This window comes from Geodermatophilus sabuli, from assembly GCF_010686765.1.
Taxonomy (GTDB): Bacteria; Actinomycetota; Actinomycetes; order Mycobacteriales; family Geodermatophilaceae; genus Geodermatophilus; species Geodermatophilus sabuli_A.
Map to the genome: position 1 here is coordinate 170050 of NZ_JAAGWF010000012.1, position 57333 is coordinate 227382.

General features: G+C 74.6%; 51 protein-coding genes and 1 riboswitch (2 of these 52 cut by a window edge). Of the genes, 21 read left to right on the forward strand and 30 right to left on the reverse strand.

The window, feature by feature from the left end:
- A protein-coding gene (locus tag GCU56_RS13090; RefSeq protein ID WP_163482174.1) for a polyhydroxyalkanoate depolymerase crosses the window boundary here: on the forward strand, positions 1–7 show its final stretch. It extends 1232 nt beyond the left edge of the window; the window shows 7 of its 1239 coding nt (coding positions 1233–1239); its start codon lies off the left edge, out of view; it ends in the stop codon at positions 5–7.
- Between the two features lie 49 nt (positions 8–56).
- On the opposite strand, the gene GCU56_RS13095 is transcribed toward GCU56_RS13090, so the two are convergent.
- The 7 genes from GCU56_RS13095 to GCU56_RS13125 form a co-directional block, all read right to left on the reverse strand.
- Entirely contained in the window at positions 57–1160 is a 1104-nt protein-coding gene (locus GCU56_RS13095; RefSeq protein WP_163482175.1) for a DNA glycosylase AlkZ-like family protein, read from the reverse strand.
- A 22-nt stretch (positions 1161–1182) separates the two neighbouring features.
- Positions 1183–2061, reverse strand: a complete 879-nt coding sequence (locus GCU56_RS13100; RefSeq protein ID WP_163482176.1) for a TerD family protein — start codon at positions 2059–2061, stop codon at positions 1183–1185.
- Positions 2062–2136: 75 nt separating this feature from the next.
- Complete coding sequence (locus GCU56_RS13105) at positions 2137–4173, reverse strand: S9 family peptidase (protein ID WP_163482177.1); 2037 nt, start codon at positions 4171–4173, stop codon at positions 2137–2139.
- 66 nt (positions 4174–4239) lie between these two features.
- The gene (locus tag GCU56_RS13110; RefSeq protein ID WP_204332019.1) at positions 4240–4983 is read right to left on the reverse strand and encodes an AIM24 family protein; all 744 of its coding nucleotides are present in this window, start codon (positions 4981–4983) and stop codon (positions 4240–4242) included.
- A gap of 11 nt (positions 4984–4994) precedes the next feature.
- Positions 4995–5639, reverse strand: a complete 645-nt coding sequence (locus GCU56_RS13115) for an AIM24 family protein (protein ID WP_163482178.1) — start codon at positions 5637–5639, stop codon at positions 4995–4997.
- A 3-nt stretch (positions 5640–5642) separates the two neighbouring features.
- The gene (locus GCU56_RS13120; protein ID WP_163482179.1) at positions 5643–6260 is read right to left on the reverse strand and encodes an AIM24 family protein; all 618 of its coding nucleotides are present in this window, start codon (positions 6258–6260) and stop codon (positions 5643–5645) included.
- 108 nt (positions 6261–6368) lie between these two features.
- Positions 6369–7484: a DUF475 domain-containing protein gene (locus GCU56_RS13125; RefSeq protein WP_204332020.1), complete on the reverse strand. Its 1116-nt coding sequence runs from the start codon at positions 7482–7484 to the stop codon at positions 6369–6371.
- A gap of 258 nt (positions 7485–7742) precedes the next feature.
- Here GCU56_RS13125 and GCU56_RS13130 point away from each other — a divergent pair, with 258 nt between their 5' ends.
- Positions 7743–9020: a hypothetical protein gene (locus tag GCU56_RS13130; protein WP_163482180.1), complete on the forward strand. Its 1278-nt coding sequence runs from the start codon at positions 7743–7745 to the stop codon at positions 9018–9020.
- A 36-nt stretch (positions 9021–9056) separates the two neighbouring features.
- Here GCU56_RS13130 and GCU56_RS13135 read toward each other — a convergent pair whose 3' ends face one another.
- The 11 genes from GCU56_RS13135 to uvrB form a co-directional block, all read right to left on the reverse strand.
- Entirely contained in the window at positions 9057–9881 is an 825-nt protein-coding gene (locus GCU56_RS13135) for an HAD family hydrolase (protein WP_275585863.1), read from the reverse strand.
- Entirely contained in the window at positions 9878–11017 is a 1140-nt protein-coding gene (locus GCU56_RS13140; RefSeq protein ID WP_204332021.1) for a cysteine protease StiP domain-containing protein, read from the reverse strand. The genes GCU56_RS13135 and GCU56_RS13140 overlap by 4 nt, the downstream gene beginning before the upstream one ends.
- On the reverse strand, positions 11014–12315 hold the full coding sequence (locus GCU56_RS13145) for a phosphoribosyltransferase domain-containing protein (RefSeq protein WP_163482181.1): 1302 nt from the start codon (positions 12313–12315) through the stop codon (positions 11014–11016). The genes GCU56_RS13140 and GCU56_RS13145 overlap by 4 nt, the downstream gene beginning before the upstream one ends.
- Positions 12312–13499 carry an HpcH/HpaI aldolase/citrate lyase family protein gene (locus tag GCU56_RS13150; RefSeq protein ID WP_163482182.1) on the reverse strand — a complete coding sequence of 396 codons (1188 nt, stop codon included), beginning with the start codon at positions 13497–13499 and terminating at the stop codon, positions 12312–12314. The genes GCU56_RS13145 and GCU56_RS13150 overlap by 4 nt, the downstream gene beginning before the upstream one ends.
- 62 nt (positions 13500–13561) lie before the next feature.
- Positions 13562–14959, reverse strand: a complete 1398-nt coding sequence (locus GCU56_RS13155; protein WP_163482183.1) for a VWA domain-containing protein — start codon at positions 14957–14959, stop codon at positions 13562–13564.
- The gene (locus tag GCU56_RS13160) at positions 14956–15606 is read right to left on the reverse strand and encodes a TerD family protein (RefSeq protein WP_163482184.1); all 651 of its coding nucleotides are present in this window, start codon (positions 15604–15606) and stop codon (positions 14956–14958) included. The genes GCU56_RS13155 and GCU56_RS13160 overlap by 4 nt, the downstream gene beginning before the upstream one ends.
- A gap of 81 nt (positions 15607–15687) precedes the next feature.
- Positions 15688–16269: a TerD family protein gene (locus GCU56_RS13165; protein ID WP_163482185.1), complete on the reverse strand. Its 582-nt coding sequence runs from the start codon at positions 16267–16269 to the stop codon at positions 15688–15690.
- Positions 16270–16540: 271 nt separating this feature from the next.
- Positions 16541–17119, reverse strand: coding sequence for a TerD family protein (locus GCU56_RS13170; protein WP_163482186.1), 579 nt, complete (start codon positions 17117–17119; stop codon positions 16541–16543).
- Entirely contained in the window at positions 17116–18273 is a 1158-nt protein-coding gene (locus GCU56_RS13175) for a TerC family protein (protein ID WP_163482187.1), read from the reverse strand. Before GCU56_RS13175 ends, GCU56_RS13170 begins: the two co-directional genes overlap by 4 nt.
- A 247-nt stretch (positions 18274–18520) precedes the next feature.
- Positions 18521–19009, reverse strand: a complete 489-nt coding sequence (locus GCU56_RS13180) for an MmcQ/YjbR family DNA-binding protein (RefSeq protein WP_345771820.1) — start codon at positions 19007–19009, stop codon at positions 18521–18523.
- Positions 19010–19063: 54 nt separating this feature from the next.
- Positions 19064–21178, reverse strand: a complete 2115-nt coding sequence (gene uvrB, locus GCU56_RS13185) for an excinuclease ABC subunit UvrB (RefSeq protein ID WP_163482188.1) — start codon at positions 21176–21178, stop codon at positions 19064–19066.
- Between the two features lie 449 nt (positions 21179–21627).
- Here uvrB and glgX point away from each other — a divergent pair, with 449 nt between their 5' ends.
- The 3 genes from glgX (at position 21628) to GCU56_RS24660 (ending at position 27078) form a co-directional block, all read left to right on the forward strand.
- On the forward strand, positions 21628–23742 hold the full coding sequence (gene glgX / locus GCU56_RS13190; protein ID WP_163482189.1) for a glycogen debranching protein GlgX: 2115 nt from the start codon (positions 21628–21630) through the stop codon (positions 23740–23742).
- Positions 23739–26072, forward strand: a complete 2334-nt coding sequence (treY, locus tag GCU56_RS13195) for a malto-oligosyltrehalose synthase (RefSeq protein WP_204332023.1) — start codon at positions 23739–23741, stop codon at positions 26070–26072. Before glgX ends, treY begins: the two co-directional genes overlap by 4 nt.
- A 160-nt stretch (positions 26073–26232) precedes the next feature.
- A riboswitch (cyclic di-AMP (ydaO/yuaA leader) is annotated at positions 26233–26386 on the forward strand.
- Positions 26387–26388: 2 nt separating this feature from the next.
- Positions 26389–27078: a transglycosylase family protein gene (locus GCU56_RS24660; RefSeq protein ID WP_163482190.1), complete on the forward strand. Its 690-nt coding sequence runs from the start codon at positions 26389–26391 to the stop codon at positions 27076–27078.
- A gap of 29 nt (positions 27079–27107) precedes the next feature.
- On the opposite strand, the gene GCU56_RS13205 is transcribed toward GCU56_RS24660, so the two are convergent.
- Positions 27108–29609 (reverse strand): hypothetical protein, encoded by a 2502-nt coding sequence (locus GCU56_RS13205; RefSeq protein WP_163482191.1) that lies wholly within the window; start codon positions 29607–29609, stop codon positions 27108–27110.
- Positions 29610–29743: 134 nt separating this feature from the next.
- Here GCU56_RS13205 and treZ point away from each other — a divergent pair, with 134 nt between their 5' ends.
- Positions 29744–31498: a malto-oligosyltrehalose trehalohydrolase gene (gene treZ / locus GCU56_RS13210; protein ID WP_163482192.1), complete on the forward strand. Its 1755-nt coding sequence runs from the start codon at positions 29744–29746 to the stop codon at positions 31496–31498.
- A gap of 1 nt (position 31499) precedes the next feature.
- Complete coding sequence (locus GCU56_RS13215) at positions 31500–32222, forward strand: dihydrofolate reductase family protein (protein ID WP_163482193.1); 723 nt, start codon at positions 31500–31502, stop codon at positions 32220–32222.
- On the opposite strand, the gene GCU56_RS13220 is transcribed toward GCU56_RS13215, so the two are convergent.
- Both GCU56_RS13220 and GCU56_RS13225 read right to left on the reverse strand, forming a co-directional pair.
- The gene (locus GCU56_RS13220) at positions 32219–32557 is read right to left on the reverse strand and encodes a GYD domain-containing protein (protein ID WP_163482194.1); all 339 of its coding nucleotides are present in this window, start codon (positions 32555–32557) and stop codon (positions 32219–32221) included. The genes GCU56_RS13215 and GCU56_RS13220 overlap by 4 nt on opposite strands.
- Before the next feature lie 132 nt (positions 32558–32689).
- Positions 32690–33352 (reverse strand): maltokinase N-terminal cap-like domain-containing protein, encoded by a 663-nt coding sequence (locus GCU56_RS13225; protein ID WP_163482195.1) that lies wholly within the window; start codon positions 33350–33352, stop codon positions 32690–32692.
- A gap of 77 nt (positions 33353–33429) precedes the next feature.
- On the opposite strand from GCU56_RS13225, the gene GCU56_RS13230 reads away from it, so the two are divergent.
- From GCU56_RS13230 to GCU56_RS13240, 3 genes are all read left to right on the forward strand, one after another.
- Positions 33430–34512 carry an ATP-dependent DNA ligase gene (locus GCU56_RS13230; protein ID WP_163482196.1) on the forward strand — a complete coding sequence of 361 codons (1083 nt, stop codon included), beginning with the start codon at positions 33430–33432 and terminating at the stop codon, positions 34510–34512.
- A gap of 258 nt (positions 34513–34770) precedes the next feature.
- Positions 34771–36333 carry an alpha/beta hydrolase gene (locus GCU56_RS13235; RefSeq protein ID WP_163482197.1) on the forward strand — a complete coding sequence of 521 codons (1563 nt, stop codon included), beginning with the start codon at positions 34771–34773 and terminating at the stop codon, positions 36331–36333.
- Between the two features lie 51 nt (positions 36334–36384).
- On the forward strand, positions 36385–37452 hold the full coding sequence (locus tag GCU56_RS13240; protein ID WP_163482198.1) for a DNA polymerase domain-containing protein: 1068 nt from the start codon (positions 36385–36387) through the stop codon (positions 37450–37452).
- A 276-nt stretch (positions 37453–37728) separates the two neighbouring features.
- Here GCU56_RS13240 and GCU56_RS13245 read toward each other — a convergent pair whose 3' ends face one another.
- Positions 37729–38187 (reverse strand): SRPBCC family protein, encoded by a 459-nt coding sequence (locus GCU56_RS13245; RefSeq protein ID WP_163482199.1) that lies wholly within the window; start codon positions 38185–38187, stop codon positions 37729–37731.
- Positions 38188–38640: 453 nt separating this feature from the next.
- Here GCU56_RS13245 and GCU56_RS13250 point away from each other — a divergent pair, with 453 nt between their 5' ends.
- Positions 38641–39387 carry an SDR family NAD(P)-dependent oxidoreductase gene (locus GCU56_RS13250; RefSeq protein WP_163482200.1) on the forward strand — a complete coding sequence of 249 codons (747 nt, stop codon included), beginning with the start codon at positions 38641–38643 and terminating at the stop codon, positions 39385–39387.
- Between the two features lie 37 nt (positions 39388–39424).
- On the opposite strand, the gene GCU56_RS13255 is transcribed toward GCU56_RS13250, so the two are convergent.
- The gene (locus GCU56_RS13255) at positions 39425–39811 is read right to left on the reverse strand and encodes a Rid family hydrolase (protein ID WP_163482201.1); all 387 of its coding nucleotides are present in this window, start codon (positions 39809–39811) and stop codon (positions 39425–39427) included.
- Positions 39812–40095: 284 nt separating this feature from the next.
- Between GCU56_RS13255 and GCU56_RS13260 the strand changes: the two genes are divergently transcribed.
- Positions 40096–40590: a hypothetical protein gene (locus GCU56_RS13260; RefSeq protein ID WP_163482202.1), complete on the forward strand. Its 495-nt coding sequence runs from the start codon at positions 40096–40098 to the stop codon at positions 40588–40590.
- Positions 40591–40850: 260 nt separating this feature from the next.
- Here the strand turns inward: GCU56_RS13260 and GCU56_RS13265 are convergent, their stop codons facing one another.
- The 3 genes from GCU56_RS13265 to GCU56_RS13275 all read right to left on the reverse strand — a co-directional run bounded on the left by GCU56_RS13265 (position 40851) and on the right by GCU56_RS13275 (position 43643).
- Complete coding sequence (locus GCU56_RS13265; RefSeq protein ID WP_163482203.1) at positions 40851–42065, reverse strand: PucR family transcriptional regulator; 1215 nt, start codon at positions 42063–42065, stop codon at positions 40851–40853.
- Between the two features lie 86 nt (positions 42066–42151).
- On the reverse strand, positions 42152–42487 hold the full coding sequence (locus tag GCU56_RS13270) for a TraR/DksA family transcriptional regulator (RefSeq protein ID WP_163482204.1): 336 nt from the start codon (positions 42485–42487) through the stop codon (positions 42152–42154).
- Between the two features lie 406 nt (positions 42488–42893).
- The gene (locus GCU56_RS13275; RefSeq protein ID WP_163482205.1) at positions 42894–43643 is read right to left on the reverse strand and encodes an alpha/beta fold hydrolase; all 750 of its coding nucleotides are present in this window, start codon (positions 43641–43643) and stop codon (positions 42894–42896) included.
- A 287-nt stretch (positions 43644–43930) separates the two neighbouring features.
- On the opposite strand from GCU56_RS13275, the gene GCU56_RS13280 reads away from it, so the two are divergent.
- The 4 genes from GCU56_RS13280 (at position 43931) to GCU56_RS13295 (ending at position 51272) form a co-directional block, all read left to right on the forward strand.
- Positions 43931–46519, forward strand: a complete 2589-nt coding sequence (locus tag GCU56_RS13280; RefSeq protein WP_163482206.1) for a DUF4062 domain-containing protein — start codon at positions 43931–43933, stop codon at positions 46517–46519.
- A 297-nt stretch (positions 46520–46816) separates the two neighbouring features.
- Positions 46817–50218, forward strand: coding sequence for a pyruvate carboxylase (locus GCU56_RS13285; protein ID WP_163482207.1), 3402 nt, complete (start codon positions 46817–46819; stop codon positions 50216–50218).
- Between the two features lie 106 nt (positions 50219–50324).
- Positions 50325–50954 carry a hypothetical protein gene (locus tag GCU56_RS13290; protein WP_163482208.1) on the forward strand — a complete coding sequence of 210 codons (630 nt, stop codon included), beginning with the start codon at positions 50325–50327 and terminating at the stop codon, positions 50952–50954.
- An 81-nt stretch (positions 50955–51035) separates the two neighbouring features.
- Complete coding sequence (locus tag GCU56_RS13295) at positions 51036–51272, forward strand: hypothetical protein (RefSeq protein ID WP_163482209.1); 237 nt, start codon at positions 51036–51038, stop codon at positions 51270–51272.
- A gap of 2 nt (positions 51273–51274) precedes the next feature.
- On the opposite strand, the gene GCU56_RS13300 is transcribed toward GCU56_RS13295, so the two are convergent.
- Complete coding sequence (locus GCU56_RS13300) at positions 51275–51433, reverse strand: hypothetical protein (protein WP_163482210.1); 159 nt, start codon at positions 51431–51433, stop codon at positions 51275–51277.
- 188 nt (positions 51434–51621) lie between these two features.
- On the opposite strand from GCU56_RS13300, the gene GCU56_RS13305 reads away from it, so the two are divergent.
- Entirely contained in the window at positions 51622–52017 is a 396-nt protein-coding gene (locus GCU56_RS13305) for a hypothetical protein (protein WP_163482211.1), read from the forward strand.
- Positions 52018–52074: 57 nt separating this feature from the next.
- Here GCU56_RS13305 and GCU56_RS13310 read toward each other — a convergent pair whose 3' ends face one another.
- Complete coding sequence (locus GCU56_RS13310; protein ID WP_163482212.1) at positions 52075–52374, reverse strand: hypothetical protein; 300 nt, start codon at positions 52372–52374, stop codon at positions 52075–52077.
- Between the two features lie 250 nt (positions 52375–52624).
- Here GCU56_RS13310 and GCU56_RS13315 point away from each other — a divergent pair, with 250 nt between their 5' ends.
- The gene (locus GCU56_RS13315; RefSeq protein ID WP_014741881.1) at positions 52625–52828 is read left to right on the forward strand and encodes a cold-shock protein; all 204 of its coding nucleotides are present in this window, start codon (positions 52625–52627) and stop codon (positions 52826–52828) included.
- 76 nt (positions 52829–52904) lie between these two features.
- On the opposite strand, the gene GCU56_RS13320 is transcribed toward GCU56_RS13315, so the two are convergent.
- Both GCU56_RS13320 and GCU56_RS13325 read right to left on the reverse strand, forming a co-directional pair.
- Positions 52905–53366 (reverse strand): hypothetical protein, encoded by a 462-nt coding sequence (locus GCU56_RS13320; RefSeq protein ID WP_163482213.1) that lies wholly within the window; start codon positions 53364–53366, stop codon positions 52905–52907.
- 127 nt (positions 53367–53493) lie between these two features.
- Positions 53494–54141, reverse strand: coding sequence for a hypothetical protein (locus GCU56_RS13325; protein ID WP_163482214.1), 648 nt, complete (start codon positions 54139–54141; stop codon positions 53494–53496).
- A 175-nt stretch (positions 54142–54316) separates the two neighbouring features.
- On the opposite strand from GCU56_RS13325, the gene GCU56_RS13330 reads away from it, so the two are divergent.
- The 3 genes in view from GCU56_RS13330 to msrB are tightly spaced (at most 31 nt apart) and all read left to right on the forward strand, a layout consistent with a single transcriptional unit that may run on beyond the window.
- The gene (locus tag GCU56_RS13330; protein WP_163482215.1) at positions 54317–56434 is read left to right on the forward strand and encodes a histidine kinase; all 2118 of its coding nucleotides are present in this window, start codon (positions 54317–54319) and stop codon (positions 56432–56434) included.
- A complete protein-coding gene (locus GCU56_RS13335; RefSeq protein WP_163482216.1) occupies positions 56427–57083 on the forward strand; it encodes a response regulator in 657 nt (218 codons plus the stop codon). Before GCU56_RS13330 ends, GCU56_RS13335 begins: the two co-directional genes overlap by 8 nt.
- A 31-nt stretch (positions 57084–57114) precedes the next feature.
- On the forward strand, positions 57115–57333 hold the 5' portion of the coding sequence (msrB, locus tag GCU56_RS13340) for a peptide-methionine (R)-S-oxide reductase MsrB (protein WP_163482217.1). Its footprint extends 198 nt past the window's final position; the window shows 219 of its 417 coding nt (coding positions 1–219); the start codon lies at positions 57115–57117; its stop codon lies off the right edge, out of view.

Consider the following 57333-nt stretch of genomic DNA (forward strand, 5'->3'; position numbering starts at 1 on the left):
CAGCTGACGGCGGGCCGCTGCTGCGCCGACCCGACCGCCCCGCCGGACCGGGCCGGTCACGCCGGCCGGTCGGTCCCCCAGCGCAGGTCGTGGTCCCGGCCGGGCGCGAGGAAGGCCAGCAGCCGGGCGGCCTCGGCCTCGACGTCGGCCCGGTCGGCCGCCGGCAGCGGCGTGGACGGGCGGACGAGGAGCACGGTGGCCGCCGCCTCCTGGCGCGCCGCCCAGGTCGCCTGCACCCGGCCGTCGACGAGCAGGGTGCCCGTCCAGCCGCCGGGGCCACCCGGCAGCAGCACGTGGTCTCCGGGCGCCACCACGCGCGACCGGTCGGCGTAGCCGAGCGTGGCGTTGTCGTACTCGGCGAGGAAGCGCGGCGGCGCCGGGGTGTCCGGATCGGGCAGCGGGCCGTCGGGCACGTCGAGCACCTCGGTGCCGTCCTCGGTGTGCAGCCGGCGCAGCCGGGGGCCGAGCCGGTCGGCCACCTCGCGCAGCCGGGTGAGCCCGCACCACACCTGCGCGTCGCGCACCGTGGCCGGCCCGAACGCCGCGAGGTAGCGGAGCAGCAGCTCCTCCGGGGACGTCGGCGGGACGGTCCGGTCGCCGAGCCAGGCCCCGACGGTCGTCATCAGCGCCGCCCCGCTCGCCCTCCACAGCCCGCGCGGCGGGGGCTGCACCCACGGCACCCGGTAGCTGACGTCGTAGGCGACCGCCTCGGCGTCCAGCCCGGGATGGCGGCGGGCGAGCTCCCGCTGCAGCTCGGCCCGGCCCAGCGGTCGCTGCGCGAGCAGCGCGGCCGCCTCGGCGCGGACCGCCGAGACGTCCTGCCCGCGCAGCCGCTGCCCCCAGGCCGTGCCGGCGAACGTCCGGTCCAGCACCGGCTGCAGCACGGGGCGCAGGCCCAGGGCGTCGTCCGCGACGACCGTGTGGATCGTCGTCCGCATCAGCTGCGTCCGGACGACCTCCCGGGCGGTCATCAGGCCGTCCAGCTCGGCCGGGTCGTAGCCGGCCAGCCGGTCCCACAGGGCCAGGTGCGGCACTCCCGGCACCTGGCCCTGCAGCCCGACGAGGTCGCGCAGGGCGGTGGCGACCGGCCGCGCGGTGCGCTCCAGGAGCAGTTGCCGGGCCAGCGTCGCCCGGCCCAGCGCCCGGACGCCGAGGGTCACGGCGAACGGCGCGGCGGTCGGGTCACTTCCGGCCCGGCGCCCAGTTCATGCCCCAGCCGTACTGGTCGTCGAGCACGTCCTGACCCCCGTGGACGTAGCGCACCTCGCGGTTGACCACCAGCTGACCGCCCCGGTTCTCGAGGACGGCGATCGCGCAGAGCCGGGCCCGCGGGTCGTGCTCGTCCAGGCGGACCTCCACCTGCGGTCCCGACGCCGGGATGAGGGTGACCACCGCGTCGGCGGCACCCCAGTTCGGCGTGCCCTGGTAGATGAACGCGAAGACCAGGATCCGGCGGATGTGCGCGGTGTGCCGCAGGTCGATGAGCAGGTTCTCCCCACCGGTGTTCCGCCCGGAGCGGTCGTCGCCGTCCAGCCAGGCCACCAGCTCGCCGTTGGGCAGCGTGTGCTGCCCGCGGAACGCGTTGCCCAGGGCCTGGATGACGCCCTTGGACCCGTCGGCGTACTCGTACAGGCAGCCCAGGTCGAGGTCGATGCCACCCGACGCGGCACCGGCGAGGCGCTTGAGGAAGCCACCGCCCTGGGCGGCGGCCGGCCGGGCGTTCCAGTTGAGGTTGACCCGCAGCACGCCGGTGGTGCCCGCCGTCTTGGTGAGCGACACCGACGGCGCGTTCTTGGTCAGCGTGACCTTGCCCAACGACACCGGCGGTGTCGGCGCAGCGGGGGGCTGGGCCGGCGGCGCGCCGTGCTGCTGTGGCGGTGGGCCGCCGTACGGCTGGGCCGGGGGCGCGCCGTGCTGCTGCTGGCCGGCCGCCGGCGGCCCCCACTGCTCGTAGGGCGGCTGCTGGCCGGGCGGGTGCTGGGCCGGCGGGTCCGGCGCGGGCGGGGGCGGTGCGGCCGGCGGCTGGGCCGGCGTCCTGGGGCGCTTCGTGTAGTCGACCATCGGGCCTCCCTGCAGGTCACCCCCGGCTCCTGCTGGCCGGGCGGCGGTGGACTGCCCCGACCCTAAGGCCCCGGCTCAGGCCAGCCGGGTGGACCGCACGGCCAGCGGCTCCCCGAGGTCCTCGCCCGCCGGCACGGCCGGATCGTCACCGGCCGGCAGCTCGGCCGGCTCCGCAGCGGGCGTGCGGGACGTCGACAGCCAGCGGGCCCACCAGCGCAGCAGGTGCTCGGTGCGGGCCAGCCGGTGCCGTGGCCGGCCCGAGCGGGACAGGGCGTGCCCCTCGCCCGGGAACAGCAGCAGCTCGGCGGGCACCCCGCGGCGCTTGAGGGCCGCGTAGAGCCGCGTCCCCTGCTCGACAGGGCAGCGCCGGTCGTCCTCCCCGTGGACGACCAGCGTCGGCGTGCTGATCGACCCGGCACCGGCGAGCACGCTCTGCGCCGCCAGCGCCGCGGGATCGGTGCCCAGGTGCTGGTCCACGAACCACCACCCGACGTCCGAGGAGCCGGCGAAGCCGACCGGGTCGGTCAGCGCCCCCTCGACCACCGCTGCGGCGAACCGCGCCGTCCGTGCCAGCAGCAGGCCGGCCAGGGTGCCGCCGGAGGACTCGCCCATCACGCCGACCCGGTCGGCGTCGAGCTCGGGGTCGGCCAGCGCGGCGTCGAGGAAGGCCAGGACGTCGGCGCCGTCGCGTTCCCCCCACGCGCCGCGGACGGCGCGGCCGTGCGCCTCCCCGTAGCCCGGCGAGCCCCGCGGATCGCAGCGGACGACGGCGTAGCCCGCCGAGACGAGGGTCTGGGTGTCCACCGACAGCGCCCAGCCGTTCCGCCGATCGGGGCCGCCGGCGAGGACCAGCACCACCGGGTGCGGCCCGGGCCGGTCGGGCACGGTGACCCAGCCGTGCACCGGGGAGCCGTCGGCGGCCGGCACGGTCCGTTCGCGCGCGCGGTGCAGCCGCCCGGTCGCGCCGAGCGCGCGGCCGAAACCGGTCAGCAGCCGCCGTCGCCCCGGCGTGATCGCGATCAGCTCCCCCGCGGAACGGTCGTGCTGGACGGTGGCGACCACGACCCCGCGGCCGGCCGCGATCCCGCGCACGGTGAACGGCCCGTCCACCAGGGCCTCGGGCGGCCCGCCGTCCAGCGGCACCCGCAGCAGCTCGACCCCGCCGCGCCGCTGCACCCCGAGGTACGCCGACCCGGCGGCCAGCACGGTCGCCGGCGTCTCGTCGCCGCGGTCGGTGTCCACCGGATCGAGCACCGGCTGCAGCGGCCCGCCGGTGGCCGGCACCGCGCACAGCGTGGCCCCCCGGCCGACGACGTCCACCCCGTCGGGGCCGAGGTCGGTGCGGGCGGTCAGCCAGATGGTGGCGCCGGAGGGGCCGTAGGCCGGCCGCGAGCACTCGGCCCGGCCCTCGGTGACCCGGCGCAGCCGTCCCCCGGCGGCCGGGACGGCGTACACGTCGCGCACCAGGTCGCGGTCGGCCCGGGGATGGCGCGCGGAGACGAAGGCCAGCTCGGCGCCGTCCGGGCTCCAGGTGACGTCAGTGTCGTCGGCCGGCCCGTCGGTGACCTGCCGCGGCCGGGGCGGCGGCATCCCTTCGTCGTCGCCGTCGGCCGGGAGGTCGAGCACGAACACGCAGCTGGGCCGCTCGGCGGGGAAGCCGACGCCCTCCAGCCGGTACTGCAGCGTGGTGACCAGCCGGGGCGGTCCGGCCCCCGTCCCCTCGCGACCCGCCACCGGGACGCGGGCCGTCCACGCGAGGCGGCGGGAGTCCGGCGCCCAGACCGGCGTGCCCACGCCCAGCGGGGCGTCGGTGAGCTGCCGCGGCGCCCCGCCCGCGGTCGGCAGCAGGTGCAGCTGCGGATGCCCGCCCGGATCGGCGCCCAGGTAGGCCAGCCAGCGTCCGTCCGGGGAGAACGCCGGGGCGGTGTCGCAGGGCCCCGACGTCAGCGGCCGGGCCGGGGCCGATCCGTCGGTGGGCACCGCCCACAGCCGGCTCCGGTACGCGTCGCCGTCGACGTCGGGCCGGCCGACCTCCACGACCGCCATCCGCCCGTCCGGCGTCACCGTCGGCACCCCGGGCACGCGCAGCAGGGCGAGGTCGGCGGGCCGCATGGCGCCGACGCTAGCCGAGCGCCCGGCCCCCTCCCGGGCCCCGCCCCGACCGTGCGAGGGGTCGGCTCAGTGCTGCTGCTGTTGCGCCCGGGCGACCAGGCGCTGGCCGAGGGTGCCGGCCTGGCTGGTGGTGAGCAGCTGGGTCTGGGACTCGATGAGCCGCAGCACCGCGGGGTCCTCGCGAGCGATCTCGGAGGACTGCAGCAGCACGGTGCCCTGGCCGGTGAAGTCGTACTGCCGCTCCTCGCCGGAGGCGCGGCCCATCGCCCCCTGGAGCATCCCGGCCATCGACGCGGACATCCACTCCGTGTCGTGGTGCACCGACGGCGACGGGCAGTCGGCCCAGCCGAGCAGCGCGTCGGGGTCGGCCCGGAACGGCGGCTCCACGAAGATCACCGGCCCGTTGGACGACGCGATGAACTTGCCCGTGCCCAGCAGGGTGACGAAGCCCGGCACGATCGACTGCTTGAGCTCCAGCCGCTGGTCGAAGGCGAGCAGGTTGTTCGCCTTGATCGTCAGGTTGCCGTCGTCGAGGTCGTAGGCGTTGAGGTCGAACCCGCGGTCGCCGAGCAGGACCTTGCCGTGGCCGGCCGCCACCACCCAGTCCTGCACGTACACCGGGCTCGAGAACCGCGCCGCCACCCACGAGGCCACCGAGGAGTAGGCCGTCACCGCCTCGAAGCGGACGTCGCCGTAGTAGGCCAGCATCGCGCCCTTGGCCATGAACCACTCGCCGGAGAGGGCCACGCAGAAGACGTGGGGGTTCACGTTGTCGTCGGCCGGCAGGGTCGCCGGGTTCCAGGTCTGCACGTCCCCGCTCCTCAGAACTTCTGCTCGCTGGCCTGCACGTAGACCGTTCCCGAGCCGCTGATGCGCAGCTGGAACGCCTCCCCCGACCCACGTCCGACGGCGTCGCGGAGGCCCATCCTGGCCGCCACGTCGACCTGCAGCTGCCCGACGTGGCCGACGTAGGCCTGCGGGTCCACGCCGATCGACGTCCCGGCGACCTGCAGCGGGAAGGCACCGCCGTGGGAGAGCAGCGCCACCGCGCCGCGGCCGTGCACGTTCGTGGTGAACAGCCCCTGCCCGGTCATCGCCCCGCCGACCGCCGCGCGGACCCCGCCCGAGCCGAGGAACTGCACGCTGGTCTGCAGCCCGGCGTCGTGGGCCAGCAGCCGGTCGGCCTCGCAGACCAGCGGCGCGCTGCCGTCGAGCTCCAGCACGGTGACGTGCAGGCCCCTGTAGCCGTAGAGGACCTCGCCCTGCCCCTCGGTCGCCATCATCGGGTTCGTCTCGCCCGACACCGCGGCACCGAGGAACCCGGCCATCCCGCCGCCCTGCCCGCGGACCGGCCGGAAGCCGACCCTCCCCGAGTAGCCGAGCATCGCTCCCCGGCGGGCCAGCACCGGCGCCTGCGGGCTGACCCGGGCGCGCACCACCTTGCTGTTCACGGTCTCGAAGGGCACGGGTCAGCGCTCCGCGGACTGGACGAGGACCAGGCCGTGCCCGCTGAACCGCAGCGAGAAGGGCTCCCCCGTGCCCTCGCCGACCAGCGACTTCCACGACACCCCGGAGACCAGCCCCATCTGCAGCTGCCCCCGGCAGCCCACGTAGGCGTCCGGGTCGACGACGAGGTCCTGTCCCGGCGCCACCTCCAGCGCCATGATCGGCCCCTCCGAGACCAGCGCCACCTGGCCCTGGCCGGTGACGGTCGTGGTGGCCAGCCCCTGGCCGCTGGTCATGCCCCGGAGCCCGGCGAACTGGACGTCGAGCCGCAGCCCGTCGGTGTGCGCCAGGACGTGCTGGCTCTCGGCGGTGAGGGTGTCGCCGGCCAGGTCGACGACGAGCACGTCCATCGCGTCCTTGGCGAGGTAGGCGCGGCCGTGCCCGGTGCAGTCCATGAGCGAGAGGCTCTCGCCGGCGACGGCCCGCTTGAGCGCGGCGCGCATCCCGCCACCGGCGCCCATCCCGGCGCTCTTGAAGTCGATGTCGCCCTCGAAGGCGACCATCGACCCGCTGGCGGCGCGGATCCGGTCACCGTGCAGGTCGGCGCGGAGCACGCGCCTGTCGGCGGTCAGCTGGGCCACGGGGTCCTCTCCGAGCGGTCACGAGGTCGACGGCGCCGGACGGTAACGGTCCCGCTCCGCCGGCGGTACACCCCGGGGTGCGACACCCCGGGCTCCCGGTCGACGCCCTCAGACCCTGCTGTGCTCGTCGATGCCCTCGCCGTGGTCGGCTCCCCGGTTCTCGAGCAGCTCGCGGGCGTCCCGCTTGTTCGCGACGATCGAGCTCACGTAGGCCGCCAGGATGAAGCCCAGCCCCAGCAGGCCGGTGACGAACTCGGAGATGTGGAACTCCAGCTCGATGATCAGGATGATGGCCAGCGCGCCGATGGCCCAGTGCGCGCCGTGCTCGAGGTAGCGGTACTCCGCGAGCGTCCCCTGGCGGACGAGGTAGACGGTCATCGAGCGGACGAACAGCGCGCCGATGCCGAGGCCCGCGGCGATGACGAGCACGTTCGTGCTGATCGCGAAGGCGCCGATGACACCGTCGAAGGAGAAGGACGCGTCGAGGACCTCGAGGTACAGGAACGTGGAGAAGCCGGCCTTCCCGGCCGTCGCGACGGCGGGGCCCACGCCGCCGCGGCGCACCACGTGCTCCTCGTCCACCTCCTCGTCGTCGTCGGTGTCGAAGAAGCTGTCGAGCCCCGAGACGACGAGGTAGGTCACCAGGCCGATGAACCCGCTGAACAGCACGGTGTTGACCTCGGCCTCGTCGACGACCCGCGAGGCGAGGAGGATCAGCACGGCCGCGATGACCACGGACAGCTGGTCGAGCCTGCCGAGCTTCGAGAGGGCCGCCTCGAGCGGCCGCAGCCACTTGATGTCCCGCTCCTCGAAGATCCAGTCGAGGAAGATCATCAGCAGGAAGACGCCGCCGAACGAGTAGATCGCCGGCTTGGCGCCCTCCAGTTCCTCGGCGTAGGTGTCGACGTCGTTGAGCGCGAGGTCGATGACCTCGGTGAACCCGAGGTCAGCCGTCAGGGCCACGATGAGGATCGGGAAGACCAGCCGCATGCCGAAGACGGCGATGAGGATGCCGACGGTCAGGAAGAGCTTCTGCCACAGCGGCGTCATCTTCTTCAGGTACTTGGCGTTCACGACCGCGTTGTCGAACGAGAGCGTGACTTCCAGGATCGCCAGTACCAGCGCGGTGGCCACCAGTGCGATCGAGCCACTGAGGACGCCGACGAGGACGAGGACGATGACGGACACGGCCAGAGAGCCGCGGAACGCTTTCAGCGTCTGCACTGCGTTGACTCCAAGAGTGAGGGGCCCGGCGCGTCATCAACGGGTCCGTGTGCCGTCGGCCGGGACAGGGACCCAGGCTACTAGCGGCCCCGCGCGCGGACCCCGGTCGACCGTCGGAGCGCCTCGAGCGGCCGCCGCCGCGAGCCCACCCGGAGCGGCCGGATCCGGTGCCCGCAGACCGGCGGCTCCCGGACGTGGTACTCATCGGCGCACGGGGCGGCGTCGGCACCCCGCGGCGGCTGGAGGGTGGACGGCGGCATGGGCGGGCAGACGGGAGGCACCGCGTCGCGCTGGTGGCGCCGCGGTCGCGATGCCGCGCTCCAGGACGCGCTGCGTGAGGCGCAGCAGGCCCGGGAGGCGGCCGCGGCGGCGATGCTGGACCTCGACGCCGAGCTCAGCGGCCTGTCCGTGGACGTCGCGGCGCACGAGGACGCCGCGGCCCCCCGGCGCGCCGCGCACCGGTCCCCCGCCCCCGATCCGCTGGTGCAGGACTGGCGTGAGCTGTCCGGTCGCACGGACGCGGTCATCGGCGAGTACCTGTCGGCGCTCGCCGACCACGACCCGGCGTACCCGGCGGACGTCGCCGCCGTCCAGGGGGCGCGGGCCCGACTGGAGCGCGCGGCGGCCGCCCTGCGCGACGTCCTCCCGCTCGTCCGGCAGTTCCGGGCCCGGCACGAGCGGGCGCTGGCGCAGGCGCGCGGCGCCCGCACCCTCGCCCCCCGGCGGGTGGCCGAGGCCGCGGCGGCGGTCGACCGGGCTCGCTCGGCGCTGGACGCCACCGGAGGACAGGTCGCCGACCCGGGACTGGCCGGTGCACTCGAGGCAGCCGTCCGCGCCGCCGCCGAGGCGCGCGCGGCCCTCGACGCCGGCCGGCTGACCGCCGCGGGCGGCGCGGCCGAGACCGCCCGCGCCGCGGCGGACTCGGTGGCCCAGCGGGCCGCTGCACTGCCCGCCCGGGCGGCCGACGTCCGCCGGGGGGCGGCCTCGGTGCGGACCCGCCAGGAGGCGCTGCGCACCCGGCACGAGCGGCTGGCGCCGGTGATGAGCGAGCTGCGCCGCCGCTACACCCACCGCGCGTGGGCCGACGTGGAGGCCGCGCCGCAGCGGGCCGCGGCGGCCCTGGCCGAGGTCGACGAGACCCTGACCCGACTCGACCGGCTGCTCGGCGCCCCCGTGCTCGACGTGCCCGCCGCCGCCGCGCTGCTCGAGCAGGTACGGGGGGCCGCCAGCCGCGCCGAGCAGGAGATCCGGTCGGCGTCCGACCGGCTGTCCCGGCTCGACACCGCCTCGGCCGACCCCGGGGCGCTGCTGGCCACGGTGCAGCGGGAACTGGTCGACGCCCGCCGCTTCCTCGCCACCCTCCCGGAGGGTCGCGGTCAGCGGTTCCGGTCGACCTTCGACAACCTCGCCCGGCGGCTGCAGGCGCTGGAGACCGAGGTGCGCGGATCCCGGCCCGACTGGGGGCACGTCATCACCGAGGCGGGGTCGATCGAGGACGGCCTGGCCGCCATGATCCGCACCGCCCGGGCCGGCTGAGCCGGGTCTCTCCAGCCCGGGGCGGCGGAGCCGGGGTCAGCCCGCCCGGGCGAGGAACCAGCGCAGGATCTCCTCGCCGGCCAGCGCCCCGCTGGCGGCGGTCACCGCCACCCCGCCGGCCGACCAGCCCTGCTCGTGCAGCTCACCGTGCGCGGGGCGGATCGCCTCGTCCGCGGCCACCAGCATCGGCGCGTCGAGCAGGCTGTCGCCGGCGCACAGCAGCCGCACCGGTGCACCCCCCGCCTCGGCCAGCTGCTCCCGCAGCCGCAGCAGCGCGCCGGCCTTGGTCAGCCCGGCCGGGACGGCGTAGACCTTGCGGCCCTGCAGGCTCACCGTCCACCCCGCATCCGCCGCGGCGGTGGTGAGGTCGGCCAGCCAGCCCGGGGGGATGGCGTCGCGGGCGGTGGCCACCAGGTAGACGAACAGCCCCTCGGCGGCGCGGACCGTCCGCACCCACGGCTCCCCGGCGACCGCGTCGAGCAGCCGCAGCACGTCGGGCAGCGGCGCCGCGCGCGCCACGACGTCCCGCGCCCAGCGGTCCCAGCCCGGGTCGCGGTCGCCGTCGACGAGGAGCGCTCCGCCGTTGGCGCACAGCGCGTACCGGGGCCGGCCGGGCATCGACACCCGCCGGTACTGGGCCTCGGTGCGCGTGGTCACCGGCACGACGGTGGCCCGGCCCATCAGCTCAGCCAGCAGCGCCCAGGCGCCGTCGGTCACCCGGGACAGCGGCGCCCCGTCGTAGACCTCGACCACGCGCAGCGAGGGCAGCGTCGCCGGGTCGCCGGCCGCGGACGCGGAGTAGATGAGCGTGCGGTCGAGGTCGACGGCGGCCAGCGTGGCCGTGCCCAGGACCGCCGTCACGCGCGCACCGGGCGGATCAGCCCGACGCAGGAGTACGGCAGGTCCGGCACCTCGAGCACCGGCACCCCGCGGGCGTCGGCCAGCGCGCGGACGTGCCGCAGGTCCTCGATCCGCCCCGGGTGGACCAGCACCCGCCAGGGCACCCGGCGCAGCAGCACCCGCGTGGTCTCCCCCACCCCGGGCTTGACCAGGTTGACGTCGCCGATGCCGTGCTCCTCGGCGATCCGGGAGACGGCTGCCCAGCCGGCCCAGGTCGGGCTCCGGTCGGCCGCCGCGTGCGCCGGCAGGGCGGCCGCGACCGCCCCCGCGACGGAGCCGAACCGGCCCGCGACCGTGTCGACGAACAGCCGCGAGACGTCGCCGTCCGCGTGCTCGGCGTAGAACTTCGCGCCGTGGAACATGCCGGGGCCGATCAGGTCGTCCCGCAGCACGGTGCGCGACACCAGCCCGGACACGGTGCTGTTCAGGCAGGCGCTGGGGATGAGGAAGTCGTCCCGGGTGCCGTACAGGTCGGTGCAGGCGCCCGGGTCGGCCAGGACGGCGAGCCGGTCGTCGAGCGCCGCGTGCTCCGCGTGCCGCGCCCGCCAGCCCGCCACGGCCTCGGTCAGCTCCCGCTGGATCGCGCCCTTGCCGGTCCAGCCGTCGACGAAGCGCACCGCTGCCGCCGGGTGCCGGTCCAGCACGTGGGCCAGCGCGACCTCGTCGATGCCCCGGCCCCGGACGATCGAGATCGTGTAGTGCGGCACGTCGACGCCGCGGGAGGCGAGGAACCAGCGCCGCAGCAGCACCCCGACCGGCGTCCCGGCGCGCGCCAGGGACACCAGCACGGGCGGCACGCCGTGCTCGGCGGCGGCGCCCCAGACCAGCTCGCCGACCAGTCCCACCGCCGTCGCGAGCCGGTCGGCCGACTGGGCCAGGGCGGCGGTGAACAGGTCCAGGTAGGCCGCGTCGGGCTGGTACTCGACCGGCAGCATCTCCGAGTAGTGGACGCCGCCCTGGATGGCCTCCTCGCGGTCCTGCGTGCCGCGCTCGAGGGCGACGCCGGAGAGGTCGGTGAGCAGCCAGGTGACGTCCTCGACCGGATAGGACCCGAACCGGCCGGGGACGGCGGGCCGCAGCGCGTCGAGCACGGTCACGGGGTCCCCCGTCGCGGATCGGTCACCGGTACGGGCACCAGGTGCACGGCCCGCGCGGCGAAGGGTCGCAGTGCGGCGACCATCGCGGCGCAGGCCGCGGCCGGGGCGTCGGCGACGACCACGACGTCGTCGGCGCGCAGGTCCGCCCAGGCCGTCCCGGGCACCGGCGGCGCGGCCGGGTCGGTGAGGTTGTGCACGAGGGCCGGCCGGCTCAGGTCGTCGGGGGCCGGGAAGGCGACGGTGCGGCGGACGGCGTACCCGGGGTCGTCGGCCGCGTGCACCGGGCTCCGGGTGGTCGACTGCAGGCGGACCGGCGTCCCGGGCAGCCGGGTGGCCAGCCGGTCCCCGAGCACGGCCGGCGCGTACATGAGCTCCTCGGTGCCGAGCACCAGCACCGAGCCGCTGCCGGCCAGGGCCGGGACCAGCCGCGCGGCGACGTCGTCGGCCGCCGCGGCGAGCCGCTCGGTGTCCGCGGGCGTCAGGCCGTGCCGCGCGGTGGTCGGCACCTCGCGGGGCCAGAGCCCGGCGTGCTCGACGACGGCGCCGGGGAGCCCGGTGGGCGGAGCGGCGGGCGGGGGCAGCGCGGCGCGGGCGACCGCGGCCCGCGCCAGGACGTCGCCGGGGAGGGTGAGCGAGGCCGCCACGACGCAGGCGACGTCGACGCGGACGCCCAGCGCGGCGGCGCGGGCCTCGAACGCTGCCCGCAGCTCGGGGGTCCGGGCGTCGAGCAGCGCCGCGACGACGTACCGCGGCCGCGGGAAGCGGGCGTGCAGCTCGGCGATCGTGTTCAGCGCGGTGCGGCCGGAGGTCAGCTCGTCGTCCACCAGGACCAGCGGGCCGGCGCCGGCCAGCGAGACCTCCCCGGCCGGCTGCAGCGCGTGGGCGACCGCGTGCGAGTGCTCCTCCTCGAAACGGGCGGCGACGGGCACGCCGGGGTGCACCCGCCGGGTGGTGTGCAGGTAGGCGGCGCCCAGCCGCTGGGCGGCGGCGTGGCCGAGGCCGGTCGCCGTCTCGCAGTAGCCGATCACCAGTCCGGCGGGGCCGGCCTGCCCCAGCACCGCCGCGACGGCGTCGCCCACGGCAGCACCGGCGCCCAGCACGTCGGAGGGCGCGGCCGGGACGTGCTTGCCGAGGACGCGGGACACCACCAGGTGGGCGCGACGGGGGTTGTCGCGCAGCGCCAGACCGGCCCAGTCGGGGAAGGCCGCACGCCCGGTCCCGGAGACGGTGACGTCGAGGAGCGCGGCGACGGTGGCCGACAGGGGGACGGTGGCGGGCGCGGCGAGGGTGCCGGTCACGCCGGCAGCGCCCGCGCGAAGACCTGCTCCACCTGGCGCCGGCCGGCGCCGAGCAGGTCGACCAGCGCCAGCTGGTCGGCCACGACGCCGTACACCGCCGCGCGCCGGCTGATCAGCTCCGCCCAGAGCGCGTGCGGCCCCACCTCGTTCATCCGGCCGTGCGCCGAGGCCATGACCCCGCCCAGCGAGCGGGCGGTCAGGATCTCCAGGGCGTCGTCGTACTCCGAGCGCGAGACGGTCAGCAGCGCGTTGACCACCGACACGTGCGCCGGGTGGATGACGGTCTTGCCGTGCATGCCGTTGGCCTTGTCCAGGCTCACCTCGCGGATCAGCCCGTCCATGTCGTCGTCGATCAGGTCCTGCCGCAGCGCGCTCTCCCGCTGCGCGGAGAAGGGCGTCTGGCGCAGCTGGGGCTTGAACAGCCGCGGGCCCGGGATGTGCTCCCAGACGGCGCCGGTGACGACGTGCTCGCCGTTCCGGGCGAACCGGTTGACGATCGCGGCCAGGCAGTCGCGCACGACGGCGACGTCCCACACCGTGGTGTCCCGGTCGCGGCGCAGGCCGAACAGCCCGGAGAGGTCGGTGCCGCCGACCCGCAGGCACAGCACCGAGTCGGCGTACCGGTCGAGCGCCGCCGCGACCCCGGCGAGCGCGTCGGCGCGGGTCTCGGACCAGGCGACGTCTGCCGTCTCCAGGATGGGCATGGCGTAGAGCGGGTGCGCGCAGCCGGCGCTGACCTCGGCGACCGCCGCCAGCATCGGGTCCAGGCTGGCGGCCGAGGCCTTCGGCAGGCTGAACCCGGTCAACCGGTCCAGCGCGGGGCCGGCCGCCTCGGCCAGCCGGTGGATCTGCTCGGGCTCGCGGACCCGCACGAACAGCAGCGGGAGGTCCGCACCGCAGCCGCGGGGCTCGATCCGCCGCAACGCCTCGACCACGTTCGCCTCGGCGGCCGGGACGGCGGCGTGCGGGATGGCGTCCTCCAGGCACCACACCATGCTGGTCGTGCCGACCGCCCCTGCGCGCGCCGCGTCGACGTCGAGTGCCGGGCGGGTGCCGGGGCTGTAGAGGGTGGCCCCCAGGGCGAGGGCGAGGGTGGCGCGGGGGCTGGCGGGTGTCACGGTGCCCGGGGGCACCGCGAAGAGCCGGTCGCGCTCGTGGTCGCTGAGATAGGAGAAGTGGCGCACGGATGGTCCTCCCGCTTCTTGGGGGAACGCCGGGATGGGGTGGAGCCCGATGCGGGCGGCGGTCAGCCGGCCAGCAGGCCCTGGCTGCGGACGCGCCGCAGCCAGTCGGGGTACTCGGTCATCAGCCGGTCGAACAGCTCGTCGTCGCTGATCGGCGTGCGGCCCATCAGCTCCTTCTCGCCCACGGCGAAGAAGTCGGCGTTGTCGGTGAAGCGGCCCTCGAGGTCGTCCAGTTCCTGCAGGAAGGCGAACTGGGCCGCCGGGCCGATGCCCATGAACTGCCAGAAGACCGGCTCGTAGGAGGCTGCCGTCATCTGCTTGCTGGCCACCGCCCGGTCGCTGGGGGCGCCGTCGGTGAGGAACATGACGTAGACGGGCACGCGGTAGGGCACCGGCTCGCGCCGGTCCCCGCTCGAGCCGAAGTAGTGCTCACGCACCGCAGTCATCGCAGCACCGTAGCGAGTGTCGAACTCGAGTTTGTGGCGCTTCGTGATCGTCGCGATGAACTCCTGGTGACCCTCCAGCCGCAGGCCCGGCCGCGGCTGGTGCACCTTCCTGCCGAAGAGGAAGACGTCGACCTCGCCGTCGTCGTCGAAGCGCAGGCCGAGGGCCAGCACCCGCTCCGCCAGCCGCTGCACCGCGCCCGACCGGTAGAGGCCGGCCATCGACCCGGAGATGTCGAGCACGAGGGCGACCCGCGCGGTGTGCTCACCCAGCCCGCGCTTCTGCAGGCTGACACCGGCGGTCTTGACCAGCGAGAGCATCTGCGGCGCGCTGCCGGCCAGCTTCTCCTCGAGGTCGACGAGGCGGCGCTTCTCCATGCTGACGGGGGCCGGAGCGGCGGGTGCTGGCACGGGAGCGGGGGGCGCAGGCGCGGGAGGAGCGGACGCCGCAGCCGCCGGGGTGGGTGCGGCCGCCGGCTCGTCGACGTCCACGCCGACGTCGGTCGCCAGCCCGGCGAGGCCGGTCGTGTAGCCCTGCCCGACGGCGCGCACCTTCCACTCGCCGGCGCGGCGGTAGACCTCGGCGAAGACCAGCGCCGTCTCCGGACCGGCGGCCAGCTCGCAGCGGACCGCAGCGGGCGCACCGGCGTCGGCGGCGACCTCGACCGCCACCCCGGTGAGGTCCCCGAAGGTGCCGGCGCCGTCCAGCGAGGCGCCGATGACGACCTTCTCGACGTCGGCCGGCAGCCGGCTGGGGTCGATCCGCACCCGGTCGACGGTGGCCGCGCCCTGGACCGCCTTGCCCAGGTGCTCGACCGCCCCGTTCCCGCCGGAGGGCTGGTTGTAGAAGACGAAGTCGGCGTCGCTGCGCACCCGGCCCGCGCCGGTGGTCAGGAAGGCCGACAGGTCGGCGTCCAGACCGGGCGCCGGCTGCCAGGTGAGGGTGACGACCACGGAGCCGGTGAGGCCCACGGCGGCGAGGCCGACGTTGCCGCCGCGCGTGAGGAGGTGGGTCACTTGCGACCCGACGTCCAGTTCATGCCCCACCCGTAGGCGGCGTCCAGGTCGCGCTGGACGCCGGGCAGGTAGCGGATCTCCCGCTGGATGGTCAGGCCGCCGCCGGAGTTGGTCAGCAGGGCGATGGCGCAGGACCGGGCGTTCTGGGCGTGCTCGTCCAGGCGCACCTCGATCGGCGCGGCGTCCTGCGGGAAGAGCGTGACGACGGCGTCGGCGGCGGCCCAGTTGGGCGCGCCCTCGTAGATGTAGGCGAACACCAGGATCCGGCGGATCGCGTCCAGCCGGTCCAGGTTGACCAGCAGGTTCTCGCCGCCGGAGACCTTCCCGGAGCGGTCGTCGCCGTCGAGGAGGACGAAGGGCGCACGGTCCAGGGCGCCGAAGGCGTTGCCGAGGGCCTGGACCACCCCCTTCTTCCCGTCGGTGGTCTCCCACAGGCAGGCGAGGTCGAGGTCGACGGCGGGGGTCTTGGTGAACAGCCCCCGCTTCTGCGCCCCGGAGTTCCAGTTGAGGTTGATCCGCAGCTGGCCACCGGCGCCGCGGCCCTTGGTCAGGGACACCGACGGCGCGCCCTTGGTCAGCGTCACCTTGGACATCGAGACGCCGCCGGCCGGAGCGGCGGGCTTGGCGGGGCGGGTGTAGTCGACCATGGCGGGACCTTCCAGGAGCGGGGAGCAAGGAGGGACGGCGGCACCGGGCCCGGGCGGTCGACCGCCCGGGCCCGGCACGGATCAGCCGACGTTGACGCCGAAGTCCTGGGCGATGCCGCGCAGGCCCGAGGCGTAGCCCTGCCCGACGGCGCGGAACTTCCAGTCCGCGCCGTTGCGGTACAGCTCGCCGAAGACCATGGCGGTCTCCACCGACGCGTCCTCGGTCAGGTCGTAGCGGGCGATCTCCTGCCCGTTGGCCTGGTTGACCACGCGGATGAAGGCGTTGCGCACCGCGCCGAAGTTCTGCTTGCGCGTGTCGGCGTCGTAGATGGACACCGGGAAGACGATCTTCTCGCAGGTCGGCGGCACCCCGGCCAGGTCGACCTGCACGACCTCGTCGTCGCCCTCGCCCTCACCGGTCAGGTTGTCGCCGACGTGCACGACCGAACCGTCGGGGCTCCGGAGGTTGTTGAAGAAGACGAAGCCCGAGTCGTCGGGCGTGACCTTGCCGTTGGCGCCGACCATGATCGCCGAGGCGTCGAGGTCGAACTCGCCTCCGGAGAAGGTGTTGACGTCCCAGCCGAGACCGACGTTCACCGCGGTCAGGCCGGGCGCCTCCTTGGTGAGCGAGACGTTGCCGCCCTTGGAGAGGCTGACACCCATGTGGAGAACTCCCATACATCGCCAGGTACGAGGCGGCGGTTGCCGCTCCGCGTCACGACAGGGGACGCCGCCGGGCCGGCGGTCGCCGGACGCTCCGGTGCCCGGGCGTCGTCCCCCGTTCCGCACCCGTGACCGGCGCCACGGGCTGCGGACGTTCGTCGGGATACTGCCGCACCTGATCCGGTAGCGACAGGCACCCCGTGGTGCCCACCAGCCCGGGGGCGCCGGTCACCGGCCCGGGGCGGACCGGCGCCGACCACCCCCGGGGCCGTCACAGGTGCGGTGTCACCGCGGGGACCAGGTCGCCCACGGTGCGTCCCGACGCGACGGCCCCGATCGCCGTCATCACCCAGCCGCCGCCGGCACGCGAGACCTTGGCCATGATCTGCGCGGTGTGCCGGCCCGAGCCGGACAGGTCGAACCGGGCCAGCTCCTGCCCGGTGGTCTCGTCGACCAGCCGGCAGAAGGCGTTCTGGATCTGCGAGAAGTCCTGCCCGGTGAACGAGTTCACCGTGAAGACGAGGCTGTGCACGGCAGCCGGCACGCGGGGCAGGTCCACGACGATCGACTCGTCGTCCCCCTCCCCCGCCCCGGTGAGGTTGTCGCCGGTGTGCTGCACGGAGCCGTCGGTGCTCCGCAGCTGCCGGAACCACACCTGGTCGACCAGCCGTCCGCCGGCGTCCATCAGCAGACAGGACGCGTCGAGGTCGATGGACTGGTCCTTCAGCCGCCCGAACACGCTCTTCTTCTGGACGGCGTCCCAGCCCAGACCCATCCGGACGCGGCTGAGGCTGCCGCCCCCGGGCTTGGCCAGGCTCACTCCCTGACCCTTGGTGAGGGTGACGCTCATGCCCGCTCCTCCCCGTTCCGGCCGCCGTCGGTGGCTCGCACCGCGGCGGTCCGACCGGTCGGCGGGGCGTCGGCCCGGCCGCCGGTCGGCAGGTCGTCGTGCAGCTGCGGTGCGGCCACCTGGCGGCCCTCTCGGCCCGCGCCCGCGTCGCCCGCCTCGGTCGGTGACGGGCGCCCGGCAGCGGCGTCCCGCTTGTTCTTGCGCAGGCTGGCCCAGGTGGTGACCGCCAGAGTGACGACGATGACCAGCAGGGACAGCCAGGTCGGGATCTCGGGGATCGCCGTGACGTGCTCGCCGCCGTTGATGAACGGCAGCTCGTTCTCGTGCAGGGCGTGGATGACCAGCTTGACGCCGATGAACCCGAGGATGACCGCCAGGCCGTAGGCGAGGTAGACGAGCTTGTCGAGCAGCCCGTCGAGCAGGAAGAACAGCTGGCGCAGGCCCAGCAGCGCGAAGGCGTTCGCGGTGAAGACCAGGTAGGTCTCCTGGGTCAGCCCGAAGATCGCCGGGATGGAGTCGACGGCGAAGAGGATGTCGGCGCTGCCGATGGCGATCAGCGCGATGAACAGCGGCGTGATGAACCGCTTGCCCCCGACCTTCGTGGTGAGCCGGTCGGAGTGGTAGTCCTCGGTGGTCGGCAGCAGCCGGCGGGTCAGCCGCAGGAAGCCGTTCTCCTTGAACTCCTCGTCGTCGTCGTGGCCGCCGCTCTTGGCCTGCGCCCACGCGGTGTAGATGAGGAAGCCGCCGAACAGGTAGAAGATCCAGCTGAAGTTCTCGATGGCCGCGGCGCCGGCGAAGATGAAGACCGTCCGCAGCGCGAGGGCGAACGCGATCCCGAAGAGCAGCACCTTCTGCTGCAGCTCACGGGGGACGGCGAAGCTCGCCATGATCAGGACGAACACGAACAGGTTGTCCACCGAGAGGCTCTTCTCGGTGATGAAGCCGGCGAAGTACTCGCCGCCGTACTGCGGCCCGGCGAAGACCAGGACCAAGAGCCCGAACACCACCGCGATGCCGACGTAGATCGCCGACCAGGTGGCCGACTCGCGCAACGTCGGCGCGTGCGGTGTGCGGACGTGGCCGATGAAGTCGAACGCGATCATGGCGATGATCGCGGCGACGGTGAGGCCCCAGATCCAGAGTGGGACGTCCATGCAGCTGTACCTCCGGGAAACTGGCAGTCGTCAGCACCGGAGGTCTCTCCCGCCGCTCCGGAGATCGGGCGACCGGCAGCGCCGGGGGTCATGGGACCCCGTGTTGACGACCCTGCCGCGCGGGGATACTCCCCTCCACGTTCGGGGACCGGTCGTGCGGGCCGCGCGTGGCTCGGCGTGCCCAGGTCCCTTGCGGTGCAACGGGCGGGCACCAGCCGGGGTTCCCGGACGCTGAGGACGGCCGGGCTCAGCCCGCGGGGCGCCGGCTCCGGGGCAGGCGGGCGACGATCGCGTCGTAGGAGCCGTCGACCAGCTCACGCACCTCGTCGTCGGGCACCGGCCCGGTCCAGTCCACGGAGTTCCAGCCGTAGCGGCCGACGTAGGAGCTGCTGGTGATGGCCCCGGGGTGCCGCTCGCGCCACTCGGCCGCCTCGGCAGCGTCCCGGCCGCACTTCACGCCGACGGTCCCGCCGGCCAGGCCGATGAAGGCGAACGCCTTGCCGCCGACCTTGGCCACCAGCTCCTCGTCTCCCCACGGCCAGGTCTCCTCCGCCCCCGGCTTGGCGAGGCCAGTACGCCACCAACTCGTCCCGCTGCACGGGCACTCCTCCCTGGAGGTCCAGCAGGGGGCGCAGCCCCTGCGGACGCCGATGATCAACTCGGCGAGCCGACGTGTCCAGGCGCAGCGATGTGCGGCTGGGGCGCATCCCGTGGCCAGGAGGCGCCACGAACGCACACCGTCGGCAGGTCGATCGGCCGGCGACCGCTCGACGGGGGGCAAGGTCCTCTGTCAGGCGTGTGCGGCGTCGAACTGCCGCAGCTCCTTCTTCAGCTCGGCCAGCTCGTCGCGCAGCCGGGCGGCCACCTCGAACTGCAGCTCGCGGGCGGCGGCCAGCATCTGCTCGTTCATCTGCGTGATCAGGTCGGCCAGCTCGTTGCGCGGCAGCCCCTGCACGTCGATGGACCCGGCCTTGGCCCGGTTCTTCGACGACAGCCCCGGGACCGGCGACTTGCCCCGGGACTGCTGGCGGCCGGAGCCCCCGATGAGCTCGCCGGACTCGGAGTCCTCCGCCTCGCGGTAGATGCCGTCGAGGATGTCGACGATCTTCTTCCGCAGCGGCTGCGGGTCGACGCCGCGCTCGGTGTTGTAGGCGATCTGCTTCTCCCGCCGGCGGTTGGTCTCCTCGATCGCCAGGGCCATCGACGGGGTGATCTTGTCGGCGTACATGTGCACCTGGCCGGAGACGTTGCGCGCCGCCCGCCCGATCGTCTGGATCAGGGAGGTGCCCGACCGGAGAAAGCCCTCCTTGTCGGCGTCCAGGATCGCGACCAGCGACACCTCGGGCAGGTCGAGGCCCTCCCGGAGCAGGTTGATGCCGACCAGGACGTCGTACTCGCCCTGCCGCAGCTCCCGCAGCAGCTCGACCCGGCGCAGGGTGTCCACCTCGGAGTGCAGGTACCGCACCTTGATGCCGAGCTCGAGCAGGTAGTCGGTGAGGTCCTCGGCCATCTTCTTGGTCAGGGTGGTGACCAGGATCCGCTCGTCCTTCTCCGTGCGGATGCGGATCTCGTGCACCAGGTCGTCGATCTGGCCCTTGGTCGGCTTGACCACGACCTCCGGGTCGACCAGCCCGGTGGGCCGGATGACCTGCTCGACGAACTCGCCGCCGGTGCGGCCGAGCTCGTAGTTCCCCGGCGTGGCCGACAGGTAGACGGTCTGGCCGATGCGGTCGGTGAACTCCTCCCACTTCAGCGGCCGGTTGTCCATCGCCGAGGGCAGCCGGAAACCGTGCTCCACCAGGGTGCGCTTGCGGCTCATGTCGCCCTCGTACATGCCGCCGATCTGCGGCACGGTGACGTGCGACTCGTCGATGACCAGCAGGAAGTCGTCGGGGAAGTAGTCGATGAGGCAGGCGCCGGCGGTGCCGGGCGCGCGGCCGTCGATGTGCCGCGAGTAGTTCTCGATGCCGGAGCAGAACCCGACCTGCCGCATCATCTCGATGTCGTAGGTGGTGCGCATGCGCAGCCGCTGGGCCTCGAGCAGCTTGCCCTGGCGCTCCATCTCGGCCAGCCGCTGCTCGAGCTCGGCCTCGATGGTCGCGATGGCCCGCTCCATGCGTTCGGGGCCCGCGACGTAGTGGGTGGCCGGGAAGACGAAGAGCTCCTGGACCTCGCGCACGACCTCGCCGGTGAGCGGGTGCAGGTAGTACAGCCGCTCCACCTCGTCGCCGAACATCTCGATCCGGACGGCGAGCTCCTCGTAGACCGGGAAGACCTCGATGGTGTCGCCGCGGACCCGGAACGTGCCGCGGGTGAAGGACAGGTCGTTGCGGGTGTACTGCTCGGTGACGAGGGTGCGGAGCAGCTCGTCGCGGTCGCGCTCCTCTCCCACGGCGATCTTGAGCGCCCGGTCGACGTACTCCTGGGGCGTGCCCAGGCCGTAGATGCAGGAGACGGTGGCGACGACGACGACGTCCCGCCGGGTGAGCAGCGCCTGCGTCGCGGAGTGCCGCAGCCGCTCGACCTCCTCGTTGATCGAGGAGTCCTTCTCGATGTAGGTGTCGGTCTGCGGGACGTAGGCCTCGGGCTGGTAGTAGTCGTAGTACGAGACGAAGTACTCGACCGCGTTGTTCGGCAGCAGTTCCTTGAACTCGTTGGCCAGCTGCGCGGCCAGCGTCTTGTTCGGCGCCATGACCAGCGTCGGCCGCTGCACCTGCTCGATCAGCCAGGCCGTGGTGGCCGACTTGCCGGTGCCGGTGGCGCCGAGGAGGACGACGTCCTGCTGTCCGGCGTTCACCCGCTCGGCGAGCGCGGCGATGGCGGCCGGCTGGTCGCCGGAGGGCTCGAACTCGCTGATGACGCGGAAGCGCCCCTGGGTGGGCCGGAGATCGGTGGTCGCGCGCACGGGGACGACGGTACGACGGGGGTGTGACAGGACGGCGTCCCTGCGACGTCCGCGCACTCCCGGTACGGACGTGACGGGTCGACTGGCCCCCGGTGCTTGCCCCGGAGTACACCGCACCCCTAGCGTCCCCGATCGCAGGAGCGGTCACTGCCGAGGACCAGCGCCACCCGGGCACGCGCCCGGGCGAGGTCGGCCCCCGGCGCCCGAGTCCCGGCCGGACCTGCGCACGACGCCCCCCGCGGAGGACCGTGGGGGGCGTCGTCGTGCGCGGCCGCGCGGTGAGCGAGATCTCGGCGGCCGCGGCGGGGCGGCAGGTGTGCGGGAGGTCCCGGGCGGGCACCGGGGACCACGGAGCAGCACGTGCATCCGACCTCCCGACCGACGCCCCACGGCCGGGAGGCCATCGGCCCCCGGCCCGCCGGGGGCGTCAGCGCAGGAGGACCTCTCTCATGACCCAGGTGTGGCCAGGCACCGCCTATCCCCTCGGTGCCACGTTCGACGGCACCGGCACGAACTTCGCGATCTTCAGCCAGGTGGCGGAGACGGTCGAGCTGTGTCTCTTCGACGACGACGGCAACGAGGAGCGCATCCGGCTGCCGGAGATGGACGGCTACGTCTGGCACGCGTTCCTGCCCGGCATCCAGCCCGGGCAGCGGTACGGGTACCGGATCCACGGCCCCTACGACCCCGCTCAGGGCCTGCGCTGCAACCCCAGCAAGCTGCTGCTCGACCCGTACGCCAAGGCGATCGACGGCCAGATCGACTGGAACCCCTCGGTCTTCGGCTACGACTTCGAGACCAAGGAGCGCAACGACGAGGACTCGGCGGCGCACATGCCGAAGTCCGTCGTCGTCAACCCGTACTTCGACTGGGGCGTGGACCGCCCGCCGAGGACGCCGTACCACAAGACCGTCATCTACGAGGCCCACGTCAAGGGCCTGACGATGACCCACCCGGACGTGCCCGAGGAGCTGCGCGGCACCTACGCCGGCATCGCGCACCCGGCCGTCGTCGGGTACCTGACCTCCCTCGGCATCACCGCGATCGAGCTGATGCCGGTGCACCAGTTCGTGCAGGACGACACCCTGCAGCAGAAGGGCCTGCGCAACTACTGGGGCTACAACACGATCGGCTTCTTCGCCCCCCACAACGAGTACGCCAGCAACACCGACAACGGCATGCACGTGCAGGAGTTCAAGGGGATGGTCCGCACCCTGCACGAGGCGGGCATCGAGGTCATCCTCGACGTGGTCTACAACCACACCGCCGAGGGCAACCACCTGGGCCCGACGCTGTCGTTCAAGGGCATCGACAACCAGGCGTACTACCGCCTGGTCGAGGACGACCCGCAGTACTACATGGACTACACGGGCACCGGGAACACCCTCAACGCCCGCACCCCCCAGGCACTGCAGCTGATCATGGACTCGCTGCGCTACTGGGTCACCGAGATGCACGTCGACGGCTTCCGCTTCGACCTCGCCTCCACGCTGGCCCGCGAGCTGCACGCCGTCGACCGGCTGTCGGCCTTCTTCGACCTGGTCCACCAGGACCCGGTGGTCAGCCAGGTGAAGCTGATCGCCGAGCCGTGGGACGTCGGCGAGGGCGGCTACCAGGTGGGCAACTTCCCCGCCCTGTGGACCGAGTGGAACGGCAAGTACCGCGACACCGTCCGCGACTTCTGGCGCGGCGAGGACGCGAGTGTCGGCGAGTTCGCCAGCCGGATCACCGGTTCCTCGGACCTCTACCAGCACTCCGGCCGGCGTCCGGTGGCCAGCGTCAACTTCGTCACCGCGCACGACGGCTTCACCCTCAACGACCTGGTCTCCTACAACGAGAAGCACAACGAGGCCAACGGCGAGGGCAACAACGACGGGGAGAGCCACAACCGCAGCTGGAACTGCGGCGTCGAGGGCGAGACCGTCGACAAGAAGGTGCTCACCCTGCGGGCCCGCCAGCGGCGCAACTTCCTGGCCACCCTCATGCTCAGCCAGGGCGTGCCGATGCTCCTGCACGGCGACGAGCTCGGCCGCACGCAGCAGGGCAACAACAACGGCTACTGCCAGGACTCGCCGCTGACCTGGATCAACTGGGACGACGTCGACGAGGGCCTGCTGGAGTTCACCAAGACGGTGACCCGGCTGCGCACCGAGCACCCGACCTTCCGCCGCCGGCGCTTCTTCCACGGGCGGCCGGTCCGGCGCGAGGCGGGCGCCCCCGTCCAGGACATCGCGTGGCTGACGCCCGCCGGTGACCTCATGACGGAGGACGACTGGGACGCCGGCTTCTCGAAGGCGATCGCCATGTACCTCAACGGGCACGGCATCCGGTCCACCGACGAGCGCGGTGAGGACGTGCGGGACGACCACTTCTACCTGGCCTTCAACGCCTCCCACGAGCCGATCGAGTTCACCCTGCCGTCCGAGGAGTACGCGGCCGTCTGGACCGTGCGGCTGGACACGGCGGAGCTGAACGCCGTGGAGCCGGTGCAGCTCAAGCCGAGCGAGACCATCACCGTGCAGGACCGCTCGATGGTCGTGCTCAGCGCCACCCGGCGGGCGTGACCGTGCCGGAGCAGCCCGACGGCGGACGACGGCGAGCGGTCCCCAGCGCGACCTACCGGCTCCAGGTCACCGCCGACTTCACCCTGGACGACGCGGCGTCCGTCGCCGGCTACCTGGCCGACCTCGGCGTGACCCACGCGTACTCCTCGCCGCTGCTGCGCTCCGCGGCGGGGAGCACGCACGGGTACGACACCGTCGACCACGCGCACATCGACGAGTCCCGGGGCGGCCGGGCCGGCTTCGACCGGTTGGTCGCGGCGCTGCACGAGCAGTGCCTGGGTCTCGTCCTCGACCTGGTGCCCAACCACATGGGCGTGGCCGACCCGGCCGAGGCGCCGTGGTGGTGGGACGTGCTCCAGCACGGACGCGACAGTGCGCACGCCGACGCGTTCGACGTCGACTGGGACTTCGGCGGGGGCCGGCTGCGGCTGCCGGTGCTGGGCTCGGCGGACGACGTCGAGAAGCTCGAGGTCGTCGACGGCGAGCTGCGCTACTACGACAACCGCTTCCCGATCGCGCCCGGGACCGGTGCGGGGACGCCGCAGGAGGTGCACGACCGCCAGCACTACGAGCTGGTCGACTGGCGGCGCGCCGACGCGGACCTCAACTACCGGCGGTTCTTCGCGATCAACACCCTCGCCGGACTGCGTGCCGAGGACCCGGCCGTCTTCGCCGCGACGCACGAGCTCGTGCTGCGCCTGGTCGAGGACGGCGCCGTCGACGGCCTGCGGATCGACCACCCCGACGGGCTGGCCGACCCCAAGGGCTACCTCGACCGGCTGGCCGAGGCCTCCGGTGGCCGGTGGACGGTCGTCGAGAAGATCCTCGAGCCCGGCGAGAACCTGCCCGAGAGCTGGGCGACGGCGGGGACGACGGGCTACGACGCGCTGGCCGAGGTCGACGAGGTCCTGGTCGACCCGGCCGGGGAGGCGGCGCTCACCGCGCTGGACGCCGAGCTCACCGGCGCGACCGTCGACTACGCGCGACTGGTCCACGACAGCAAGCGCGAGGTGACCGACGGGATCCTCGGCTCGGAGGTCGCCCGGCTGGTCCGTGTCATCGGCGAGCTCCCGGGCGTCGACCCGGCGCAGCAGACGGAGGCGCTGGCCGAGCTGCTGGCGAGCTTCCCGGTGTACCGCAGCTACCTGCCCGACGGCCGGGAGCACCTGGACGCGACGGTGGCCGCCGTGCGGGAGCGCCGTCCCGACCTCGGCGCCGCCGTGGACGCCCTGCACCCGGTCCTCTCGCAGGCCGGCACCGAGGCCGCGACCCGCTTCGAGCAGACCAGCGGCCCGGTCATGGCCAAGGGCGTCGAGGACAGCGCCTACTACCGGTGGGCGCGGTTCGTGGCGCTCAACGAGGTGGGGGGCGACCCCGCGCGGTTCGGCAGCACCGTCGAGGAGTTCCACGCGGCCCAGGCGCACCGGCGAACGCGGTACCCCGAGGCGATGACCACGCTGTCCACGCACGACACCAAGCGCAGCGAGGACGTGCGGGCCCGGCTGGCGGTGCTGGCCGAGATCCCGACCGAGTGGGCGGAGCTGGTGCGTCACCTGCTCGCCCGGCACCCGCTGAGCGACCGGCCGCTGGCCCACCTGGTCTGGCAGAACCTGGTCGGCGCCTGGCCGCTGTCACGCGAACGGGCGCACGCCTACGCGGAGAAGGCGGCCCGCGAGGCCGGCACGTCGACGACGTGGACCGACCAGGACGAGGAGTTCGAGGCCCAGCTGCACGAGCTGGTCGACGCCGCGTTCGACGACGAGGCGACGAACGCCGCCATCGAGGACGTCGTCGCCCGGATCGCGCCGTTCGGCCGGTCGAACTCGCTGTCCCAGAAGCTCCTGCAGCTGACGATGCCCGGCGTCCCGGACGTCTACCAGGGCACCGAGCTGTGGGACCTCTCCCTGGTCGACCCGGACAACCGGCGGCCGGTCGACTACGACCTGCGCCGGCGTCTCCTGGCCGGCCTGGACGGCGGGGAGGTCCCGCCGGTCGACGACACGGGGGCGGCGAAGCTGCTGGTGGTCTCGCGTGTCCTGCGCGCCCGCCGCGACTCCCCGGAGCTGTTCAGCGGCTACGAGCCGGTGGCCGCCACCGGCTCGGCGGCCGGGCACGTGGTGGCCTTCGACCGCGGCGGCGCGGTCTCGGTGGCGACCCGGCTGCCGGTCGCCCTGGCCGCCGCGGGGAGCTGGGGCGACACCGCGCTGCAGCTGCCCACCGGTGCCTGGCGGGACCTGCTCACCGGGCAGCGACATGTGTCCGACATCACAGGAATCGCCATGGGCCCCCTGCTCGACCGGTTGCCGGTGGCCCTGCTGGTCCGCGACTGAGGACACGCCGCCCCGACCAGCGCGTCCGGGGTCTCGCGCACCACCCGAGTGGCGCACGGGACCCCGGACGGCCCGGCGTGACCCAACCGTTACCTTCTTCCGGCGCTGGTCCAACGGGCCGGTGCCGGAGCCGATCCGCCCAACCCCGTCTGTCGGCGTCCGTACCTCGATGCCTTCCAAGACGGGGGTGGGGGACCCATCTCGGCGTCGTGCCCGCGTGCATGACGCCTCGGGGTGAAGCCGCGTCCGCGCGGCCGGGGACCGATCGACCCGAACCCGACAGCTCACCTCGCCGGCGGCGGATCGGAGTACATCCATGCGCACGTCCCCGAAGCACGTCGGCCGTCACCGCGCCCCGGCTCCCCGCCGTGGCGCCAAGCTGGCCCGCAACACCGTGGTGACCGCCGGCGCGGCCGCCGCCTCGCTCGGCATGCTGGCCGGCCCGGCCTCGGCCGCACCCGTCAACGACTGGGACGCCGTGGCCCAGTGCGAGTCGTCCGGCAACTGGAGCATCAACACCGGCAACGGCTTCTACGGCGGGCTGCAGTTCACGCCGAGCACCTGGGCGGCCTACGGCGGCAAGGAGTACGCGGAAAACGCCCACCAGGCCACCAAGGAGCAGCAGATCGCCGTCGCCGAGCGCACGCTCGACGGGCAGGGCAAGGGTGCCTGGCCCAACTGCGGCGTCAACCTGGACCCGAACGCGCCGACGGCCGGCGCCCCCGCCGCCCCCGCCGCTGCAGCCGCCGCTCCGGCCCCGGCCGCCGCTCCGGCTCCCGCCGCCCCGGCACCCGCTCCGGCCGCCGCCCCGGCTCCGGCGCACGCCGCCGCCCCGGCGGCACACGAGGACGGCGAGACCTACGTCGTCAAGCGCGGTGACACGCTCAAGAAGATCGCCCGCGAGCAGCACGTCGAGGGCGGCTGGCGAGCGCTGTTCGCCGAGAACCGCGACGAGATCCGCAACCCGCACCGGATCTACGTCGGTCAGGTCCTGCAGCTCCCCTGACCGAGTCTGGTCACCGGGAGCCGGAGCGGTCACGTGCCTCGGCGCGTGTCGTCCGGCTCCCGGCGGCCGGCGGCCCCGCCCTCCGCGGGGCCGTGGGCAGCAGCGCCGCGGCCATCGCCCTCCACGGGGGGCCCGTCGCCCGTTCCTCGTCCGCCGGGCACCCGGCCGCGCACGACCGCGAGCGCGAGCGGCCAGTCCGGATCGGTCCAGTAGCCGCCGTGCCCACCGATCCGGGTGACCGCTCGCGTCTGCAGCCCGAGGTCACCGGGCACCGGATCGAGCAGCCGCCACTCGTCCCCGCACACCCGCCGGCCGGTGCACGGGTCCAGCCAGTCCGGCCGGAGCGCCGACGGGTCGTCGATCCGCCGGGAGAGCAGTCGCCCGCCCTCCCGCGTGTGGTCCCAGCTCGTGACCGGGCCGGCCACCGGATCGGTGTCGCGGTACAGGCTCACCCAGCGGAAGGCCCCGGCCATGTCCCGCAGCAGCTCGACGGGCACGTAGTGGGGGAACCCGCGGGCGAACTGCTGGCGCAGCTGCGAGCCGAACGTCACCCAGCGGACCCGGTCCCGCACCTGCTCGGGCAGCCAGAGCAGGGCGACCAGCGAGATCAGGCTGCCCTGGCTGTGCGCCGCGACGACCACCTCCGGCGCGGGAGCGGGGTTGACCGCGCCTGCCTGCGCCCCGCCGTCCGGGTCGGCGTCCTGCAGCGGGTCGGGCACGCCCAGGTGCCAGCAGATCCGCCGGACCAGCGCCGGCACCACCTCCGACGCGTAGGGCGGCGGGACGAAGGGGTGCACCGAGCGGGGCCAGAACGCGACGACGTCCCAGACCACGTTCAGGCCGCGGCGGGCGCCCTCCGACCGCAGCGCGCCGCGCGCCAGGAGCACCGTGCCCAGCCCGATGGCCAGCAGGGTCAGCTGGCCCAGACCGATCACCACGTCGTCCCCGGTGATCGCGCCGCCCGGCGGTGAGGCCACCCCGGTGAGCACGCTGACCGGGAAGGCCGGCTCCTCCCCCGCACCCCGGCCGGCCCACGACGCCGCGCCGATCGCCACGGCCAGCACCAGCCCCAGCACCGTCCAGGACGCGAGCGCGAGCGGGACGGCGTTCTTCAGCCGGGCCAGCTGCATCGCCCGGCCGACCCGCCACACCCAGGCCGCCGGCAGCCGGGGACCGGGCAGGTCCCCGAACGTCATGGCGGCCGCCGCCCGGGCGCGGAAGGACTCGCGGCGCCGGCGGAGCAGGGCCCACGTGACCACACCCGCCGCGGCGAAGACGACCGCGGTCACGCCCCAGGCGTAGGAGAAGCGCTGGAGCAGCGCCGGCACCGCGACGTCCGTGCCGCCCAGCCGGTCGAGCAGCCACGCCGCCCCCAGGGTCAGCCCGGCGGTGGACCCCACCCCGAGGTAGCAGCCGATCGCGGTGGCCAACGCCGCGGACATGCCGCGAGCGAACCGGCGGAAGGGTGCCGGCACCGCGCGGTCGGCGGCGGCGGTGGCGGCCGCGAGGAGGGCCACACCCACCACCAGCAGGGTCACCGCCGCGGTGCCGGCGAGGGTGAGGACGGCGACCGCGGTCTCCATCCCGGGCAGCCGGCCGGCGCCGTCCACGTCGGTGCTGAGCACGGCGACGATCGCCGACACCAGCGCGGCGACGGCGAGGAGCCGCACCACGTGCGCCGCGACCAGCGTCCACCGCAGCGCCGCGGACCGGTCCCGGCCCGTCACCGTCGTCCGCCGCTCGGGGTCGCCGCTGGCCGCGACGACCAGCGCCACCAGCGCCAGCAGCACCGCGGGGCACCAGCGCCACCACAGCGCCCAGGCGACGCCGGCGTCGGCCGCCACCGACAGCCCCAGCCAGGCGACCACGAGCAGGCCGGCCGAGCGGTGCAGCCGGCGCAGCGCGGGGCTGTCGGGGTCGCCGTCGAAGAAGGCCGCGTCCCCGAGGCCGGGCAGTCCGGCCGCACCGTGGCCGAGGTCGCGCGGCCCGGCGGAGGCGAACCGGTAGCGCCGCCCGGTGTCGACCTGGCCGAGGCGGGACAGCCCGACGACCAGCAGGGCGGCGACCAGCAGGGCGGCGGCCAGGACGAGTCGGTCGGCCACCGGCAGGCCGCGGCGGGCCAGCCACTGCCAGCCGGCCAGGTCGACGACCACCAGGCAGGCGGCGAGCGCGAACAGCCCGGTGAGCACCAGGGCGACGGTGCGCAGCAGCGCCCCGCACAGCGCGTGCAGGCGGCGGGTGGGGCGGGAGCCCGGCGGCGGCAGCATGAACTGGGCGGCGTTGACGATCCCGAACGGGATCAGCAGCAGCCACAGGCCCTGCGACCACGACCCGGACGTCCAGCGGCCCCAGTGGAACGCCTCGAGCACGTGGCCGTCGGCGGCACGCACCTCCCGCCCCTGCGCGTCGGTCGGCCGGAAGCAGCGACTGCGGTGGTCGCCGGCCACCTGGGCGGTGTGCGCGCTGCCCAGCATGTAGCCCGGCGGCGTGCCGCTCACGCCGTGCACCCGCAGCTCCACCCAGCCGGCCATGGGTCCTCCTCCCCCGGCCGGCTGCTGCCCACGTCACGGTTGGCCGACGGGTGTGCGGGCATGATCTGCCCCGTTCACCGGCCCTGACCAGACCCCGCTCCACCCCCCCCGAAGTCCCGCCTGGAGGCGCCAGCATGTCCGCACCCGTCGAGTTCTCCGTCTGGGCACCCATTCCGGAGCGGGTGCGGCTGCAGGTCGACGGCGAGGTGCACGACATGCACCGGGACGACGACGGCTGGTGGCGGGCGGAGGCGCCGGCCGGGTCCGAGGCCGACTACGGCTTCCTGCTCGGGGACGATGACACTCCCCGGCCCGATCCCCGCTCCCGCCGGCAGCCCCAGGGCGTGCACGGGCTCTCCCGCCGGTTCGACGCCGCGGCGTACTCCTGGGGCGACGGCGCCTGGACCGGCCGCCCGCTGGCCGGTGGGGTGGTCTACGAGCTGCACGTCGGCACCTTCACCCCCGAGGGGACGCTGGACGCCGCGGTCGGCCGGCTGGACCACCTGGTCGAGCTCGGGATCGACTTCGTCGAGCTGCTGCCGGTCAACGGCTTCAACGGCACCCACAACTGGGGCTACGACGGGGTCCTCTGGTACGCCGTCCAGGAGGAGTACGGCGGCCCGGCGGCCTACCAGCGGTTCGTCGACGCCTGCCACCAGCGCGGCCTCGGCGTGATCCAGGACGTCGTCTACAACCACCTCGGACCGTCGGGGAACTACCTCCCGCTGTTCTTCCCCGTCTTCGCCGAGGGCGGCGCGAACACCTGGGGCAACTCGGTCAACCTGTCGGGCCCGGACTCCGACGAGGTGCGCCGCTACATCATCGACAACGCGCTCATGTGGCTGCGCGACATGCACGTGGACGGACTGCGGCTGGACGCCGTCCACGCCCTGGTCGACGAGCGGGCCACCCACGTCCTGGAGGAGATGGCCCAGGAGGTGGACCGGCTCTCGGTCGCCGAGGGACGGCCGCTGACGCTGATCGCCGAGAGCGACCTCAACGACCCCCGGATGGTGACGCCCCGGGTGGCCGGCGGGACCGGGCTGACCGCCCAGTGGAGCGACGACTTCCACCACTCCCTGCACGCGGTGCTCACCGGCGAGGGGCAGGGCTACTACGCCGACTTCGCCGCCGCCGGACTGGCCGGCCTGGCCAGGACGCTGACCGGCGCGTACTTCCACGACGGCGCCTGGTCCAGCTTCCGCCGCCGGCACCACGGCCGGCCGGTGGACACCTCCGTGCTGCCCGGCTGGAAGTTCGTCGGCTACCTCCAGGACCACGACCAGATCGGCAACCGCGCCGTCGGCGACCGGATCTCGGCCACCCTCTCCCCCGACCTGCTCGCCGTCGGGGCGACGCTGGTGCTCACCAGCCCGTTCACGCCGATGCTGTTCATGGGCGAGGAGTGGGGCGCGTCCACGCCGTGGCAGTTCTTCACCAGTCACCCCGAGCCGGAGCTGGGCAAGGCGACCGCCGAGGGACGGATCGGCGAGTTCGCCGAGCACGGGTGGGACGCCGCCGTCGTCCCCGACCCGCAGGACCCGGAGACCTTCACCCGCTCGAAGCTGGACTGGTCGGAGCTGGGGAAGCAACCGCACGAGCGGCTGCTGGCCGTGCACCGGTCGCTGCTGGCACTGCGGCGGGCGCACCCCGACCTGCTCGACCCCGACCTGTCGGCGGTCCAGGTCACCTGGGACGACGCCGACCGCTGGCTGGTCGTGCACCGGGGCTCGCTGCGGGTGGTGGTCAACCTCGCCGACCAGCCCCGGGAGATCGACCTGGACGCCGCGGCGGCCGAGGTGCTCTTCACCACCGGGGAGCTGCCCGGGCTCGACGGGCCGACGGTGACGCTCCCGGCGGAGAGCGCCGCCGTGGTCAGCACCCGCTGACGTGCGCCGGCTGCTGCCCGGGCCGGCCGGCGACCTGGACGACGCCGGCCTGGCGGAGGCCTACCGGCGGCCGCCGGGCCGGTCGCTGCGGGTGAACTTCGTCGCCTCGCTGGACGGCGCGATCACCGTCTCCGGGCGCAGTGCGGGCCTGGGCTCGCCGGGCGACAAGCGGGTGTTCCGGCTGCTGCGGGCCCTGTCGGACGTGGTGCTGGTCGGGCACGGGACGGCCGCGACGGAGGGCTACCGGCCGATCGCCGCGGACTCCTCGGTCGGGCGGCTGCGCGAGACGCTCGGCCGACCGGCCACGGCACCGCTGGCGGTCGCCTCCCGGCGGGCCTCCCTCGCACCCGGCGACCGGCTGGCGGCCGCACCGACCGTCCTGGTCACCTGCGCGGCCGCCGACCCCCGGCGCCGGGCCGCGCTGGCCGACGCCGGTGTCACCGTGCTGGTCTGCGGGGAGGACGACGTCGACCTGCCGCTGGCGCTCGACGAGCTGGCCGCCCTGGGCCACGAGCAGGTGCTGTGCGAGGGCGGGCCGCAGCTGTTCCGCGCCGCGCTGGAGGCCGGCGTCGTCGACGAGCTCGACCTGACGATCGCCCCGGCACTGGTCGGCGCTGACCAGCCGCACCTGCTCGACGGGCCGCTGGCCGACCTGGCCACGACGCGGCTGGAGCAGCTGCTCGAGGAGGACGGCGTCCTGTTCACCCGGTACGCGGTCGGCTAGGTGCGCTGCTGGGCCGCCGGCGGCTGGTAGGCGATCCGGCCCGCCCCGCGCAGGGCGTCGATCGTCTCCTCCACGGTCAGCAGCACCGTCGTCTCCAGCGACGTGACCGCGCCACCGCCGCCGATGGCCAGCACGACCGAGGCCATCGACACGTTGCCGGGTGCCTCCCACAGGGTGACGCCGTCGTGCGCGCCGAAGGCGTACCAGAACCCGTGGAGGGTGCCGCCGACCGACTCGACGTAGGCCCGGGCGGCCTCCCGCCGGTCCTCCGGGTGCTCGATCAGCCGCTTCCAGGTCGCCGGGGTGTAGCTGAACCTCGTCAGGTACATGGGCATCGTGGAGCCTCCTGGTCATCCCCCGCGGACCGACGCTAGGGACAGCGGCTCCGGCCGTCGAGGTCCTCGCGCGCGGCTGACCGGACGGCTCTCCGGTCAGGTGCTCCGATCCAGGCCCAGCTCTCCGCCGGGCTACCGGAGGACCGCCACCCGGCCGCGGGCGGTGCCGCCGTCCGGCCGCACCCACCCGATCTCGACGCAGCCGTCGGCCGGATCGTGCTCCGCCCCCGGGACGGGCCGGCGGAGGAGGTCCAGGAACCGGGGCCGGTCGGCCGGGGCGCCGTCCGCCGGCTCGACGGCGATGGTGGTGCGCCCGTCCGCCGTGTGCTCCACGCGGAGCGGGCTCCCGCCGACGAGCCGTTCCGAGGCGGCGGAGTGCCGGCCGACGGACGGGTCGGGGGTGTCGCTCTCGTCCTGGTGCTGGGCCTCGGCCCGGCCCCCGATGAGGGCGAGCAGCTGCGCCACGGCCACCGGGTCGTGTGCGGCGTCGTAGATCCACCGGGTGCCCAGCACGCCGTGCTCGGAGGTGCCGACGAGCCCGTCCGCCGCCCCGGCCGCGGGCGCACCCCGGTAGGCAAGGGGGACGAAGTACGTCGTCGCCCCGCCGTCCGTGCCGTCGGAGACGACGATGCACTCGATCCCGACCTCGCCGGCGGGGTCGTCGAGGCGGAACCCGCCGACCCGCGTCAGTGCCGGGAGCCGGCCCGTGCCGCGGTACCAGGGCTGCCGCGGCAGCCAGCCGGCCAGCAGTTCGAGCTTGGTGGGCGTCATCGTCGTGCGGTGGATGGTGGCCATCCCCCACCGTGGCATGCCGGCGCCGTCCGTGATCGCCCCGCGCCCGGACGTCGTCCCCGGCTGCTTGACTGACCGGCATGGACCTGCCCGTTCTCCCGCCGGTCAAGCCGATGCTGGCCAAGGCGGCGACCAAGGTGCCCACCGCCGACGGCATGTACTACGAGCCGAAGTGGGACGGCTTCCGCTGCATCGTCTTCCGGGACGGCGACGAGGTGGAGCTGGGCAGCCGCAACGAGCGGCCACTGACGCGCTACTTCCCCGAGGTCGTCGAGGCGGTCAAGGCCGCGCTGCCGGGACGCTGCGTCGTGGACGGCGAGATCGTCGTCCCCCGCGGGGACCGGCTGCACTTCGAGGCCCTGCTGCAGCGCATCCACCCGGCGCAGTCGCGGGTCACGCTGCTGGCCGAGCAGACGCCCGCGTCGTTCGTCGCCTTCGACCTGCTGGCGATCGGCGACGAGTCGTTGATGGAGACGCCGTTCGCGCAGCGCCAGGCGCGGCTGCGCGAGGTGCTCGGCGGCGGCACCGAGTCGGTGCACGTCACCGCCATCACCCAGGACGCCGGAACCGCTCAGCGATGGTTCCAGGAGTTCGAGGGCGCGGGTCTGGACGGCGTCGTCGCCAAGGCCGCCGACCTGCCCTACGGGCCCGACCAGCGGCTGATGACCAAGGTGAAGCACGTCCGCACCGCCGACTGCGTGGTCGCCGGCTTCCGCTGGCACAAGAGCGGGCCGGTGGTCGGCTCGCTGCTCCTCGGCCTGTACGACGACGCGGGCGACCTCCAGCACATCGGCGTCGCGGCGTCCTTCCCGATGTCCCGGCGGGCCGAGCTGGTCGAGGAGCTCGACCCCTACCGCGCCGAGGCGCTGGACGGGCACCCGTGGCAGGACTGGGCGAACGCCCAGACGACGAACGGGGCCGACGGCGAGGAGCACCGGATGCCCGGCGCGCAGAGCCGGTGGAACGCCGGCAAGGACCTGTCCTGGGTGCCACTGCGGCCAGAGCTGGTGGTGGAGATCAAGTACGACCAGCTGGAGGGGCGCCGGCTGCGGCACACCGGGCACTTCCTGAACTGGCGTCCGGACCGGGACCCGCGCAGCTGCACCTACGACCAGCTGGAGGTGCCGGTGCGCTACGACCTGGCCGAGGTCTTCGCCGGCTGACAGCCGCGGGAGCATCGCAGCGAGCGCCAGCGAGCGAGGAGCGGACCGCGGCGCGGAAGCCGGCCGAGGGACACCGCCGGCTGACAGCCGCGGGAGCATCGCAGCGAGCGCCAGCGAGCGAGGAGCGGACCGCGGCGCGGAAGCCGGCCGAGGGACACCGCCGGCTGACGGTGAACTCGGCCACTGCACCGCGCTCGTGAGCGGGGAGCGTGGGCCGGCTGGCTGCACGGGGGCCGGACGGCTCCTAGTCTCGTGATCATGCGTCTGTCCTCCGCACTGGTAGCCGCGGCCGCCGGGCTGCTGCTGGCGGTGTCCGGCTGTACCTCGTCCTCCGACACCACGGATGCGGGGTCCTCGTCGTCGGCGGCTGCCACCACACCCGCCGAACCGCAGGCGGCGGAGATCGAGTGGGAGGACTGCAACGACCGCATCCAGCCGCTGATCGCCGGCAGCCCCGGCAGCGAGCGGCCACTGGCGTTCGAGTGCGGCCGCACCGAGGTGCCCATCACCTACGAGGAGCCGGAGGGGGCCACCCTGCCGGTGTTCCTCATCCGCGCCCGGCTGACCGGCCAGGCCGACCCGATCGGGTCCCTGGTGGTCAACCCCGGCGGCCCGGGGGCGTCGGGCGCCGACGCGGCGATCCGGCAGGCGCTGACACTGCCCGAGGACGTGCTGCGCCGCTTCGACGTCGTCGGGTTCGACCCGCGCGGGGTGGGGCTGTCGACGCCGGTCGAGTGCATCCCCGACGAGCTCAAGGACCGGATGGTCGCCGCCGAGCCGCGGCCGACCACGGAGGCGGCGCTGGACGACGCGTTCGGGCTCGCCCAGGAAGCCGCGGACGGCTGCGCCGAGGAGTACGGCGAGGCGCTGGGCACCTTCACCACGACCGCCACCGCGCGCGACATGGACCTGCTCCGCCAGGGCCTCGGCGACGAGCAGCTGACCTTCCTCGGCTACTCCTACGGCACCACGCTCGGGTCCACGTACGCCGAGCTGTTCCCCGACCGCGTCCGGGCGATGGTCCTCGACGCGGCGGTCGACCCCGACACCGATCCGCGGGCCGACGCCGAGGCCGGTGCCGCCGCGTTCGAGGCCGGCTTCGACGCCTTCGCGGCCAACTGCACCCAGCTGATCGCCGGCTGCCCGATCGGCGGGGAGCCCCGCCGGTTCGTCGAGGACCTGCTGGCCCAGGCCGCCGCCGCCCCCATCGCCAGCGCCCGCGCCGGGGAGACCCGGCAGGCCACCCCGGGTGTCGTGATGGCGGCGGTCCAGGCCGCGCTGTACACGACCAGCGCCTGGCCGCAGCTGGCCCAGAGCCTGGCCGCGGCCCAGCAGGGGGACGCGCAGGGACTGTTCTCGCTGGCCGACAACTTCTACGGCCGGCTCCAGGACGGCAGCTACTCGAACCTCATCGACGCCAACCGGGCGATCAACTGCGCCGACAGCGACCCCGAGCAGGACCTCGACGAGGCGGAGATCCGGGCGCTGGCGATCGACTGGGGCCAGCGGTACCCGCTGTTCGGCGCCGAGTCGGCGGCCTCCCTCTACACGTGCACCGTGTGGGAGGCCGAGCGCACGCCACTGCCCGACCGTGACGCGGCGGGCGCCGCGCCGATCCTGGTCGTCGGGAACTCCGGCGACCCGGTCACCCCGCTGCCCGGCGCGGTCGACCTGGCCGAGGACCTGACCTCCGGTGTGCTGCTCACCTGGCAGGGGCAGGGGCACACCTCCTACCCCAAGACCGAGTGCGTCACGGCCGCGGTCAACGCGTACCTCATCGACCTCACCGTGCCCGCGGAGGGCACGACCTGTCCTCTGTGACGCGCCGGAGCCCTAGGGTGCGCGGGTGACGAGCCGCCGGTGGAGTCGATGATGGCCGCGTCGAAGGACGCCGTCCTGTTGCAGGTGGACGGGCACGAGGTGCGGGTCTCCAGCCCCGAGAAGCCGTACTTCGCCGAGCGGGGCATCCGCAAGATCGACGTCGTCGAGTACTTCATCTCGGTCGGTGACGGCATCCTGAACGCGCTGCGGAACCGGCCGACGACGCTGGAGCGCTGGCCGGGCGGGGTGTTCGAGGGAGCCCGCCTCTCCACCCGGGTGGACAACACCGGCGACGCCTTCTACCAGAAGCGGGTGCCCAAGAACGCCCCGGACTGGGTGCCGACGGCGCACATCACCTTCCCCAGCGGCCGGACCGCCGACGAGATCGCGCCCGACTCGGTGGCCGTGGTCGCGTGGTGCGCCAACCTGGGCACGCTGACGTTCCACCCGTGGCCGGTGAGCAAGGGTGACGTCGAGCAGCCCGACCAGATCCGCATCGACCTGGACCCGCAGCCGGGCACCGACTTCTCCGACGCGGTCTGGGTGGCGCCGCACGTGCGCGAGCTGCTGGCGGAGTTCGGGATGCAGGGGTGGCCGAAGACCTCCGGTGGCCGGGGCGTGCACGTCTACGTGCCCATCCAGCCGCGCTGGACCTTTCCCGAGGTGCGCCGGTCGGTGATCGCCTTCGGCCGGGAGCTGGAGCGGCGCATCCCCGACCGCGTGACGATGAACTGGTGGAAAGAGGAGCGCGGCGAGAAGATCTTCATCGACTACAACCAGATGGCCCGGGACCGGACGATCGCCAGCGCCTACTCCATCCGGCCCAAGCCGCACGCGCCGGTCAGCGCCCCGCTCGACTGGGACGAGCTGCCCGACGTCACCCCGTTCGATTTCGACGTGCTCACCATGCCTGCGCGGTTCGAGGAGGTGGGTGACAAGCACGCCGGGCTGGCCGACCACGCCTTCGGCATCGAACCGCTGATCGAGCTCGCCGAGAAGCAGGAGCGGGACCTCGGCCTGGGCGAGATGCCCTATCCCCCGGACTACCCGAAGATGCCGGGCGAGCCGATGCGGGTCCAGCCGAGCCGCGCCAGGCGGCCCGCCAGCGAAGACGGGTGATCGCGGCGCGTCGTCGGGCCTGGCCCAGCGCTCACCCGCCCGATCACCTGAAGGAGCGTCGATCCAACGGGAGGACCTGCTGGCGTCCGTCCGGCGGGACCTGCGGGCCGCCGCCAAGGCACCGCGGACGATCGAGCTGTACGGCCAGTCCGTCGTCTGCTCCGGCCGCTGGCTGACTGCCGAGCCATCCGGCGTCCAGGACACCCTTGCCGGACACCGCCGATCAGAGGAATCGCCGCGGAGATGCGATCCGTGCCAGACGAAGAGGTGAGTGGGTCACTCGCTCTCGGCGACCGCCGCGAGCCGGGCGAGTGAGGCCTGGAGCCTGTCGGTCGTCGTCGCCCGGGCACGGGCGAAGCGCTTCTCATCGCTCAACCGGGACCAGTCATAGGTGTGGGTCACGCGAGTGCGCGAGGAGTCGATGGGGTCGAGTTCCCAGAGCCACAGGTGGCCCGGCGGCTCCTGACCCGGCTCAGCGGGTCGCCATGCGATACGCCGGCCCTCCTCGAACTCGACCACGTGGTTCTCCCGGACGCTGCCCCCTGTGAGGGTCATGGTGAACACCTCACCGACCGCCCGGACGCGCTGCCCGCCGGCGGCCTCGGCCAGGTTGTCGTTCCCGTCCCAGCGAGGCTGTTGAGCCGGGTCAGCGATGAGCTCGAAGACCCGCTCTGCGCCGGCTGCGACCTCGCGGCTCGCGCTGGCGACGCGCGAAGACCCCTCGTGGCCGGACATGCCCACATCGAAGCACGGACGGCGTCGGTGGCCGCCGGGTCGCGGCCGCGGTCGCGGCGATCATGGGCTCGACTCTCATCGGCGGCGCCGTCACCTCCGCCGATGTCTCGCGCACGCCATCCTGGTCATGGGCACGCTCCTCATCAGTGCCGGCGCCATCGGAGAGACCGTGCCCGCGCGGCACGGGCGGACGGGATCCCGCCGCCGTGGGGATCGCGCGCGTACGTGAGCGCGTGGCTGGATCGCTACGCCGCCGAAGGCGGGACGCTCCGGCCGGCTGGTCCCGACCGGCCACAGGACTCACCTCGCCGAACGGCTCGCGACGTCGAGGACGGCTGGGACTCCGCCTCCCCTGGGCGTCCTCAGCGGGCCGTCGGACGGGCGCGCTACGTTCCGACGACGTCCGGACGGCCCTCGGGTCCGAGCGGTCCAGGACACGAGTGAGGAGTGGACGTGCGCCGATCGGTCGCCATCGTGACGGGAGCGGGCAGCGGCATCGGGGCGGCCACCGCCGTGGCCCTGGCCGCCCAGGGCTGGGAGGTCCTCCTCGCCGGGCGTCGGCGTGCGGCGCTGGAGGCCGTCGCCGAGCGGGACCCCGACGGTCGCCTCCACCCGGTACCGACCGACGTGACCGACGAGGCGTCGGTGCGGGCGCTGTTCGACGGCGCCGTGGAGGCTCACGGCCGGGTGGACCTGCTCTTCAACAACGCCGGCCGGTCGGCTCCCGCCGCCACCCTCGACGCCGTGCCCCTCGCCGAGTGGCAGGCGGTCGTGGCGGTGAACCTCACCGGCACCTTCCTGTGCACCCGGGAGGCCTTCCGCGTCATGCGGGCGCAGCAGCCCCAGGGCGGCCGGATCATCAACAACGGCTCCATCGCCGCGCAGGTGCCGCGCCCGAGATCGGTGGCGTACACCGCGACGAAGCACGCCATCACCGGCCTGACCAAGTCGACGTCCCTCGACGGCAGGCCGTTCGGCATCGCCTGCGGCCAGATCGACATCGGCAACGCCGCCACCGAGATGACCGAGCGGATGGCCGACGGCGTGCTCCAGGCCGACGGCAGCACGCGCCCCGAGCCGCGCATGGCGGTCGAGGACGTCGCCCGCGCTGTGGTCTACATGGCCGGCCTGCCCCTGGAGGCCAACGTCGCCAGCCTGACCGTCCTGGCCACGACGATGCCCTACATCGGCCGCGGCTGACCGCTGCAGTCGAGTCCTGCCCCGCGGGCCCGCACGGTCAGCCGCGGAACGCCGCGACCTCGACCATGAACCGGGCGCCCTCTCGCGGACGGCCGAACGCGGGCGACTCGATCGCGGAACGAGCGGGGCGGTGGTCGCCGAAGCGGGAGACCCACACCTCGTTGAACACCGGGCGGTCGCGGTACAGGTCCCGCATGACGATCCCCACGCGGACGACGTCGGTGAGCCCGGCACCTGCGGCCGCCAGGATCGCCCCCAGGTTGTCGAAGAGCTGCTCGGCCTCGGCCCGGACGTCATCGGGGATGGCCCGGGTCTCCGGGACCGCGCCGAACAGGGCCGAGACGTGGATCCAGCCGCCGGCCACGACCGCTTGCGGCACGGGCCCCGAGTGGTCGGGAGCTTCGGCGGTTCGGATGATCTCCACGATGCCTCCTGGGACGACCGGTGCGGGTTCGACCGCCGGCGCACGGTCCGAGGGTCCGACGGCGGGGGGCGCGAGTCCCGGCCAACCATGCCGCACGCCCGGCGGTCCTACGACCATCGGCCACTGTCTGCTCCTCCCAGCGCGCTCGCAGGGTAGAGGTCCGTGATCAACAACTCGGGAGGACCCATGACGGGGGCGCGCGGTCATCGACGAGGACGCCGAGGGCGGACCGGACCCCCCGACCGCCTGCCCGAGGACTGCCTGACGGCAGGGAGGGGATCGCGGTGCGCCTCATCCGACTGATCTGGGTCACCCCCTACGGCGCGCTGTCCGGCGTGGAGGCCGAGGTGGACGACGCGGTCCTGGTCGACGGCACGATCACGGCCGGTGCCGGGAGCGACTTCCCGGGGCCGCCCGGCCGTTACCGGCTCCTCGGCGAGGAGTTGTGGCGGACCATGGAGCCGAACGACCCGGCGCCGGCCTTCCTCCACGAGTCCTACGAGGCCCTCCTGGAGAAGTGGGTGAACTCCCTCCCCGACGCCGCCGTCGAGGTCACCATCGTGGCCAGGGTTCGCGATGCCGTGCGGCAGCTGGTCGAGACCGACCTGTCGGCCGATCCGCAGGCGATCTCGGCCAGCCCGACCGTCACCACGACCGAGCCCACGCCCCAGGGCATGGCCGTCATCGGTCGTTCCGTCGTCCTGCGGCCATCGCGCTCACCGCGCCGATCGACGCACGCCCTGGACGACGCGGAGACCCCAGGACGCCCCGTCCCCTAGGTCTGCACGCCGTCTCGGGATCAGGCGTCGGGAGACCTGACGGCCTTGACCATCGACGTGGTCAGGGCGCCGACCGCGGCCGTCGCGGCCGCGGCGATCACCGAGCGCAACAGACGGTGCCTGCGACTCATGGCAGCCTCCCGGGGAGCGGTCCACCCAGTGTCCCCTCGGACCGTGCCACCCCGCCCGGCAGCCGAGGACGTCGCGGCGAGCCCGCGTGCCATGCGGGGGGATGCCGGCGGACCTGTCATGACCGGCGGTCAGGAGTCGACCGGCAGGTCCCGGGTCGGCCACTCGAGGAGCCGGGCCCCGAGCACGGCGGCGTGCAGCGAGAACCGCTGATCGGGCCGGGAGACCGCGTACCCGGTCAGCTGGGCGACACGGGCCAGCCGGTAGGTCACCGTGCGGACCGAGACGTGCAGGCGCCGGGCGGCCTCGGTCGCGACGTCCCCGGCGTCGAAGTACTCCAGCAAGGTCTCCAGCAGCACCTCGGGGCCGCCGCGGCTCTGCTGCAGCGGACCCAGCACGTCGTGGACCAGGTCGGCGATGGCGGCCTGGTCCCGGCCCAGCACCCGGTAGATCAGCAGGTCGCGGGCGTGGACCACGTCGGCGTCCAGGTCGAGCCGGTCGGCGAGGACCAGGGCCTCCCGGGCCTCCTCGTAGGAGCGGGCGACGCCGTAGGCGCCGGGGAAGGCGCGCCCCGCTGCCACCCGCCAGCGCCGCGTGCCGTCGAGGCGGGCCACCTCGGCGTGGATGAGCGAGCCGAGGTCCCCGGTGCGCGCGGCGGAGGGCGCCGGCGTGGCCGGTACGACGACGACCACGCGACCGTCCTTCGTGGCCACGAGCACGTCCCGGTCGCCGAACCGGTCGACGACGGCCCGCTCCAGGACGACGGCCGCGCGGTCGACCGGCCCCTCGGGACTCCGGGAGGCGGCGAGGGCCACGTGGTGGGACTTGCCCAGGTCGATGCCGAACGGTTCGGCCCGCTCCACCATGCGGGCGACGTCGGCGTCCCCGCGCAGCAGGTCGTCGACGAACTCCGCCCGCAACGCCTCCTCGTGGCGGATCATCTCGCGCCGCTGCGTCTGGTGACCGTCGACGAGCACCCCGACGGCGTCGTCGAGCACGCGCAGCACCGCCTCGGCGGCGCGGCGCACCTTCTCCGGATCGTCGGAGCGCGCGACGACCGGCAGCGTCCGCCACAGCCGCCAGGACGCCGACAGGTACAGGTCCACCGCGCGGCGGGCGCCGACGCCCTGCCCGGCTGCCCGCCGTCCCAGCTCCCGGACGGCGTCGAGCTCCCACGCGTCCGGACGGCGGCCGTTGACCGCGGCGTCGGCCAGCATCGGCAGGTACCCACCGAGCAGCTCCACCGGCGCCTGGCAGGCGGCGGCCGCCGACGCCGCGACCGGAGCCAGCCAGTCCGCGCCGCCCACCGGCCCACCGGGCTCCCCGACCTGCCGGTTGCCGGACATCCGTCCTCCTCGTCGCGGGCCGTCCCTGGTTGCCGATGGTCGGCAACCCAGCCTGCACCAGCCGGCCGGCGGCGGCCGTGGTCCGGTCAGCGCTCGTGCTGCTGGCAGGAGACGCAGCCGGCCGCGAACGGGCGGAACTCCAGCCGCTCGACGGGGATGGCCGATCCGCAGTGCACGCAGCGGCCATAGGTGCCGGTGTCGATCCGGTCCAGCGCGGCGTCGATCTCCTCGACGGTGCGGAGCAGGGTCGCCACGCGACTCATCGCCACCGCATCGGGCATCGAGGTGGCCGTCTCGGCCAGGGCCATCTCACGCTGGCGGAGGCAGTCGGCGCGCTGGTCCTCGAGCAGGACCCGGAACGAGTCCCACGTGACCGCGGCGGAGTCGGTGGTCGCTGCCTGCGAACTGATGGTGACGCTCATGGGTGGTTCCTCCGGTAGGTGGACGGCGCGTAGGAGGAAGGCGCGCCCACTGATCGGTGGGACGCGCCTTCGGGTGCGGGCGGGACGACCCGGTGGGGGTCAGGGCCCGTCCGGCGGCGCCCGGTCGTGGCCGCGTCGCGGTGCGGCGAGGTCGAGCAGGCCACGAGGCGGCCGGCTGGTCGCCGGCGCCGCGTGACCCGACCATCCCCCGGGGCAGGAGCCGCCACCAGGGCGTCCACCGGCGAACCGGCGACGCTCGACGTTGCCGACGACCGGCGAGGTCGGGCGTTCCGCTCCGCCGTCCCGCCTCGACGGGGGGACCGCCCGGGACGCTCGCCCCGGCGTGCGCGACCGCCACGAGGCGGGCGGGCGGCACCCGAGGGCACCGACCGCCCGCACCCGAACGTCAGGCCATGGCGGGTACCGCGGCGTCCGCAGCCTGGAGGATGAGCTGTGTCGCGGCCTCCGGCTGCGACACCATCGAGGCGTGGGAGGCCGGCACCTCCTGGATCCGGGCGTGCGCACGCTCGGCCATGAACCGCTGGGTCGCGGCCGGGATCGCCCTGTCCTCCGTGCAGAGCAGGTACCAGGACGGGATCGTCCGCCAGGCCGGCGGGCCCGACGGCTCGTAGAACCCGGCACCGCTCCACGGTCGCTGCGTCGCGGCCATGACGTCGGCCGTGTCGCGGTCGACGTCGGCGGCGAAGGCCGCGTGGAACTGCTCGGTGTCCAGGTAGAGGTCCTGGCCGGCCTCGCTCCCGTCCGGACCGGTGAACGGCTGGGGTCGGATGGCCGCGCCTGCGAGGCTGCCCTCGCCGCGCTCCTCGAACACCTGCGCGATGCTCTCGCCCTCGTCGGGCATCCACCCGCTGAAGTAGACGAGCGCCTTGACCTGCTCGTTCCCCGTCGCGGCGACCGAGATCACCGCGCCGCCGTAGGAGTGCCCCACGAGGACGAGCGGCCCGGCCAGGGTCCGCAGGTGGTCGGCCAGGTACCTCGCGTCGTCCGCGAGCCCGCGGAGCGGGTTGGCGAACCCCATGGCCCGGAAGCCGCGGTCCCGGAGGGCGCGGATCTCCGCCGCGAAGCCCGAGGCGTCGGCCCAGGCGCCGTGGACGAGGACGATCGTCGGCTTGGTCTCGCCGGACTGGGTGGTCATGTCAGCTCCTCGCCGTCGTGGTGGTGTCGCGAAGCGGGCGACGCTCCTCGCCCGCGCGGCCACCCGCCAGACCGACGCGGGTCCGTCCACGTCATCGGTGGGCGCGTCGCCGCCGCTCCCGGCGCGTCACCGCGGTCGGCTCACCGCTGTCTGCGCAGCGGCACCTGCCGGACGTCGCCGGAGCCCGCGGCAGGGTCTACCCCGGCCACCGGCGGAGCGCCAGGATGGCCGGAGGCTCCCCCGGCACGACCGCCCGACCTCCACGGCGAGAACCCCGAGGACGACGCATGACGGTGGACGAGCAGGACATGGTGGCGATCCGGACCCCGGACCAGCGACTGCGCGTCTTCGTGAGCTCCACGCTCGCGGAGCTCGCGGAGGAGCGGGCAGCGGTCGCGCGGGCGATCACGGCGCTCCGGCTCACACCGGTCATGTTCGAGCTCGGCGCTCGACCGCACCCACCCCGCGAGCTGTACCGGGCCTACCTCGCGCAGTCGGACGTCTTCGTCGGTCTGTACTGGCAGCGCTACGGCTGGATCGGGCCCGGCATGGACGTCTCGGGTCTCGAGGACGAGTTCCGGCTCTCCGGCTCGATCCCCCGGCTGCTCTACCTCAAGGAACCGGCACCGGAGCGGGAAGCCCGGCTGACGGCCATGATCACCGAGCTCCAGGCGGAGGGAGCCGACTCCTACCGCCAGTTCCGCACCCCGCGCGAGCTGGCCCGGCTGGTCCGCGACGACCTCGCCCTGCTCCTGAGCGAACGGTTCGCCTCCGCGGCCCGTGTCGCCGATGCCGGCGCGGCCGCGTCCCCGGCCGCGGACCGGCCCGGTTCCCGGTCCCTGCCGACGACGTCGACGTCGTTGATCGGGCGCGAGCAGGACATCGCCGACGTCGCCGGCCTGCTCCGGTCGCCGGGGGTGCGGCTGGTGACCCTGACCGGCCCCGGTGGCGTCGGCAAGACGCGGCTCGCGATCGCCGTCGCCGAACGTCTCGAGGGCTCCTACCCGCGTGGCGCGACGTTCGTCCCGCTGGCCTCGATCAGCGAGCCGGCGCTGGTGCTGCCGCGCATCGCCGCCGTGGTCGGCGCCACCATCGACGGTCCACGCCGGCCCCTGGACGTCCTGGTCGAGCGCCTCGCGGACGAGCCGACGCTGCTCGTGCTGGACAACCTCGAACAGCTCGTCGACGTGGCCGCCGACCTCGACCAGCTCCTCGCCCGGTGCGCGGGGCTGACGATCCTCGTCACGAGCCGCACCGCACTCCGGCTGCGGGCCGAGCACGAGTACCCGGTCGGCGCGCTCACGGTGCCGGCCTTCCCGGAACGTCCGGGAGTGGCGGAGCTGGCCGCGCTGCCCGCCGTCCGGCTCTTCGCCGACCGGGCCCGGGCCGTGCGGTACGACTTCGAGCTGACCGGGGACAACGCGCCGGCCGTCGCGGAGATCTGCCGCCGGCTCGACGGACTGCCGCTCGCCATCGAACTCGCGGCCGCCCGCAGTCGGCTGCTGGACCCGGCGGCACTGCTGGCCCGGCTCGGACGCCGCCTCGACGCCCTGGGCCCCGGGCCGGTCGATCTCCCCGAACGCCAGCGCACCCTCCGGGCGACCGTCGAGTGGAGCGTCGGGCTGCTGGAGGACGACGAGCAGCAGATGCTGGCGACCCTGTCGGTGTTCCTCGAGGGATGGACCGTCGAGGCGGCCACCGCCGTCTCCGGCCTCCCCGAGGACCGGACGCTCGACCTGCTCGACGAACTCTCCGGGCACAGCCTGGTGACCATCGACGTCACCGACGACGGTCCGCGGTTCGGCATGCTGGGCTCGGTCCGGGAGCTCGCCGCCGAGCGCCTCGCCGGCCGGGCGGACCGGGCCGACGTCGAGCGGCGGCACGCCGCGTACTTCCGTGCGCTCGTGGAGGACGCCGACTGGCCCGCCGAGCGCCAGGGCGAGTGGGCCGACCGGTGGCAGACCGAGGAGGAGAACCTGCGGGTCGCCATCCGCTGGTTCTGCACGCACGACATCGCGCCGCTGCCGCACCTGTTCCGCATCCTCTGGCTGTTCTGGCAGATGCGCGGACGCATGCCGGAGGCGAGGGCCTGGATCGACGAGGTGCAGCGCCGGGCCGACGCACTGGACGAGCGGGCACGAGCCGAGCTGTTGTTCACCTCGGCCATCACCGCCGTCGAGGTCGGTGACGACGACAGTGCACTGGCCGCCGTCGACCAGCTCCGCGCACTCCCAGCCCACGTCGACGACCCGTACCTGGAGAGCGCCGCCCAGCTGGCGATCTCCTGGATCCTGCCCGCCGTCGACGACCTCGACGGAGCCCTCCGGGCCGCCTCCGCCGCACTGGACGGCTTCCGCCGGCAGGACGTGCCCTTCCTGGCCTTCGCGGCGCTCACGGTCGGCGGGGTCGAGCTGGCGCTCGGCCGGGACGAGGCCGCCCGCGCGCACCTCGTGGAGGTCGCCGAGCTCGGCCGCCGGTTCGGCAACACCTGGCTCACGTCGGCGGCCCGGAGCCAGCTCGCCGGGATCGAGGTGACCTCCGGTCACCTCGAGGAGGCTCGCGCACTGCTGCGGGATTCCGTGGCCGCGGGCGAGGAGACCGAGGTCGCCACCATCACCCTGACCTTCTCGCTCGTCGCCGCTGCCCAGCTGGCGCTGGCCCGCGGTGAGGCGGTGCAGGCTGCCCGGGCACTCGGCGCAGCCGAGGGCCTGCGCCGGCGGGCGGGCCTGCGGGCGTGGCCGGCGAGGCGGCGAGCCGAGGCAGACCTGGTCGCCCGAGTGGCGCAGGAACTCGGCGCCGGGGACTACGAGGACGCCGTCGCCGTGGGTGCCCGCTCCAGTCACCGGGAGGCGGTCGCCCTCGTCCGTCGCGCCTAGCCGGACCGGAGCAGCACCCGGTCACGTCCATGACGTCGACGATGCCCCGGCGGCCCCGTCGCCGGCGGCGACCAGGTGGTGCAGCCCCGTCCCGGCATCAACCAGGTCGCCTCCTCGGTGAGGGCACCGTCGCGGGACCACGAGGTCGGCCTCGACACGAGGATCAGCGACCATGGGGAGACCGGGCAGGTCACCGACGCCGGGTACGAGGAGACTGCCCGGGGCGGCCCGGCCGTCGACGTCATCGAGTGCCGAGGAGCCGGTGTACCGGCCCTCCCGACGCAGCCTGGAGGGCCCGTGTTCGCCAAGGTCCTGGTCGCCAACCGCGGTGAGATCGCCGTGCGCGCGTTCCGCGCCGCCTACGAGCTGGGAGTCGGCACCGTCGCGGTCTTCCCGTGGGAGGACCGCAACTCCGTCCACCGGCTGAAGGCCGACGAGAGCTACCAGATCGGCGAGGCCGGGCACCCCGTCCGGGCCTACCTGTCGGTGGCGGAGGTCGTCCGCGCGGCGCAGCAGGCCGGCGCGGACGCCGTCTATCCCGGCTACGGGTTCCTCTCGGAGAACCCGGACCTGGCCGAGGCGTGCGCGGCCGCGGGACTCACCTTCGTCGGCCCGCCGGCGGCGGTGCTGGAGCTGACCGGCAACAAGGCGCGGGCCATCGCGGCGGCGCGCGAGGCGGGCCTGCCGGTGCTCGCCTCCACCGAGCCCAGCGCGGACGTCGACACCGTGGTCGCCACCGCGCGGGAGCTGCCGTTCCCGGTGTTCGTCAAGGCCGTGGCCGGCGGCGGCGGGCGCGGCATGCGCCGGGTGACCGACCCCGCCGACCTCGCCGCGGCGGTGCAGGCCGCCATGCGGGAGGCGGAGTCCGCGTTCGGCGACCCGACGGTCTTCGTCGAGCAGGCGGTCGTCGAGCCCCGGCACATCGAGGTGCAGATCCTCGCCGACGGGCAGGGGGACGTCGTCCACCTGTTCGAGCGGGACTGCTCAGTGCAGCGGCGGCACCAGAAGGTCGTCGAGCTGGCCCCGGCGCCGAACCTCGCCCCGGAGCTGCGGGAACGGATCTGCGCGGACGCGGTCGCCTTCGCGCGCGCCATCGGCTACGTCAACGCCGGCACCGTGGAGTTCCTGCTCGACGCGCAGGGCCGGCACGTCTTCATCGAGATGAACCCGCGGATCCAGGTGGAGCACACGGTCACCGAGGAGGTCACCGACGTCGACCTGGTGCAGTCCCAGCTGCGGATCGCCGCCGGCGAGACGCTGGCCGACCTCGGGCTGGCCCAGGAGTCGATCACGCTGCGCGGCGCGGCCCTGCAGTGCCGGATCACCACCGAGGACCCGGCCAACGGGTTCCGCCCGGACACCGGCCGGATCACCGCCTACCGGTCGCCCGGCGGGGCCGGCATCCGGCTGGACGGGGGCGCGTCGCTGGGCGCGGAGGTCGAGGCGCACTTCGACTCGCTGCTGGTGAAGCTGACCTGCCGGGGTGCGGACTTCGGCATCGCCGTCGCCCGCGCCCGCCGCGCGGTGGCGGAGTTCCGCATCCGCGGGGTGGCCACCAACATCCCGTTCCTGCAGGCCGTCCTCGACGACCCGGACTTCCGTGCCGGCCACGTGACGACGTCCTTCATCGAGCAGCGCCCCGAGCTCCTCACCTCGCGCAGCTCGGCCGACCGCGGCACCAAGCTGCTGACCTACCTGGCCGACGTGACGGTGAACAAGCCGCACGGGGACCGCCCGCACCTGGTCGACCCGGTCGGCAAGCTGCCGCAGGTGGACCTGCGCACCCCGCCGCCGGACGGCTCGCGGCAGCGGCTGCTCGATCTCGGGCCCGAGCGCTTCGCCGCCGAACTGCGGGCACAGACGGCGCTGGCGGTCACCGACACCACCTTCCGCGACGCCCACCAGTCGCTGCTCGCCACCCGGGTCCGCACCAAGGACCTGCTCGCCGTCGCCGGCCACGTCGCCCGCACCACCCCGCAGCTGCTCAGCCTGGAGTGCTGGGGCGGAGCGACCTACGACGTCGCGCTGCGGTTCCTGCACGAGGACCCCTGGGACCGGCTGGCCGCACTCCGGGAGGCGGTGCCCAACATCTGCCTGCAGATGCTGCTGCGGGGCCGCAACACCGTGGGCTACACGCCCTATCCGGAGCAGGTCACCACGACGTTCGTCGAGGAGGCCGCCCGCACCGGCATCGACGTCTTCCGCGTCTTCGACGCCCTCAACGACGTGGCGCAGATGCGCCCGGCGATCGACGCGGTCCGGGAGACCGGGACGGCGGTCGCGGAGGTGGCGCTGTGCTACACCGGCGACCTGTCCGACCCCGGCGAGACGCTCTACACGCTGGACTACTTCCTGCACCTCGCCGAGCAGATCGTCGACGCCGGTGCGCACGTGCTGGCGATCAAGGACATGGCCGGCCTGCTCCGGCCGCCCGCCGCGGCCCGGCTGGTGGCCGCGCTACGGCAGCGGTTCGACCTGCCGGTGCACCTGCACACGCACGACACCGCCGGCGGTCAGCTCGCCACCCTGCTGGCCGCGGAGCGGGCCGGGGTGGACGCCGTCGACGGCGCGGTCGCGTCCATGGCCGGCACGACGTCGCAGCCGCCGCTGTCGGCCATCGTGGCCGGCACCGACGCCACGGAGCGCGCCACCGGGCTGGACCTGCGCGCGGTCAACGACCTGGAGCCCTACTGGGAGGCGGTCCGCCGGGTGTACGCGCCGTTCGAGTCGGGGCTGCCGGCACCGACCGGGCGGGTCTACACCCACGAGATCCCCGGCGGGCAGCTGTCCAACCTGCGCCAGCAGGCGATCGCGCTGGGGCTGGGCCAGCGGTTCGAGGAGGTCGAGGACGCCTACGCCGCCGCCGACCGGCTGCTCGGCCGGCTGGTCAAGGTCACCCCGTCGTCCAAGGTGGTCGGCGACCTGGCGCTGCAGCTGGTCGGCTCCGGGGTCACGGTGGACGACTTCGCCTCCGACCCGGGCACGTACGACCTGCCGGACTCGGTCATCGGCTTCCTCCGCGGCGACCTCGGCGACCCGCCCGGCGGCTGGCCCGAGCCGTTCCGCACCCGCGCACTGGAGGGCCGCCGTCCGGCCGACCCGCCCGCGGAGCTGTCCGACGACGACCTGCGGGGGCTGGCGGAGCAGCCCCGCCAGACGCTCAACCGGCTGCTGTTCCCCGGTCCCACCCGCGAGTACCAGGCGCACGGCGAGGCCTACGGCGACGTGTCGGTGCTGCCCACCAAGGAGTTCCTCTACGGCCTGCGGCCCGGCGACGAGCACGCCGTCGAGATCGAGCCCGGGGTGACCCTGCTCCTGGGCGTGGAAGCGGTCTCCGACGCCGACGAGCGCGGCATGCGCACCGTCATGAGCAGCCTCAACGGGCAGCTGCGGCCGGTGTCGATCCGCGACCGCAACGTCGAGGCGCAGGTCAGGGCCGCCGAGAAGGCCGACCGCACCGACCCCCGCCAGGTGGCCGCTCCCTTCGCCGGCGTCGTCACCCTCACCGTCGCCGAGGGCGATCCGGTGGCGTCCGGCCAGGCGGTCGCGACCATCGAGGCCATGAAGATGGAGGCCGCCATCACCGCACCGCAGGACGGCACCGTCCGCCGCCTCGCGATCGGGCCGATCCAGCAGGTCGAGGGCGGTGACCTGCTCCTGGTGCTCGACGCGGCCACCGGGCCCGGCCCGGCGTCCTGACCTGACGGCCCGGGTCCGGGGGCATTGCCCCCGAGCCACTCCCCGAGGACAGTCGGGCGCGCGGCGGAGCCGTCGGGGCAGCGCCGCCTCGAGGGGGAACACTGGCATGTACGCGCGTTCGACCACCTTCCGCGGGAACCCGGCCGCCATCGACGACGGCATCGCCTACACCCGCGAGAAGGTCCTGCCCGCCGTCACCCAGATGGACGGCTGCCTGGGGCTCGCGATGCTCGCCGACCGCCACACCGGCCGGTGCATCGTGACGACGTCCTGGGACGACGCCGAGGCGATGCGCCGCAGCGCGGAAGCCGTCCGCTCCATCCGCGAGACGGCGATCGCGACCGTCGGCGGCACCGACGCGGACACCGAGGTCGTCGAGTGGTCCGTCGCCGTCCTGCACCGCGTGCGCGAGGCCCCCGAGGGAGCCGCCACCCGGGTCATCTGGACGAAGGGCCCGATCGGCCCGATGGACCACGTCGTCGACGCGTTCCGCACCAGCATCGTGCCCCACCTGGACGACCTGCCCGGCTTCTGCAGCGTGAGCCTGCTCGTCCACCACGACACCGGCCGCTCCGCGACCGCGACCACCTACGACAGCCGCCAGACGATGAACCGCGCCAGGGGCCAGAGCCAGGCGATGCGCGAGGAGTTCACCCAGCACCTGGGCAGGCGGGTCACCGAGGTGGCCGAGTTCGACCTCGTCCTCGCCCACCTGCGCGTCCCCGAGACGGTCTGACCCGGGCACGCCGGCCCAACTGCACCCGGGAGTTCAGCAGCCCGTCACGGGTTCGACACCTGCGGTGCGCATCCTCGCGACATGACCGCGAGCCTGTACGTGACGGGAACCCATGTCGCGTGGATGGAGCGGCACCTCCCGGTCGGCGGCGGGGACCTGCCGCGGCCGGACGGCGTCGCGCACGCCGTGGCGAAGCCGGTCGTCGACGGCCTGGCCGCCTCGGTCTGCGGGGTCCTGGTGACCGCGCGGACCGACGTGGACTGGCAGGCGACCCGGGACGCTCCCCGCTGCGAGGAGTGCCAGCGGGTGGTCGGCTGACCTCAGGGCAGCAGGGGCGCTGCAGCGCCCGATGCGCCGCTGACCGAGCGCGGGAACGGGTCCTCCGCGGGGTCGAACGCACCGACGGTCGCGAAGACCATGAGCCCGGCCGTCGCGACCAGGACGCCGAGCGACTGGACGCACTGCCCGATGACCCGCACCGGTGCAGGCTGCCGCACGTCTCCGGGCCGGGCGACGGGCACGGCCGCCGACCGCCCGATCCAGCGACACGAGGCGCGCGTTCCCCCTGACGGGTGAGAACGTCGCCCACTGGCCGGCCGGGACCTCCGACTGGGCACCGGACCTGTCGATGGGGCGGGGACGGGTCCACGAGGGGAGGTGCGCGGCGATGCGGGTGTCGTTGGTGGTGTACGGACTGCTCTACGTCCTCATGGAGGTGGTCGGGTACCAGCTCGAGCTCATCGGCTGGCCGCAGCTGACCGCGCTGGACGTCGCCACCGCGGTGGCCAACGCCTGCCTGGTGGTCGCCGTCGCGATCGCCGCGCTCGTCGGGCTGGACGTCGGTGCCCGGCGCTGGCGCCGCGCGGTGCACGCCCGGCGGCAGGACCAGCGGCGCCTCGCCGAGGAGTACTGGGCCGCCCAGCAGCCGATCGGCGTCTCCTCGTGGCGGGCGGAGCCGACGCTGGCGCTGCCCGCGGCCGGTCCCCGCCCGAGCCGGAACCCCTACCTCGTCGGGTGGTCGGCCGGGCGCCGCTACCCGGAGGAGCCCGGCCGGCTGCTCTGACGTCCGCTGGTCCGGCCGCCGCTCATCCGGCCACCGCGGGGGTCGACCGCCGGTCGGTCAGTCGGCGAGCACCGCTGCCGTGAGGCCGAGGTCGTGCGCGTCGAGGGCCTGCGGGCCGCCACGCCGGATCGCCCAGGCGAGCGCCACCGCGTCGGCCCGGCCGGGACGCGCACCCGGAGCAGCGACGATCTGGCCCATCTCGTCGGCCGAGGCACCGGCGCCGTCGGACCGCAGCAGCACCCAGCCGGCGTCCTCGAGACGCTGGGAGAGGTCGGCCTCCAGGTCGGCCTCGGCGAGGTCCTCGAAGTCCCACAGGGCGATCGGCTCGGTGGGGCGCAGGGCGGCGACGGCGGGCATGGCGGGTCTCGTTCCTCGGCGGACCGGGCTCGTTCCCGGCGAGGACGACTCTGCGGACGCAACCGCAGGTCCCCGCCGAGGAAGCCGCAGGACTTCCGCAAGACCGGCCGCACCTCGCGTCCCGACGCGCCGACCACGATCCGTGCGCCCCCGCCTCCCGCGAGCGCCCACGGACGACTATGGTCGACACGTCGGGAAGGCCCTGCGCTATGGCAGGACCCCGATGCACGACCTCAGCTAGGAGCGAGCAATGCCCGAAGGCACAGTGAAGTGGTTCAACGCAGAGAAGGGGTTCGGCTTCGCCACCCCTGACGGTGGCGGACCTGATGTGTTCGTCCACTACTCGGCCATCCAGACCAGCGGGTACCGCTCGCTCGACGAAGGCCAGCGGATCTCGTTCGACATCGAGCAGGGCCAGAAGGGCCCGCAGGCGGCGAACGTCAACCCGGTCTGATCCCAGACCACACCAGCGCCCCCCGTCCGGTTCTCCGGGCGGGGGGCGCTGTCGTTCGCCCGGGGGCGGGCGGGTGTCAGCGGGCCCGGGGCACGTAACCGCCGATCAGCGCCGACATGAGCAGGGCCCCGTCGTCCGGGCCGACCGCGGTGGCGGCGTCGGCGAGGGCCCGCCAGCGCGCCCGCTCCACGTCCGTCGGCGCGTTCTCCGCCCGGGTGGTCACCTGCTCGAGGAGCCGGTCCCACTCCCCCTGCGGTGTCGGCCAGAGCCCGGCCAGCCGCCGCGCCTCGGGGGAGATCCCGGTGAACCGCACGATGTCGCCGGCGTGGTTGGTCAGCGCCTCGGCGTACCCGGCGGACACCAGCGCCCGCGCGGCGTTCAGCACGTCGGCCTTCGGCAGGCCGCTCGCGGGGACCACCTGACCGAGCAGGTAGGGCGAACCGCCGTGCGCGCCCTCGTCCACGAGCCGGGCGATCGCCCGCAGCACGGGCAGGTCGCGGGTGAACCAGACGTCGGGCAGGGGCGAGGCGGTGGTCACCCGCCCAGTCTCCGCCGCGGACGGCGGCGCCCCGCCACCCGGGTCGGGTGGCGGGGCGCCGTCGAGCGGTCTCCCCGCCGGGTCCCGCCACGAGCGTGCGCGCGGCGGGGGCAGGGAGGTCCTCGTCTCAGGGGCGGGCGCCGGTGAGCTCCGGCCGCAGCACCAGGAGGACGCCCAGCGCCGCGTAGCCGGCCAGCAGGTGCCCGGCGGCGATGGCGGGCGCGGCGGCGGCGAAGGCGACCGACGCGGGGATGACCACGGGAGCCCAGCTCTCCGCACCCAGCGGCCAGAACCGCGCCGCGCCGCGCCACCGGCCCGCGATCGCGATCCGGATGCCGATGGCGAACATGCCGAGCATCGAGATCGGCCAGAACGCGTCGACGGCCACCCAGGCCGGGACGTCGTCCCACGCCGGCACCAGGATCGTCTGCAGGGTCGAGAGCATCGCCAGCCCCAGCAGCACGTGCTCGATCCGCAGCACCGCCCGGGCCAGCCGGCCGGTGCCGATGGCGCCGGTGGCCTGCTGGGCGCCGACCAGCGCGACCAGCCCGACCTGGAACAGCAGCGTGGAGGTGTTGTAGACGGCGGCGTCCAGGCCCGGGTCGGCACCGAGGCCGTAGACCAGGATGCAGCTCGCCCAGGCGGCCGAGCCGAGGGCCGTGGCGGCGCCAGCGGCCCGGACCGTGCGGACGGCGGGACCGGCGGGCGGGACGGCGGCCGGCGCGGCGCCGGTCCGGTCGGTGCGGGCCGGCGCGGGGGTGGTGCTGAGGGACATCTCGTCTCCCGGATCTTGGTCGCGGTGCCCGGTGCACCGCCTGGGAGAACCGTCTCGGCGCGGCGTCCCGGGCAGCCAGGGCGCGCCGCCCCGATCCGGTCCCCCTCCCCGTCCCGGGCGACACGGGACGGCTGCCTCGTGACGCTCGGGACACCGGCGCGGAATGATCTCGCGCGTGCTGACCGAGACCGGGGCGCCGCCGGCTGCTCCGGCCGGCGCCGACTCCCCCGCCTCCCCCCGCTCGCGGGCGCGGTGGGTCGCCGGCGCGGTGGCGGTGGCCAGCGGCGGCGCCACCGTGGCCGCGGTGGTCCTCGATGCGCTCACGCCCGCAGCGGCGCGGGCGGCCGCGGAGGCCACCGTCGGCTCGATCCTCGGCCTGCCCGGTCTGCTCCTCGCGGTCCCGGCCTTCCTCCTGCTGTCTCGGCTGCCCCGGCACCCGGTGTCCTGGGTGGTGGCCGGCAACGCGCTGGCCTGGGGCCTGGACGGGCTGGCCCAGTCGTGGCTGACCCACGCGCTGCGCGGTGAGGTGGTGCTGCCCGGCGCCACCGCCGCGTTCTGGTACGTCTCGCGCTTCGGCGCCTGGCTGCTGGTGGGGTTGCCGCTGCTCCTGCTGCTCTACCCGGGCGGGCGACTGCCGGGGGGCCGGTGGCGCCCGGTCGCGGTCATGGCCTTGCTCGCCACCACGGTGCTGCCGTTGCTGCTCATGGTCGCACCGGCCGCGGCCCTGGACGCCGGGAGCGACATCGACCCGCCCGCCTACTACGACCGGATCGACGTCGACCCGACCAGCCTCCCGCTGCCGGCCGGGCTCGTCGTGCCCCTGGCCCGGGTCGGCCTGCCGCTGGCACTGCTGGGCGTCCTCGTCTGCGTCGCCATCGTCGTACTGCGGCACCGGGGCGCCGGGGGCGAGCAGCGTCGGCAGCTGCGCTGGCTCGTCTGGGCCGCGGTGGCCGACGCGCTGGTGCTGCTGACCGCCGGCGTGGCGCCCGGCGACCTCTCGTCGCTGGCGCTCGCGCTGACCGTGTCCCTGACCGGGGCGGCGGCCGCGGTCGGGTTGCTGTGGCCGCGCGCGGTCGACATCGACCGCCTGCTCGGGGGGACGCTCGTCTACGGCGGGCTGGCGGTGGCCGTCGTCCTGCTCGACCTCGCGGTGATCGCCGCCGCCGGCGCGTTGCTCGGCGACCGGCTCGGCGAGCGGGACGCCACCCTCCTCGCCCTCCTCGTCGTGACCGCGCTCTACGTGCCGTTGCGTGCTCAGGCGTGGCGGCTGGTGCGCCGCTGGGTGCTGGGTGAGCAGGAGGACCCCTACCGCGTGGTCTCCGGGCTGGCCGAGCGGCTGGAGCGTTCCGACGGCGCGGAGGAGCAGCTCACGGCGGTCGCCGGAGGGGTCGCCGAGGCCTTCCGTTCGCCGTACGTGGGGGTGGAGGTCGACGCCCCCGGCGGCGGCCGGCTGGTCGCCGAGCACGGACGGCGCCCCGCCACCGTCCAGTCGCTGCCGATCGCCTACCGCGGGGAGGAGGTCGGCCGGCTGCTGCTCCCCCGGGACGGCGTCCGCGCGCAACTGGTGACCCGCGACGAGCGGCTGCTCGCCGACGTCGTCCGGCAGGCCGCGGCGGCCGCCCGCGCCAGCGCCCTGGCCACCGAGCTGCAGACGAGCCGGGAGCAGCTGGTCGCGGCGCGGGAGGAGGAGCGCCGGCGGCTGCGCCGGGACCTGCACGACGGCCTGGGACCCTCGCTGGGCGCGGTGGTGCTGCGCATCGACACCGCCCGGAACCTCGCCGCGCACCGCCCGGAGGACGCCGACCGGCTGCTGCGCCAAGCACGCGACGACGTCGCGGCCGCGCTCGCCGACGTCCGCCGGCTGGTGCACGACCTGCGCCCGCCCGCGCTCGACGACCTGGGTCTGGGTGGCGCGGTCCGCCAGCAGGCCGGGCGGCTGCTCGCGCCGCCCGTGGCCGTCACCGTGGACGCCGCCGACCTCCCCCACCTGCGTGCGGCCGTCGAGGTCGCTGCGTACCGGATCGCCTCCGAGGCCCTGGCCAACGTGGCGCGACACGCGTCGGCGTCCCGGGTCCGGGTCTCGCTGTCCTGCGACGGTGACGGCGCGCTGGTGGTGGAGGTCTCCGACGACGGCGTCGGCATCGCGCCGGGGGCACCGGCCGGGGTGGGGCTGGTGTCGCTGCGCGAGCGGGCCGCCGAGCTCGGGGGCCGCTGTTGGGTGGAGTGCCCGCCGTCGGGGGGCACGGTGGTCCGGGCTGTGCTGCCCGTCGACGGGAGGGGTGACGGTGGCTGAGCCGGAGGAACCGCTGCGGATCGTCGTCGTCGACGACCACCCGGTCTACCGGGACGGGCTCGCCGTGCTGCTCGGCTCGGTACCCGGACTGGTCGTCGTGGGCACCGCGGCCGACGGCGCGGCGGCGGTCGAGCTGGCCCGCGAGGAGCAGCCCGACGTCGTCGTCATGGACGTGCAGATGCCGGTGCTCGACGGGATCGAGGCCACCCGCACCATCACCACCGAGTCGCCCTCGGTCGGCGTCGTGGTGCTCACCATGAGCGAGGACGACGGGACCGTGTTCGCCGCCGTCCGCGCCGGTGCCCGCGGCTACCTGCTCAAGGGCGCCGACCAGGAGGAGGTGGTCCGGGCGATCACGACCGTCGCGTCCGGCGGGGCGGTCTTCGGTGCCGCGCTGGCCCGGCGGATCGCGGACTTCTTCGCCGGTGGGCCCGCCGGGCCGCAGGCGGCGTTCCCGCAGCTGACCGCCCGCGAGCGGGAGGTGCTCGACCTGGTGGCCGCCGGGCGGTCCAACGCGCAGATCGCCGCGGCCCTGTACCTGTCGCCGAAGACGGTCCGCAACAACGTCTCCAACGTGCTGGCCAAGCTGCAGGTCACCGATCGGGCCCAGGCCATCGTGCAGGCGCGGGACGCCGGGCTGGGCCGCTGATCGGGGCCGTTCCGGTCGTACCGTGGAGCTCATGACGACGTCCGCGGAGAAGCAGCCCCAGGTCATCAAGAGCGACGCCGAGTGGCGGGCGGAGCTGTCGCCGGAGGAGTACGCCGTCCTCCGGCAGGCCGGCACCGAACGGCCCTGGACCGGCGAGTACGTCGACACGAAGACGACCGGCGTCTACAGCTGCCGGGCCTGCGGGGCCGAGCTGTTCCGCTCCGGCGCGAAGTTCGACTCGCACTGCGGC

Coding starts and splice junctions, on each gene's coding strand:
- GCU56_RS13100 (WP_163482176.1), bottom strand. CDS start 2,061: ATGGTCGACTACACGAAGCGCCCCAGGACGCCGGCCCAGCCGCCGGCC.
- GCU56_RS13105 (WP_163482177.1), bottom strand. CDS start 4,173: ATGCGGCCCGCCGACCTCGCCCTGCTGCGCGTGCCCGGGGTGCCGACG.
- GCU56_RS13130 (WP_163482180.1), top strand. CDS start 7,743: ATGGGCGGGCAGACGGGAGGCACCGCGTCGCGCTGGTGGCGCCGCGGT.
- GCU56_RS13160 (WP_163482184.1), bottom strand. CDS start 15,606: ATGGTCGACTACACCCGCCCCGCCAAGCCCGCCGCTCCGGCCGGCGGC.
- GCU56_RS13165 (WP_163482185.1), bottom strand. CDS start 16,269: ATGGGTGTCAGCCTCTCCAAGGGCGGCAACGTCTCGCTCACCAAGGAG.
- GCU56_RS13170 (WP_163482186.1), bottom strand. CDS start 17,119: ATGAGCGTCACCCTCACCAAGGGTCAGGGAGTGAGCCTGGCCAAGCCC.
- GCU56_RS13175 (WP_163482187.1), bottom strand. CDS start 18,273: ATGGACGTCCCACTCTGGATCTGGGGCCTCACCGTCGCCGCGATCATC.
- glgX (WP_163482189.1), top strand. CDS start 21,628: ATGACCCAGGTGTGGCCAGGCACCGCCTATCCCCTCGGTGCCACGTTC.
- GCU56_RS24660 (WP_163482190.1), top strand. CDS start 26,389: ATGCGCACGTCCCCGAAGCACGTCGGCCGTCACCGCGCCCCGGCTCCC.
- GCU56_RS13205 (WP_163482191.1), bottom strand. CDS start 29,609: ATGGCCGGCTGGGTGGAGCTGCGGGTGCACGGCGTGAGCGGCACGCCG.
- treZ (WP_163482192.1), top strand. CDS start 29,744: ATGTCCGCACCCGTCGAGTTCTCCGTCTGGGCACCCATTCCGGAGCGG.
- GCU56_RS13220 (WP_163482194.1), bottom strand. CDS start 32,557: ATGCCCATGTACCTGACGAGGTTCAGCTACACCCCGGCGACCTGGAAG.
- GCU56_RS13225 (WP_163482195.1), bottom strand. CDS start 33,352: ATGGCCACCATCCACCGCACGACGATGACGCCCACCAAGCTCGAACTG.
- GCU56_RS13230 (WP_163482196.1), top strand. CDS start 33,430: ATGGACCTGCCCGTTCTCCCGCCGGTCAAGCCGATGCTGGCCAAGGCG.
- GCU56_RS13235 (WP_163482197.1), top strand. CDS start 34,771: ATGCGTCTGTCCTCCGCACTGGTAGCCGCGGCCGCCGGGCTGCTGCTG.
- GCU56_RS13240 (WP_163482198.1), top strand. CDS start 36,385: ATGGCCGCGTCGAAGGACGCCGTCCTGTTGCAGGTGGACGGGCACGAG.
- GCU56_RS13245 (WP_163482199.1), bottom strand. CDS start 38,187: ATGTCCGGCCACGAGGGGTCTTCGCGCGTCGCCAGCGCGAGCCGCGAG.
- GCU56_RS13265 (WP_163482203.1), bottom strand. CDS start 42,065: ATGTCCGGCAACCGGCAGGTCGGGGAGCCCGGTGGGCCGGTGGGCGGC.
- GCU56_RS13270 (WP_163482204.1), bottom strand. CDS start 42,487: ATGAGCGTCACCATCAGTTCGCAGGCAGCGACCACCGACTCCGCCGCG.
- GCU56_RS13275 (WP_163482205.1), bottom strand. CDS start 43,643: ATGACCACCCAGTCCGGCGAGACCAAGCCGACGATCGTCCTCGTCCAC.
- GCU56_RS13280 (WP_163482206.1), top strand. CDS start 43,931: ATGACGGTGGACGAGCAGGACATGGTGGCGATCCGGACCCCGGACCAG.
- GCU56_RS13290 (WP_163482208.1), top strand. CDS start 50,325: ATGTACGCGCGTTCGACCACCTTCCGCGGGAACCCGGCCGCCATCGAC.
- GCU56_RS13295 (WP_163482209.1), top strand. CDS start 51,036: ATGACCGCGAGCCTGTACGTGACGGGAACCCATGTCGCGTGGATGGAG.
- GCU56_RS13305 (WP_163482211.1), top strand. CDS start 51,622: ATGCGGGTGTCGTTGGTGGTGTACGGACTGCTCTACGTCCTCATGGAG.
- GCU56_RS13310 (WP_163482212.1), bottom strand. CDS start 52,374: ATGCCCGCCGTCGCCGCCCTGCGCCCCACCGAGCCGATCGCCCTGTGG.
- GCU56_RS13315 (WP_014741881.1), top strand. CDS start 52,625: ATGCCCGAAGGCACAGTGAAGTGGTTCAACGCAGAGAAGGGGTTCGGC.
- GCU56_RS13325 (WP_163482214.1), bottom strand. CDS start 54,141: ATGTCCCTCAGCACCACCCCCGCGCCGGCCCGCACCGACCGGACCGGC.